Source organism: Microbacterium esteraromaticum (assembly GCF_900163815.1).
In the GTDB taxonomy this organism is placed as follows: Bacteria; Actinomycetota; Actinomycetes; order Actinomycetales; family Microbacteriaceae; genus Microbacterium; species Microbacterium esteraromaticum_B.
This window is the reverse complement of sequence record NZ_FUKO01000033.1, coordinates 1-57,132: the sequence shown is the minus strand read 5'-3', so window position 1 is coordinate 57,132 and position 57,132 is coordinate 1. Positions and strand designations below refer to the sequence as shown.

Annotated in this window: 53 protein-coding genes and 1 tRNA gene (1 of these 54 only partly in view); 19 read left to right on the top strand and 35 right to left on the bottom strand. The window is 66.0% G+C overall.

Annotated elements, in window-relative coordinates:
* The 6 genes from FM104_RS12465 to FM104_RS12440 all read right to left on the bottom strand — a co-directional run.
* Positions 1–343: the 5' portion of a hypothetical protein gene (locus tag FM104_RS12465; protein ID WP_087132573.1), read on the bottom strand. It extends 62 nt beyond the left edge of the window; the window shows 343 of its 405 coding nt (coding positions 1–343); its start codon is at positions 341–343; its stop codon lies beyond the left edge, outside the window.
* Between the two features lie 94 nt (positions 344–437).
* Positions 438–1,136, bottom strand: coding sequence for a hypothetical protein (locus FM104_RS12460; RefSeq protein WP_087132572.1), 699 nt, complete (start codon positions 1,134–1,136; stop codon positions 438–440).
* A 10-nt stretch (positions 1,137–1,146) separates the two neighbouring features.
* Complete coding sequence (locus FM104_RS12455; RefSeq protein ID WP_087132571.1) at positions 1,147–4,122, bottom strand: hypothetical protein; 2,976 nt, start codon at positions 4,120–4,122, stop codon at positions 1,147–1,149.
* Positions 4,123–4,136: 14 nt separating this feature from the next.
* A complete protein-coding gene (locus tag FM104_RS12450) occupies positions 4,137–4,565 on the bottom strand; it encodes a hypothetical protein (RefSeq protein WP_087132570.1) in 429 nt (142 codons plus the stop codon).
* Positions 4,566–4,577: 12 nt separating this feature from the next.
* Positions 4,578–4,868 carry a hypothetical protein gene (locus tag FM104_RS12445; RefSeq protein WP_021200978.1) on the bottom strand — a complete coding sequence of 97 codons (291 nt, stop codon included), beginning with the start codon at positions 4,866–4,868 and terminating at the stop codon, positions 4,578–4,580.
* Between the two features lie 108 nt (positions 4,869–4,976).
* Entirely contained in the window at positions 4,977–5,987 is a 1,011-nt protein-coding gene (locus FM104_RS12440) for a hypothetical protein (RefSeq protein ID WP_087132569.1), read from the bottom strand.
* Between the two features lie 856 nt (positions 5,988–6,843).
* On the opposite strand from FM104_RS12440, the gene FM104_RS12435 reads away from it, so the two are divergent.
* From FM104_RS12435 to FM104_RS12420, 4 genes are all read left to right on the top strand, one after another.
* Positions 6,844–8,679 carry a hypothetical protein gene (locus FM104_RS12435; RefSeq protein WP_087132568.1) on the top strand — a complete coding sequence of 612 codons (1,836 nt, stop codon included), beginning with the start codon at positions 6,844–6,846 and terminating at the stop codon, positions 8,677–8,679.
* A 139-nt stretch (positions 8,680–8,818) separates the two neighbouring features.
* On the top strand, positions 8,819–9,718 hold the full coding sequence (locus FM104_RS12430; protein WP_143738377.1) for a hypothetical protein: 900 nt from the start codon (positions 8,819–8,821) through the stop codon (positions 9,716–9,718).
* 38 nt (positions 9,719–9,756) lie between these two features.
* Entirely contained in the window at positions 9,757–11,193 is a 1,437-nt protein-coding gene (locus tag FM104_RS12425) for a hypothetical protein (protein WP_087132566.1), read from the top strand.
* 2 nt (positions 11,194–11,195) lie between these two features.
* Positions 11,196–12,689 (top strand): hypothetical protein, encoded by a 1,494-nt coding sequence (locus tag FM104_RS12420; RefSeq protein WP_087132565.1) that lies wholly within the window; start codon positions 11,196–11,198, stop codon positions 12,687–12,689.
* On the opposite strand, the gene FM104_RS12415 is transcribed toward FM104_RS12420, so the two are convergent.
* From FM104_RS12415 to pabB, 10 genes are all read right to left on the bottom strand, one after another.
* Positions 12,680–13,864: a GIY-YIG nuclease family protein gene (locus FM104_RS12415; protein ID WP_087132564.1), complete on the bottom strand. Its 1,185-nt coding sequence runs from the start codon at positions 13,862–13,864 to the stop codon at positions 12,680–12,682. The genes FM104_RS12420 and FM104_RS12415 overlap by 10 nt on opposite strands.
* Positions 13,861–15,843: a DEAD/DEAH box helicase gene (locus tag FM104_RS12410; protein WP_087132563.1), complete on the bottom strand. Its 1,983-nt coding sequence runs from the start codon at positions 15,841–15,843 to the stop codon at positions 13,861–13,863. The genes FM104_RS12415 and FM104_RS12410 overlap by 4 nt, the downstream gene beginning before the upstream one ends.
* Positions 15,840–18,560, bottom strand: a complete 2,721-nt coding sequence (locus FM104_RS12405; RefSeq protein ID WP_087132562.1) for a DNA methyltransferase — start codon at positions 18,558–18,560, stop codon at positions 15,840–15,842. The genes FM104_RS12410 and FM104_RS12405 overlap by 4 nt, the downstream gene beginning before the upstream one ends.
* 220 nt (positions 18,561–18,780) lie before the next feature.
* The gene (locus tag FM104_RS12400; protein WP_087132561.1) at positions 18,781–19,050 is read right to left on the bottom strand and encodes a helix-turn-helix domain-containing protein; all 270 of its coding nucleotides are present in this window, start codon (positions 19,048–19,050) and stop codon (positions 18,781–18,783) included.
* Positions 19,043–19,504: a helicase associated domain-containing protein gene (locus FM104_RS12395; protein ID WP_143738375.1), complete on the bottom strand. Its 462-nt coding sequence runs from the start codon at positions 19,502–19,504 to the stop codon at positions 19,043–19,045. Before FM104_RS12395 ends, FM104_RS12400 begins: the two co-directional genes overlap by 8 nt.
* Before the next feature lie 98 nt (positions 19,505–19,602).
* Entirely contained in the window at positions 19,603–19,767 is a 165-nt protein-coding gene (locus FM104_RS16540; protein ID WP_179206785.1) for a hypothetical protein, read from the bottom strand.
* A 125-nt stretch (positions 19,768–19,892) separates the two neighbouring features.
* The gene (locus FM104_RS12390; RefSeq protein ID WP_087132559.1) at positions 19,893–20,618 is read right to left on the bottom strand and encodes a DUF4131 domain-containing protein; all 726 of its coding nucleotides are present in this window, start codon (positions 20,616–20,618) and stop codon (positions 19,893–19,895) included.
* Positions 20,615–21,235, bottom strand: coding sequence for a ComEA family DNA-binding protein (locus FM104_RS12385; RefSeq protein ID WP_256971651.1), 621 nt, complete (start codon positions 21,233–21,235; stop codon positions 20,615–20,617). Before FM104_RS12385 ends, FM104_RS12390 begins: the two co-directional genes overlap by 4 nt.
* Before the next feature lie 91 nt (positions 21,236–21,326).
* Positions 21,327–23,819, bottom strand: a complete 2,493-nt coding sequence (gene leuS, locus FM104_RS12380) for a leucine--tRNA ligase (protein ID WP_087132558.1) — start codon at positions 23,817–23,819, stop codon at positions 21,327–21,329.
* Positions 23,820–23,954: 135 nt separating this feature from the next.
* Positions 23,955–25,313: an aminodeoxychorismate synthase component I gene (pabB, locus tag FM104_RS12375; RefSeq protein ID WP_256971650.1), complete on the bottom strand. Its 1,359-nt coding sequence runs from the start codon at positions 25,311–25,313 to the stop codon at positions 23,955–23,957.
* Positions 25,314–25,355: 42 nt separating this feature from the next.
* Between pabB and FM104_RS12370 the strand changes: the two genes are divergently transcribed.
* From FM104_RS12370 to FM104_RS12325, 10 genes are read left to right on the top strand one after another with little or no spacing between them, the layout of a single operon-like run.
* Positions 25,356–26,042, top strand: coding sequence for a DedA family protein (locus tag FM104_RS12370; protein WP_087132556.1), 687 nt, complete (start codon positions 25,356–25,358; stop codon positions 26,040–26,042).
* A 13-nt stretch (positions 26,043–26,055) separates the two neighbouring features.
* Entirely contained in the window at positions 26,056–27,084 is a 1,029-nt protein-coding gene (locus tag FM104_RS12365) for an App1 family protein (protein ID WP_087132555.1), read from the top strand.
* A complete protein-coding gene (locus tag FM104_RS12360; protein ID WP_087132554.1) occupies positions 27,081–27,977 on the top strand; it encodes a 3-methyladenine DNA glycosylase in 897 nt (298 codons plus the stop codon). Before FM104_RS12365 ends, FM104_RS12360 begins: the two co-directional genes overlap by 4 nt.
* A complete protein-coding gene (locus tag FM104_RS12355; protein WP_087132553.1) occupies positions 27,974–28,711 on the top strand; it encodes a hypothetical protein in 738 nt (245 codons plus the stop codon). Before FM104_RS12360 ends, FM104_RS12355 begins: the two co-directional genes overlap by 4 nt.
* The gene (locus tag FM104_RS12350) at positions 28,704–29,453 is read left to right on the top strand and encodes a hypothetical protein (protein WP_087132552.1); all 750 of its coding nucleotides are present in this window, start codon (positions 28,704–28,706) and stop codon (positions 29,451–29,453) included. The genes FM104_RS12355 and FM104_RS12350 overlap by 8 nt, the downstream gene beginning before the upstream one ends.
* Positions 29,454–29,463: 10 nt before the next feature.
* The gene (locus FM104_RS12345; protein WP_087132551.1) at positions 29,464–31,086 is read left to right on the top strand and encodes an AAA family ATPase; all 1,623 of its coding nucleotides are present in this window, start codon (positions 29,464–29,466) and stop codon (positions 31,084–31,086) included.
* A 10-nt stretch (positions 31,087–31,096) separates the two neighbouring features.
* The gene (locus FM104_RS12340; protein ID WP_087132550.1) at positions 31,097–31,306 is read left to right on the top strand and encodes a DUF2997 domain-containing protein; all 210 of its coding nucleotides are present in this window, start codon (positions 31,097–31,099) and stop codon (positions 31,304–31,306) included.
* Positions 31,303–32,028, top strand: a complete 726-nt coding sequence (locus tag FM104_RS12335; protein ID WP_087132549.1) for a 4Fe-4S single cluster domain-containing protein — start codon at positions 31,303–31,305, stop codon at positions 32,026–32,028. The genes FM104_RS12340 and FM104_RS12335 overlap by 4 nt, the downstream gene beginning before the upstream one ends.
* Entirely contained in the window at positions 32,025–32,528 is a 504-nt protein-coding gene (locus FM104_RS12330; RefSeq protein WP_087132548.1) for a hypothetical protein, read from the top strand. Before FM104_RS12335 ends, FM104_RS12330 begins: the two co-directional genes overlap by 4 nt.
* Positions 32,528–33,313 (top strand): ComEA family DNA-binding protein, encoded by a 786-nt coding sequence (locus FM104_RS12325; protein ID WP_087132547.1) that lies wholly within the window; start codon positions 32,528–32,530, stop codon positions 33,311–33,313. The genes FM104_RS12330 and FM104_RS12325 overlap by 1 nt, the downstream gene beginning before the upstream one ends.
* Here FM104_RS12325 and FM104_RS12320 read toward each other — a convergent pair.
* Positions 33,307–34,476 carry a glycoside hydrolase family 3 N-terminal domain-containing protein gene (locus FM104_RS12320; protein WP_179206784.1) on the bottom strand — a complete coding sequence of 390 codons (1,170 nt, stop codon included), beginning with the start codon at positions 34,474–34,476 and terminating at the stop codon, positions 33,307–33,309. The two genes, FM104_RS12325 and FM104_RS12320, sit on opposite strands and share 7 nt — an antisense overlap.
* 192 nt (positions 34,477–34,668) lie before the next feature.
* Between FM104_RS12320 and FM104_RS12315 the strand changes: the two genes are divergently transcribed.
* The 3 genes from FM104_RS12315 to FM104_RS12305 all read left to right on the top strand — a co-directional run bounded on the left by FM104_RS12315 (position 34,669) and on the right by FM104_RS12305 (position 37,313).
* Positions 34,669–35,772, top strand: coding sequence for a calcium:proton antiporter (locus tag FM104_RS12315; RefSeq protein WP_306298522.1), 1,104 nt, complete (start codon positions 34,669–34,671; stop codon positions 35,770–35,772).
* 153 nt (positions 35,773–35,925) lie between these two features.
* Positions 35,926–36,816, top strand: coding sequence for a hypothetical protein (locus FM104_RS12310; RefSeq protein ID WP_087132545.1), 891 nt, complete (start codon positions 35,926–35,928; stop codon positions 36,814–36,816).
* Between the two features lie 98 nt (positions 36,817–36,914).
* On the top strand, positions 36,915–37,313 hold the full coding sequence (locus tag FM104_RS12305; protein ID WP_087132544.1) for a hypothetical protein: 399 nt from the start codon (positions 36,915–36,917) through the stop codon (positions 37,311–37,313).
* Between the two features lie 67 nt (positions 37,314–37,380).
* Here FM104_RS12305 and FM104_RS12300 read toward each other — a convergent pair.
* The 10 genes from FM104_RS12300 to rplU form a co-directional block, all read right to left on the bottom strand.
* A tRNA-Ala gene (locus tag FM104_RS12300) sits at positions 37,381–37,456 on the bottom strand.
* A gap of 109 nt (positions 37,457–37,565) precedes the next feature.
* Complete coding sequence (rsfS, locus tag FM104_RS12295) at positions 37,566–37,916, bottom strand: ribosome silencing factor (protein ID WP_373407852.1); 351 nt, start codon at positions 37,914–37,916, stop codon at positions 37,566–37,568.
* Positions 37,917–37,942: 26 nt separating this feature from the next.
* Positions 37,943–39,064 (bottom strand): hypothetical protein, encoded by a 1,122-nt coding sequence (locus FM104_RS12290; RefSeq protein ID WP_087132542.1) that lies wholly within the window; start codon positions 39,062–39,064, stop codon positions 37,943–37,945.
* Positions 39,061–39,663 carry a nicotinate-nucleotide adenylyltransferase gene (gene nadD / locus FM104_RS12285; RefSeq protein ID WP_087132541.1) on the bottom strand — a complete coding sequence of 201 codons (603 nt, stop codon included), beginning with the start codon at positions 39,661–39,663 and terminating at the stop codon, positions 39,061–39,063. The genes FM104_RS12290 and nadD overlap by 4 nt, the downstream gene beginning before the upstream one ends.
* A 6-nt stretch (positions 39,664–39,669) precedes the next feature.
* Positions 39,670–39,882 carry a hypothetical protein gene (locus tag FM104_RS12280; protein WP_087132540.1) on the bottom strand — a complete coding sequence of 71 codons (213 nt, stop codon included), beginning with the start codon at positions 39,880–39,882 and terminating at the stop codon, positions 39,670–39,672.
* A gap of 49 nt (positions 39,883–39,931) precedes the next feature.
* Positions 39,932–41,209 (bottom strand): glutamate-5-semialdehyde dehydrogenase, encoded by a 1,278-nt coding sequence (locus tag FM104_RS12275; RefSeq protein ID WP_087132539.1) that lies wholly within the window; start codon positions 41,207–41,209, stop codon positions 39,932–39,934.
* A gap of 38 nt (positions 41,210–41,247) precedes the next feature.
* Positions 41,248–42,063 carry a glutamate 5-kinase gene (gene proB / locus FM104_RS12270; protein ID WP_087132538.1) on the bottom strand — a complete coding sequence of 272 codons (816 nt, stop codon included), beginning with the start codon at positions 42,061–42,063 and terminating at the stop codon, positions 41,248–41,250.
* Complete coding sequence (gene obgE / locus FM104_RS12265; RefSeq protein WP_087132537.1) at positions 42,060–43,556, bottom strand: GTPase ObgE; 1,497 nt, start codon at positions 43,554–43,556, stop codon at positions 42,060–42,062. The genes proB and obgE overlap by 4 nt, the downstream gene beginning before the upstream one ends.
* 104 nt (positions 43,557–43,660) lie before the next feature.
* A complete protein-coding gene (gene rpmA, locus FM104_RS12260) occupies positions 43,661–43,918 on the bottom strand; it encodes a 50S ribosomal protein L27 (protein WP_087132536.1) in 258 nt (85 codons plus the stop codon).
* 21 nt (positions 43,919–43,939) lie between these two features.
* On the bottom strand, positions 43,940–44,248 hold the full coding sequence (gene rplU, locus FM104_RS12255; protein ID WP_179206783.1) for a 50S ribosomal protein L21: 309 nt from the start codon (positions 44,246–44,248) through the stop codon (positions 43,940–43,942).
* A gap of 214 nt (positions 44,249–44,462) precedes the next feature.
* Between rplU and FM104_RS12250 the strand changes: the two genes are divergently transcribed.
* Positions 44,463–44,729 carry a DUF4031 domain-containing protein gene (locus FM104_RS12250; protein WP_087132716.1) on the top strand — a complete coding sequence of 89 codons (267 nt, stop codon included), beginning with the start codon at positions 44,463–44,465 and terminating at the stop codon, positions 44,727–44,729.
* Here FM104_RS12250 and FM104_RS12245 read toward each other — a convergent pair.
* On the bottom strand, positions 44,694–47,156 hold the full coding sequence (locus FM104_RS12245; protein ID WP_179206782.1) for an Rne/Rng family ribonuclease: 2,463 nt from the start codon (positions 47,154–47,156) through the stop codon (positions 44,694–44,696). The two genes, FM104_RS12250 and FM104_RS12245, sit on opposite strands and share 36 nt — an antisense overlap.
* A gap of 269 nt (positions 47,157–47,425) precedes the next feature.
* Here FM104_RS12245 and FM104_RS12240 point away from each other — a divergent pair, with 269 nt between their 5' ends.
* Complete coding sequence (locus FM104_RS12240; protein WP_087132534.1) at positions 47,426–48,037, top strand: vitamin K epoxide reductase family protein; 612 nt, start codon at positions 47,426–47,428, stop codon at positions 48,035–48,037.
* Positions 48,038–48,180: 143 nt separating this feature from the next.
* Here the strand turns inward: FM104_RS12240 and ndk are convergent, their stop codons facing one another.
* The 7 genes from ndk to FM104_RS12205 all read right to left on the bottom strand — a co-directional run bounded on the left by ndk (position 48,181) and on the right by FM104_RS12205 (position 56,947).
* The gene (ndk, locus tag FM104_RS12235; RefSeq protein ID WP_087132533.1) at positions 48,181–48,597 is read right to left on the bottom strand and encodes a nucleoside-diphosphate kinase; all 417 of its coding nucleotides are present in this window, start codon (positions 48,595–48,597) and stop codon (positions 48,181–48,183) included.
* A gap of 1 nt (position 48,598) precedes the next feature.
* Positions 48,599–49,003 (bottom strand): DUF4233 domain-containing protein, encoded by a 405-nt coding sequence (locus tag FM104_RS12230; RefSeq protein WP_256971649.1) that lies wholly within the window; start codon positions 49,001–49,003, stop codon positions 48,599–48,601.
* On the bottom strand, positions 49,000–50,352 hold the full coding sequence (locus FM104_RS12225; RefSeq protein WP_087132531.1) for a bifunctional folylpolyglutamate synthase/dihydrofolate synthase: 1,353 nt from the start codon (positions 50,350–50,352) through the stop codon (positions 49,000–49,002). The genes FM104_RS12230 and FM104_RS12225 overlap by 4 nt, the downstream gene beginning before the upstream one ends.
* Entirely contained in the window at positions 50,349–53,735 is a 3,387-nt protein-coding gene (gene ileS, locus FM104_RS12220) for an isoleucine--tRNA ligase (protein ID WP_087132530.1), read from the bottom strand. Before ileS ends, FM104_RS12225 begins: the two co-directional genes overlap by 4 nt.
* Positions 53,736–53,969: 234 nt before the next feature.
* The gene (locus FM104_RS12215; RefSeq protein WP_087132529.1) at positions 53,970–54,941 is read right to left on the bottom strand and encodes an ArsA family ATPase; all 972 of its coding nucleotides are present in this window, start codon (positions 54,939–54,941) and stop codon (positions 53,970–53,972) included.
* Positions 54,932–55,216: a cory-CC-star protein gene (locus FM104_RS12210; protein ID WP_087132528.1), complete on the bottom strand. Its 285-nt coding sequence runs from the start codon at positions 55,214–55,216 to the stop codon at positions 54,932–54,934. The genes FM104_RS12215 and FM104_RS12210 overlap by 10 nt, the downstream gene beginning before the upstream one ends.
* Positions 55,217–55,219: 3 nt before the next feature.
* Complete coding sequence (locus FM104_RS12205; protein WP_087132527.1) at positions 55,220–56,947, bottom strand: carbon starvation CstA family protein; 1,728 nt, start codon at positions 56,945–56,947, stop codon at positions 55,220–55,222.
* Between the last annotated feature and the right edge of the window lie 185 nt (positions 56,948–57,132).

Below are 57,132 nucleotides of genomic sequence, written 5' to 3'. Positions count from 1 at the left end.
TGTCCTTCGTGGTCGTGACGTCGAATTCGACGTCTTCTCCGAGGCTTCCGAGGACCTTGCCATCCTCAGATTCGTCGCGGATGGAGTACTCGAGTCCGGAAAAGTCCCAGCGGTCTGGCGCGGCGATGCCCAGCTCGTAGCTGTCAGGATCGTTCTTCGCCCAGGCTCCCTCGCACAACAACTGGTTCGCTCGATCCACATCAGCAGCGATGAAGGCCTCCGCCAGCTCTGCGGCGACGTCGGCAGGTGTGGATGGGGGCGCGGGCGCACACGCCGTGGCGAGCCCCCCGATGCTGATAACGGCAGCAACGACGGCAATACCGCGAGCCGTTGTCGTCGTCATGGTGGGGCCTCCTCAGGATCAAGACGCCGAGTATGTGGCGTCTTACTCGATGAGACCCTATACCCGGTCTGCAACAAATCGTTGCGGACCGGCCTCAGTACGGCGAAACGAGGGGCTCTCCTGTTTCGTAGCCGTCCCGCTGATCGTTGGCCTGCGCGAGGTACCGAAGGCTGTCAACCACGGGCAGATCCGCCTCAGTGAGCGCACGGTCGGCCCACTCGATCGGGTTGTAGCGTTCGACGATGTCGTCGAGGGACATCGTGCGGCCGTCCATCTGCACCGTGTACTGCAAGACGCGCTGCTGGCCAGCGGGATCCTCGATCGAACCACCGTAGCTGGCAATGGAGTGAGCACGAAGCACCTGACGCATGTGCCGCGGCGAGACCTCAGCAGGGTACTTCTGCCGAAACTCGTCGATCAATTTCTGGCGTGACACGACATTGAGCTCCTGAGCGTTGGCCCCCAGTTTGCGCTGGAGCATCTTCTCCGTCTTCTGGTTGTCCTCGTCGAAGCGGTGCCAGTTCGCGCGCACGTAGGCATCCTCGGCGCTCTGAAGCCACGACCGATACGCATGCGACGCGTTCGAGAGCACTCGGTCGGAGATGGGCGCCGATTCCCAGAACTCGATGTATTCCTCGTAGGAGGCAAAGCTGTCCGGCGGGTATAGAAAGCTCCCAGTCGTCTCCTCGACCAAATTCCCCTCCGGATCCGTCAGTCGGCGGGGAGAGAACTCGCCGCCGCGACCCTGTGGCGCACCCGCCGGGTGACGGCTGGCCTCGATTGCAGTGCTCATGCTAGCCCTCCTACTTCTTCATCCGGTTCGAGTACCCAGACGCGCCGCGCATGCCGGACGCGAACGCCGCGCCCATGCGCTCCTGCTGAGCAGCCATGGCGGCTTCCTGCCTTGCACGCTGAGCTTCCTCTGCTGCAGCCGTGCGTGCCGCGGCTGCCTGCTCTGCCGCCCCCGCCTGTGCGGCGCGGTACTCGGCGACCAGGCGGTTGTTCTGTGTCCGCTGCGTGAGCAGCTGGTGTGCTGAGCGAGAGCCGCGTGCGACGAACTGCGCGCCACGGGCTGCTGCCTGAACGCCGCGGGACTGCGCGAAGACCTTGGCCTCGGAACGGATCGCGCCTGCGGCGACGGCGCCGGAGATCCCTGCGACCGGCGTGTTCCACGCGGTCGCAGCAGCCGAGCGGACTCCGAGCGCTGCACGGTTCGCGGCGGCCGCGGGAAGGTCGCGAACCGCAGCGAAGGCTCGGGCGCCACTGGAAACGTTCTGGCGTCGCATCTGCTCGCGGTACGCGTAGAGCCCCTCGGTATTCAGCTGCTTCTCGCGCAGCTTCCCGGCGAGCTCCTCGTCGCCGTTCTTACGGGCCTGCTTGATCTGCTGGCGGAAGTCGGTGCGCAGCTCGCGGAGCCCCTTCCGAGAGTCCTTTCGGGCGAGCCGCTCACGGTAGGCAGCGGTGTCACCGGCGGCAGTCGCGCCCGTAGCCTCACGCTTCCAGTCCCTCGCAGCGCGGAGCTCCTCCTGGCTCGCCTTCACGCGCTCACGCTGCTGCTGTGTTGCCTTGGCCTTGTCAGCTGCCAACTTCTGCTTGTCGGTCATGCCGGCGGAACGTGCGTCCATGGCGCTGCGGCGTCCGGTCCCACCTGTGCCGCCTCGTCCGCGTCCCGTGGCGTTTCGGACCATGTTGGCTCCGCGCCGGAAGCTGTTCATCGCCGATCGCACGCCGGCGAACGAGCCGAGGCCGGAGCCGATTCCCGCCATCGCGCCAGCCCCGATCGCGCCGCTTGCGCCCGCCTTGCCCCATGCGGTCGCACCGCCGACGGAGACCGGCGAGGGGAGTTTCAGCACCTTCTTGAAGAAGAAGTGCACGCCGACCAGGGCGATCACCGGCGCGATTCCGGTCCAGATCATCTGGAAGAACGAGCCGCGGCCGAACATCGTGTCGCCGATGAGGATCAGCAGGCGAGTCACGGTGACGACGAGCCCGATGATGACCGTGATCATCGACGCGAAGATCGCAAGGCCGAGAACCTGGTTCAGAGCCTTACCGATCCGCTCTTTGAACGGGGACTCGGACATCAGCGCCGAGATCAGCACGAACCAGAGGAGGAAAATGAATCCGGCGAGAGCCAGGTTCGCGAGGAACGAGATCAGGTCGACGTACCCGAACGAGGCGAGACCGAAGATCGATCCGGCGACGTACGCTTGGGCTCCGCCGACGTTGCCTGCCGCCCCGACGCCGGTCAACGCGCGGAGGTAGTCGGAGACGGCCGCCGGGTTCTGTGTCTTGGATGCCGCATCGCTGATCCAGCCGCTGTCCCCGGAGACGTCGAAGATGTCTTCCAGGTTGCCGCTGCTGCCACCCTTCTGCCAGGTCCACCAGTTGTTGCACTTCTCCTGTGCGTTCTCAGCGGTGAGCTTCATGTTGTCGTGCTCGTAGCCCTCCCATCCGTCCCGGAGCGCCCATGTCACGTCGGAACCGTTAACGGCCGTGGCCTTACATGCTGCCCAGGCAACCATCGAGGCAGCGGTGTCGTTGTCCGATGAAGGGTTGAACGGTGCGGCGATTGAGACGTCGCTGGATCGTTCGGCGAAGTTTCCAGCGTAGGTCAGATAGCTGGAGCCACCAGTTTTCATCGTGACCTGCGTGCGAAGAGCGTAGAAGGCTCCCCAAGGCGTCGCTTTCGTCGAGCGGATGTCGAGAAGGTGGCAGTAGGTCGCGTCGGCGTAGGGGTTGTTGTGCCCGAGCTGCGATCGCTTCCAGGTCTCCAGGCCGGTGGTGGCCCACATGGCGTCCATGACCCGGGCGATGGTCTTCGCTTGAGCTCCGTCCAGCCTGGCGTTCCATGTTGCCATCGTCTCGAGGCGAGACCAGAGAGAGTCGTTGATGCCGCGGCAGTCGAACAGCCCCTGGGTGTCACGATCGTTTGGCTGCAGTTGCCCGCCGATACCTTCGATGCCGGTGACGAGGGCAGTCGCGACGGAGTCGGACAGGTACGAGATGGTGTCGTTCATCGTCTTCACAACCCAGCCCGGGGTGAGCGGCGATGGTCGGTAGGAGCCCGTCTTCTGGTCGACGACCGTGCCTGCAGCGTTGAGCGTCATTCCGAACAGGATGCCGAGGATGATGAAGATCGACCCCACGCGTCGGAAGATCAAGCCCGCTCCCCTGCCGATGGAGCGGACAATCGTCACGACGATGAGGACGAGCACCAACACGATGATGATCAGGACGGCCGGGTTCGAGGTGGGGTTGCCGTCCATGCGGAACAGGGTGTTGACGAACGTGCCGCCGGCGATGTCCATGTACCCGCCGAACGAGGAGATCGCGTCGAAGCTCACGGCGTTCCTGGTCAGCATTCCCGTGAAGCCCCAGATCGAGTGCCCGGTGCTGAGGTACGGGGATTCGACGAGATTCCGTGATGCGGAGTCGACGGCGTTCGGGATGGAGAAGCCGTCGAACTTCGTGTAGAAGCCGCTTGCGCCGTCGCTCCACCGAGGGAAGATCCGATACGCGTTGTCGTCGAACGTGGCGAATGGATACGCCCAGGAGTTCTCGAGGCCGTACTCCCTCTTCCACTCTTCGACATCGGGGTCATTGAGTTCAGGTGCGGCCGGGACGATGCGCGTCGACTCGGGGCTCGACGCAACGGAGGCAGTCGCTGTGGATGCCGGGAGGGCGCTTCCGGTCAACGGCAGCACAGCCGCGATGGCGAGGATCATGGCGCCGAAGGCGCGGCGGAGCCCTGTGCGGGACGTCTTCGGCGCGGTCATGCGGGTCCTCCAGGTCACGTGCGGTATCGGGGTCGAGCGGCGTCGGGGGCGTTGATGTCGATCGGCGCCTCGAGCGGGATGACCGTCGGTTGATGCATGACGAGCACCGGATCACCCATGACCTCGCCTGCGGCGAAGAGGGTGCCGTTGCTGGCGTTGCGCTTATCGAGGATCGCCTGCCAGTTCCGCAGCTTCATGCCCCGGCGCTGTCGCCCCTCCCAGAGCGCGAGGCCGACGGTTACGGCGATGACCGGTGTGATCAGCGCGAACGGGCCGAGGAACGGCAGGAGCAGGAGGGTGGGGAACGCCGAGAGGACCAGCGACATGCCGATGACGACAGCGGTCCGCCTGCGCACTTCGAACGTCATGACCACCCAGCGGCGCTCGTCGTTCTTGCGTCGTCCGGTGAGGTGAGTGAGGTCGTAGACGTACGGCACAGACATCGGCGGCCCCCGCTATCCGCCGAGGAAGCCGGCAGCCCAGGTGACGATCGCAGACAGCACGGTGAGAAGCGCCGTGGCGACCAGCAGGATCACCGGGACGATCAGCTCTGGGCCGGCCATCAGCCCGCCGAGGACGACGAGGACAGTGGGGAACCCGCCGGGAGCCCCGTTGCCCTTGCGCTTCTTGTACAGCCAGACAGCGATGGAGACGATGATGATCAGGACGCCACCGGCGGCGAGCAGGATCCGCCAGCCTGCTGGCACCTGCCCCCACAGCGTCGCCCATCCGGACAGCAAGTTCATGAGGTCCTCCTAGTTCGAGCTCTCTATCCGTCCACCCCTGCGAACAGGGATGTGGGGTCGATGCGATTTCAGCTCGCGGCGACGGCGACGGCTTCGGCGTGCAGACGGTCAGCTCGCGGCGACGGCGACGGCTTCGGCGTGCAGGCGGTCGGCGAGGGCAGGGTGGCGTCGGAGGGTGGAGGCGACCTTCTCGTAGCCGCGCATGTCGATGTCGTCCCCGAACGGGGCGAAGAGAGCGCGCTCCTCGTCGGTGGTGGCCTCTCCGGACTCCCAGCGGTCGAGGAGCCCGAGGACACCGCCGGGAGCGTTCGCGACGGTCTGCTTGAACTTGCGTGCCTGCCCGGTGGTGAGGACGCCTTCCTGGACCTGCGGTGCTCCGTCGCGGATCGAGACGAGCCGCCAGGACTGCCGGCGAGCGTTCGCCTTCGTGGTCATCCCGTTATCGATCTCGTGACCGATGCGGGCAGCGAAGTCGTCGACGGCATCGTGACGAGGCTCCCCGTCTGGTGCCTCGATGAGGTCACCCAGGGTCGTCGAGCCGTCCGCGTTCACGGGAGCGTCGAGGCTGAGGGTCGACCGCGAGCGATGGAAGTCGTCCTTCGGGCGCTGCCCCGGCTTGAAAGACATCAGGATGCGGTGAGCCTCTTCGTCGCGCTCGTTCTTGGTCATCCGCCGGCCGTTGGCGGCTTCGAACTCGGCTTCGGCAGCGGCGAGCTGGCGGGCCGCTGCGATGTCCTCGCTGCGGCGGCCGTTCTGGTAGGCGGCGCTGAACTTCGTCGCCCGGTTCCGTGCGGCCTGCTTGAAGTACGAGTCCTTCTGCGCGAGCTGGTCGTCGATGTCGCGCTGGGACTCCAGCATCTTCTTGATCGTGTCCTGTGCGATGTCCTCGGCGTTCGTCGGGTCGATCCGCCATTCGCGGGTGATTGCTCCGGAGGTCTTCCCGAGGACGTCGACCACGTGTTCCCAGCGCTCCCGATGTGCTGCACGCTCGGCGCGCTCCTCGGCGGCCTGGTCGATCTCTTCGATGGTGAGGGCGAGCGCCCCCTCGGGCTCGGTGCGGATGTGCCCGTCGAACCGTCCTGCAGTGTTGTGGATGTTGCCGTGTGCGTCGATGCTCATGAACGGCGCACGCCCGGCAGTGGCTGGAAAGTGGCCTTCAGGTCATCCGAGGCGCCTCAGCAGACGCCGCAGCCCTCGCAGGCTGCGACATGCGACGCGAGCGACACGTCGGGCGGAGCGGAGTCCTCGCCGCGCTGGCTTCGGATCTGGTTGCAGGACTGTGATCCCGGGCTGGGATAGTTCGCCGATCTCGAGTGGTGTGGTCCTGGGCCGCGGCATGGTGCGGTGATCCCGGGCGAGGAACCTCCCGATCCGCTCAGCGTCCACGGACTCCGCTCGGAGGCTCTCCTCCGCGTCGGTGCGCGAGCGTTCCTCGAATCGTCCTCGCAGATCGTGGTGGTTGCCGTGACGATCCCTGTTCCCCATGGAGGCGGAGCGCCCGGCTGTGGATGGCCGGTGGCCGGATGCCACTGTCCGGTCAGAGCCGACCAGAGAGGCCCAGACCGGGTTTCGTATTACTCCCGACTGGGATCGACGGCCCTGGTCAGACGGTCAGACATCGGCGGAGGAGACACATACAGAACACCCCGGCAACACATAGAGGGAATCCGCAGCGAGAACGGTGCGGGATGAAGTAGTAGCTCTCTAGACGAGTCGTTAACTCTCTTCTCTCTCTGTTCGTCCCCCTTCCTGACCAGCGGAGACTAGGGCAGGACCCGGACAGACGGCTTCTGACCAGGGTCTGATCGCACCCAACCTGATGCCTACAGCCGCAAGGGATCACGCCGTCCAGGCGAACTCTCTGGCCGAGCCTGGTCGCCGAATCGCTTTCCATCCACGATTGACAATGCTTTCCAATTCGTTAGTTCCCAAACCAACGCATTCGAAAGCCTGATCGATACGGAAGGTAAGTCTCATGGGTCTGTTCTCCCGCAAGAAGGTCGCGAAAGCGCTGGATCTCACGCCCGCTCGTGTCTCACAGATGGCAAACAGCGGAGCTCTCATCCCTCCGGTCGAGGACGCAGATGGCACCGAGCGGGGCTGGCCGGCGACCTACGTCGAGGAGGTCGCCGCCACCCGACAGGGCAGGAAGACATCCCGCAGCATCTACGGGTACCCTCCACAGGCCGCCCCGTTCACACGTGTGGATGATGCGCTGATCCAGGTCAAAGACGGTGGGCAGCGGGCGTTCGTGCAGCTGGTCAAGGTCGATGCCGGGCTCGTCGGCCTCATCACCCTGCTGCGGAGCACGATCGTCAACGAGAGCCCGTACGTGAACGGCCTCGGTGACCGCGGCCCCCTCTACAGCATCCACGGCACAGATCTCCTTCCCTACATTCACGCCGCCGCAGACCAGCTGGGCGTCGACGAGTACGACGTCGCCTGGGTGCGGCTGGAGGAGATGCAGGCAAGCGAGGTCGTGGTCGTTACGGAGCCCATCCACCACGGTGGGGACACCTGGCATTCCCCGTCGGCTTTCCGCCGCGGGTATGAGGAGGACGGCAAGCAGGAACCCATCACCTGGGGTACCCTTCATGCCAAGCTTGGCGCTCCCGTCCCGATCCTGGAGATCGCCTCCGCTGAGGCTGTCGATGCGTGGCAGCGCGCCGGACGTACGCGCACCACGGTGACCCTCGACGTCGACAACTACTACAACCGGGCGATGGCCGCTTCCCTGCTCGCACAGCTGGCCTCCCGTGACGAAGCAGCTAACGGGCGCGCTTGGAGCGCGCGATCCGATGCACTCCGTCTGGCCATCTCGCGTCTCAACAAGGAGATCAAGTGGGAGACCTCCGGAGCCGCGTACCAGTCGTACCTCGTCCGGCAGGAGGATGCCCGCGATCACGTCGCGCCGATCGTGGGTGTCGAGTACCCTGACATGTCGCTCCTGCGCCCGGTGCTGGAGGATGCCCTGATCGACGGCGACCTCAACGTTTCCCGTACCGTCCGGCAGAACGCTGCCGACACCCTCGGTAACCTCATCTACGAGGTCTACGGCCCGTTCGGTGCAACGCCGACACCTTCGCTCGTCTACGCCCTCGAATGCGGCGTCGGCGCCGTCGTCCACAGGTCGATCCAAGAGCTGAGTGCAGCGACCTTCGGCGACGATGCGGAGTGGCCGAAGTTCTATGAGTTGCGCACCTTCGAGCGGAGGGCATATGCAGCATCGTGGAACACCTACCTCGACTCGCTCGAGGAGGCGCGCAGCCGCACATCTCCGGACTACCGTCTGCTCGAATCGAAGCAGCACGACCTGTACTCCTCCGAACGGGGAGGGAAGCGGCCGTCGATCCTCGTCGACGGTGACGACAACCACGTCCTCGTCCAGGAGATCATCGGCTACGAGGACAAGCGATTCACCCGCGGTACGGTCGTCGTCCCGATCGCTCGTCTCGCCGGCCGCGACCTCGAACACCTCAAGGCGTTCGACGAGATCATCGTCGAACCGAACACGCAGGAGGGCCCGATCCTGCTCAGCGTCGACGGCAAGATGCACATCATGCCGTTCGGCGCCCCGCACCCGGGAGGATTCACCCACGGGTACGGCGGACATGGCCCGTCGAACACCTGGACGGCCATCAAGCACTTCCTCGAGTGGGCCACGGGGACCAAGATGACCACCACCGGTGATGAGACGCTGCGAGGGCTCGTGGTCGGCGCCGACCAGGACCGCTCCTTGATCATCGGCAGGGGGCAGATCGTCAAGCCGGGGATGTTCGAGTCGATCACCGCCGCGACCGGGACGGACTGAGTCGTCGTCGATGCGGTGATCAGGAGCCCGCCAGGGTGAGGTGTTCGCAGGGGTGGACGGTATGAGCACCGCCCAGACGCAGACGCTTCGCCGGGACCGATCCCGAGGAGCCAGTGCGCCGGCACGAAAGGACCCGCACGTGAACCCCGGCACCGTCTCCCGGATCCCCTTCCTGACCGGTCCGGAGGACCGTCTGCTCCTGAACGAGGACCCGATCACCTTCCTCGAACGCTTCGACGCGTTCGCCGAGGCCTCGGCCCTCGACCCTGACCTGCTGCTGGCTTCCCCGGTGGTGAAGTCCCCGCTGCCGGTGTCTGTGAAGTCGCAGGCGTGGCGGGAGCGCTTCGCGTCCGTCAAGCCCGAGTTCCTGTGGCATCCGATGATGTGGCTTCCGGAGCACCTCGCGTTCCGGATCCGGTACCAGTTCGACGACAGCTCCGAGCCTGAGCTGGAGTCCGACGACGTCTGGGCGATTCGCGTCGGACTGGAGCTCACCGCGAACGGCGTCTACGACCCCGACTCCGGCACATGGCTGGATGTGCTCGCCTACCACGGCCTCGACAAGGACTCCCCCGTCGACCGGGCACGCATCGCCGCGTGGATCGCCGGGGCGGCGGACCCCGTACTCGACAGCATCGACCTGACCGCCCTCACCCTGAACCGCGATGACCCGCAGTGGTCGCTGCGGATCGCGCTTCAACTCGCCGACGACCTCGTCCCCGCGCAGTGGGCGATGACCGCCACGAGCATCATCGAGACGATCGAGACGATGCTGTTGCAGCCGGACACCGACGACGCCCTGAAACGGCGTCTGCTCGAGGTGATGTCGCAGGTCGCCGCCGTCATGCTCAAGAGCGTTCCCGCGGACCCGGAGACAGGACTCGACGCCGTGGACACCCTGACGATCCTCGCAGACGAGGCCGCCCACGATGACGCCGACGTCGACGCGCTGCTCGACTCGTTCTGCGACATGCTCGCCGTCATCGCCGCCGACTACTCCGTGCACGTGCAGGCTCTCGCCGAGCCGGCCGACGGCTGACCCGCCATCCCGACAGCCCCGCCGGGCGTACTTCTCCCATGGCGACCACTGACGCTCTCGGGAACATCCACGACACACTCGGCCGGTTCGACGGTCACATCCGTACCGAACAGGAAGGGGCGCTGACCGCACCCGCCGCTCCGCCCATCGGCGAGACGTTGGAGAAGATCAGCGCGGCGGAAGCGCGACGACTGCTCTCCGAAGGCCAGCGCGTCCAGGTCCTCTACGTCCAGCGAGGGAAGCTCACCGACGGCGGAGACCCAATCCTGCGCACGATCGCCAAGCAGTCCCCTCATCAGATGGTCCACATCTCCGACACGGATGATCGCGGCAGCCACCTGCGCTGGGAGGGCATGACAGCGTCTCTCGATGAGTCGACCGGCGCCGTGGTCATCAACGACGACGAAGGGGTGCCGATGGTCGCCTACCTGCCACTCGCCAGCCACGCCGACGCCATCGACGATCCCCGGATCGCACTTCGCGTCCTCAACGATAAGGAGACAGCGAAGGCCACAGATCGCCCCGCCGTCCTCGACGAGCTCGCCGGCTCAGAGGTCCCCGGCATCCGCCGTGCGGTCGCCGCAAACCCGCACACAACGGCCGCTACGCTCACCTACCTCGCAGAGCACGCCCGCGACGAGAAGACCCAGGAGCTGATCGTCCGTCACCCGAACCTAGACCGGCCGGCGCTCGATCATCTCAGTGCCAGCGAGCACAAGCCCGTCCGCTATCAGGTCGCCTGCCATCCCGCCGCTGACGCACACGTTCTCGCTCCCCTCGCTCTGGACAAGGAGGGCTCGGTTCGCTCCGCGGCCGCTCGGAATGCGAACGCTTCGCCCGCCATGCTCGAGCGGCTCTCCGGTGACAACGACCCCGACGTCCGGGCAGCGGTGGCAGGCAACTTGAAGACCCGTCCGGAGCTGCTCGACAAGCTCTCCCGTGGACACGGGATGGTCATGGCTCAGGTAGCGAAGAACCCGTCGACTCCCGCTGAGACGCTGCATCGGCTCTTCCAGGACACCTCCACCGGGAATCAGATGCGCGCGATCGTGGCGGGCAACGCCTCCACGCCAGCGGACATCCGGTCGGCAGCCGTGAACGATGCCGACGACTGGGTTCGGGAGCATGCTGCTGGGAATGCTGCCCTGACGGAGAAGGAACTGCCGCAGCTTGCTTCGGACTCATCACAACGGGTGCGTCGTGCACTGGCCAGGAACCGTGCGGCGGGAGCGGTGCTCCCCGAGCTCGGGCGCGACCCTGACGACTTCGTACGTTCGACCGCGGCGAAGAACCCCGCGGCTTCGCCCGAGCTGCTGCGGTCACTGGCAGCGGACGAGTTCCACGCCGTTCGAGCCGGGGTGGCATCGAATCCGAACACCCCGCGCGACGTGCTGGAGCTGCTCGTCGATGATCTCAACCACATCGGCATGGCGGCACGCTCCGCGCTGAACTCCCGGCCTCAGGCGGAAGGATGATCATGGCGACGATCGATCAGGTGGGGAATCTTCACGACCATCAGGGCCGGTTCGACGGCCACCTGCGCTCGGAAGCAGAATCGGCGCTGGCAGACGAGCCATCCGCCGCGATGTACGAGCCAATCGTGTACCGGATCCCGACGTCGCGGCTGGTTGCCCTTCAGGCGAAGCTCGACAAGCTGAACCGTCGTCTCGCGAAGGCCGGCATCGAAGAGCGATTCGCGTACGACGCGCGACCGCGGATCGTGCACGACGAGCGCACAGGAGCAAGCCACGAGACGAACGACGTCACAATCAACACCCCAAGGATCAGCCTCGGCGACTGGCGCTTCGACTCCATGCACGAGAAAGCCGCGAACGGGAAGGTGATCTCCCACTTCGCCGGCGACGCCGACCCACATGTCGCCGACGAGACCATGCGGTGCGACTACTGCGGGCACAACCGCGCCCGCGCGAAGGTATACATGGTCACATCCCCGAGCACCGGCGAGACCAAGCAGATCGGCTCCAACTGCCTGGAGCTGTTCCTCGGCGTGAAACCCGCCGGGCTGTGGGCCCTCGACGAGGACTTCGATGCATCCGAGTTCGACGTCGACGACGATGACCTCGGCGCTCTCTTCGGGCAGGACACCAGGATCACCCTGGGCGACAACGTCATGCTGCTCACCATGTGGCAGATCGAGCAAGACGGCGGGGTCTTCCTCTCACGCAGCCGCGCAACCATCTACGACACCCCCACGGCGGACAAAGTGCTCGACTCGATCGAGCTCGGAGCTGGCAGCGGGCACCTGGAGGCATCCGCCGCGGAAGCTGACGAGCTCCGGAGACTTTTCGCCTGGGTCGACGGGCTCGCGGGCGAATCCGAATACGAGCGGAACCTGCAAGCGGCCCTCGCGCCGACGGAAGAGGTCGGCGGTGAGAGGTGGGTCGCCACCAAGCACGTCCCGCTGGTCGCGTCGGCCGTCTCGTCGTTCCGGCACCACGAGCAGCGTGAGCGCGAACGTGCCGCACGTGAGGAGCTCAAGGCCCGGGAGGCGGCCATGAAGAAGCAGGAGTTCCTCGCCCCCGCGGGCACGAAGCTGAAGGGGATGGATGTCACGGCGACGATCCTCTCCGCCCGGCTAGGACAGGACTACGGGTACGGCGCGCCACTGCATGTGAAGATGATCGATGACGACGGCCATGTCCTGTACTGGCGGTCGAGCAGCGGTATCGGCGACTGGATCCAGACCGGCGAAGACGTTTCCGAAGGCGTGTACTGGTCCCCGGACGCCGGCAGCCGGGTGCTCATCGCCTCCGGCACGGTGAAGGAGAACCGGGTCTCCGACTACGACGGCGACTGGGAGACCATTCTGACGCGCGCGAAGCTTCAGCCAACTCCGGAGGCTCGTGAGGCTCTCGCACGTGAGGCACGCGAGGCACGCGAGGCACGTAACCGTCGGCCTCCCGACCAGGCGGTCAACACCCGAGTTGAACGGCGGCTCTCTCAGGGCTGAGCCCGCACGAGCCGCTGTGTCGTCTGGTCGTACACATATTCGGTGATCTCTCCGGACATGATCATGGCGACTGCCTGATTGATGACGTCGCGAGGTACGACGAACCACTCCGACGGGTCATAGTCGCGACCATTTCGGTCGACCTGGGTCAGGTCGAGTCGGACGTCGGCGAATACCCGGTGCAACAAGTTCTCCAGTGCCGACGCCTTGACGTTATAGACACGGTAGTCAGCGACGATCTTCACCGGAGCCATCAGGTACGTCGGAGACGTCGACGCTCCCTTGACCCGCTGCTCGACACTTGTCGTCGAGAAGCCGATCTTATGCAGGTCCTTGATGTTCGCGATCAGTGGGTCCGCGCTCATGGACTGCAGTACGTAGATGTGACCGCTCTCGATGTCCGCGTCCAGGATGTCGCTCGCATCGTGCCCCGTACGCGCCAGCACCTGCCCCTGGGCCTCGTACATACGTGTCATCAGGCTCTGCTTGTACATGCCCGACTCGGTGCCGTTCTCGAACACCACGCGCAAACGCTGCTTCTGCGTGCGCTTGCCGCCCACGACGAGGTCGACGTCGTCTCCGACCTCGGCGACGAAGCACATGACGCCGTTGAGCACGAAGAACACCCCCTCACGGATCAGATCCATGCCCGTAAACGGCTTCAACGAGTAGGTGCCATTCTGCAGCTCGGCGTGCTTGGCCTTGAACAGCGGCTCGAACTGCTCGAAGTCGTTCGCCTTCACCCGCTGAGCGATCGAGTCGGCCGACTCCGGGCGCTTGATCACCGGCAGGTCGGACACATCGAGGATCCCGGAGTCATCGTCAAGCAGGTCTTCGAGGTCGTCGCCCTCCAGCAGGTCGTCAATCGACGCCGGCGCTTCGGGGGGGGCGAGCAGGCCGAACTCATCGAGGTGCTTCACTGCCTCGGCTTTCGCCTCGTCGGCCAGGAACCCGTCCAGCCGCGCGCCGAGCTTGCGTTCGGCGATCTCGCGCGTCTGCGAACTGGGTAGCCGCCCCTCGGTACGCCGGAACTCGACGATCTCCAGGAACGCGCGCTCGAGGCGGTCCGACGACGTGATCTTCTTCGCCTTCTCAGGCGCGATCAGCAGCTCGTCATCGAGGATGTCGTCGAGGCTCAGCGGCGCCTCAGGCTCGACGGTTTCGTTTTCGCTCATTCGACAACCGTTTCCGTCGCGGCCTTCTCCGCCTTGCGCTGCGCCGCGAGCTTCTGCAAGAACAGCAGTGCCGCGGCCAGCCGCTTCTCCGCGGGATCCTCGGACCGGATGTCCGGGTTCTTGCCGTGGACTTGCTTCCAGGTCTTGATCTTCGGGAACAGGGCCAGCGCTTCCTCCTCGGAGAACTCGATCTTCGTCGACGTGATCGTGTCCTGGATCAGGCGTAGCACCGAGGGCGTGACCGACTTCGACAGCACCTCGAACGCCCGCTGGAACGGATTCACCGAGTCGATGAGATTGATGTTCAACTCGTCAATGTTCACGAACTTCTCGGCCATCTTGATCAGGCGTCGGTCACCGGCTGGACGAACCTCGCTGTTCTTGATCACCGAGTCCACCACGACCTGCTGGCGGACCTCTTCGACCTGTTCCTCGGTGAGATCGGGGTACTTCTCCCGGATGATCTTCGGGATCAGGACCTTGTTGGTCGTCTCTGCGTCGACGGAGCCCGCGGCGGCCCGGGCGAAGGTGTCGTCCTGCAGGATCGTCGCCTTCAGATCGTTCAGGTCCGTCGCGACGATCTGCTTCACACGGTCGCTGGACGGCTCCTTGAAGCCCTTGATCTTGAGCTCGCCCTTCTTCGCCGGCTCGTCATCGTCGAACTTCTTCGTCTTGAAGTTGAAGTTCGGCGCAAGCACCTGCTCCATGAGCAGCGAGGCCGTGATCGCCTTCAGCATGTTGTTCACCGACACCTTGACCTCGCCCTGCGAAGCATCCGGCTCGGCGATGAGGTTCGTGAACTGCGCGTGCGTTTTGCCGGGGCTGTCACGGGTCACGCGCCCGATGATCTGGATCACCTCGGTGAGAGATGACCGGTAGCCGACGGTCAGCGCGTGCTCCGCGAAGGGCCAGTCGAAGCCCTCCTTCGCCATGCCGAGGGCGACGATGATGTCGACGCCATCGCGCTCCTTCGACGCCGTGTGGGACAGGTAGTGCAGCGTGTCTCCACGCTTCTTCTGGTCGGTATCGTCGACGAGGTCCGCGACCCTCACGATCTCGCCGGTGTCCTCGCGACGCACGCTGATGATCCCGGTGTCGGGATCGGTCGACTCGACATGCCCGATCGCGTCGATGATCCGGCCGACCTCCTCGATCTTGTCCTTCGTGGACTCGCCGGAGTTCACGCTCGGGATGTGCACGATCGTCTTCTTGTCGAGGTCGAGCACCTCGTGGATCGCGTCGGTGTACCGGCCCTGGTAGAAGTGGTGCCCGATGCCCAGGGAGCGCAGGTGCTCGTAGCCGTTGAGCTGGTCGTAGTAGTTGAATGTCACCGGTGTGAACTTCGCCTCATCCTCAGGCGACAGCACGGGCACCGAGTCCCCACGGAAGTACGACCCCGTCATGGCCACGATGTGCACGTCCGATCCGTTCATCACGTCGCGCAGCAAAGCGCCCAGGCGCGACGACTCCGTGTCGGCTGAGACGTGGTGGAACTCGTCGATCGCCAGCACCGTGCCGTTGAACGACTCAGGAGCCAGCTTCTCGAACGCGAAGCGCAGCGTCGCGTGCGTGCACACCAGCACCGCGTCGGGCCCCTCGAGGAACTTGATGAACGCGTCGACCTTGCCGGCAGAGGAGCCTGCGTCGCACAGGTTGTGCTCGTCCTTGATCTCCCAGTCCGCCCAGAAGCCGTGCTTCGTGAGGTTGGTCGAGGCGAACGAAGCCCCGATCGAGCGCTCCGGCACGGCGACGATGACCTTCTTGCGGCCCTGGTTGTAGAGCTTGTCCAGCGCCACGAACATCAGGGCGCGGGACTTGCCCGACGCCGGCGGGGCCTTCACCAGCAGGTGCTGCGCGTCGCGCTGCTCGAACACCCGCTGCTGCATCTCACGCATGCCCAGGGCGTCGGTGTTCACCGAGGCCTTCGTCTGCGCGTACGTGACATTGACGATGTTCACGGGCTTGTTGATCGCATTCACTTCGCAGTCCTCCGGGTCTTCTTCGCCGGGGCCTTCGCGGCTTCCTCGGCAGTCATGCGCTCGTACATGGCGAACAGGTCGGAGAGACGCTGCTCATCGGTCTCATAAGGCTTCTTCGAGTAGATCGAGTCGACCAGCGCGTCAATCTCCGCGTGCGCGTCACGCAGATCCTGCGGCATCTTGTCCGGGTCGTAGAGCTCTGCCAGCGTCTGCTCGCAGTGGTATTCGCGCACGTCGAGGACTCGCAGCGCTGCAACCGTGAGCTTCTCCTTCACAGCATCAGACAGAAGTGGAACGGGGAAATTGTTGTAGACGATCGTGTTGGAGTAGCGGTAGTCAGTCTTTATCTGCCCCCCAACGGCCGCCGCCCAGATAGTGTGCGATCTCGAGGAAATAAGGGCGAAGAGCCAAGGATCCGCGTCATACACAGCGAAGGCCGCATTAGAAATCACCGCATCTGGGCCAAGGTACCCGATGGGAATATGTGATCGGCGTGAAGAAGAATGACTTGGAACGATTATGGAGTTGGTCGGCTTGTATCGAATTTCAGTAAAGCGGTGCGGGGTTTCAGCGAACTTTCGCGTTGCTTCCTTCTTGCTTGCTCTACGCATAATGGCTGTCTGCGCCAGCCGTGAACGCACCTGAGGAATGGAGTTCGCGAGTTCAAGTTGCTCGTCAGCTATCCACAAGCAATATCTTTCCTTGCCATCGATAAACTCATCCGCACCTAGGAACTCCTTGATTAGCGGCGTTGCGCGCGGATCGGTGGCGAGCAGTTCCGCACGGGCAGCGGAATCTAGCACCAGGTTTCCACCATCTGTGGGCTGTGAACCCTTGGCCATGGGTGCGAGACCGATCGCTAGAGCACTGCGCCTGGCAGAAACATAGTTCACGGAACCGTCCGCGAGGTACCCATTGATGTTGTCTGCATTGAGGCGAAGACCGCCAGTAAAGAGGTACTTGGGATCGGCGCTCCTGTTTCTCAAACTCACAACGACTACGGTCACACCTGCATTGTGTTTCGCATTGTTTTGCCATTTGAAGGATGTGTACGCATATCCGATCTCAAGCGGCTCATTCAAAATATACGGCGACAGTAGTTCCACTTGCTGCCCCTGCGTGATGGAGTTGGTGGAAACAAACGCCAGCTTTGCGGAGGAATCCCGAATATAGTCTGCGCCTTTTTTGAACCAGAGGGCGATGTAGTCGAGACTCTTTGGGAAACCTTGATTCTCAAAGACGAATGGGAAATCCCGCTTCATGTCATCTGTCTGATCGTTTGCACCCTTGTATGGCGGGTTTCCGATGAGATAGATCTCTGCATGATTGTCATTCGGGCAGACTGTGTTCCAGTCCACCCGAGTCGCGTTGCCAGCTTTGATCTGACCTGTCTCCTTCAGCGGGATCAGCGGGATCTCGACACGGAACTTCTCGCGGAACTCTCTGTTCATCTGGTGCTTCGCGATCCAGAGAGAGAGGATCGCGACCTCGACCGCGAAGTCGTCGATCTCGATCCCGTAAAAGTTCTCGATGTTGATCCTCGAGTCCGCCCAGAGCATCTGGTGTGACGGGCTCAGCTCGGCCAGCCGCTCGAGAATCGCGTGCTCGAGCTTGCGCAGCTCCTTATACGCGATGACGAGGAAGTTGCCCGATCCACAGGCGGGGTCGAACACCTTGATTGCCGCGATCCGGTCCAGCAGACGGACCATGCGGCGCTCGCTGTCCTGCGACTCGTTGATCTCCTCTTTCAGATCGTCGAGGAACAGCGGCTCGATCGTCTTCAGGATATTCGGCACGGACGTGTAGTGCTGCCCCAGATCACTGCGCTTGCCCGGCGTGACGATCGCCTGAAACATCGAACCGAAGATGTCAGGGTTGATGTCGCGCCAGATGAGCTTCCCCGAGGAGATGAGTTCCTCGCGCGCCTGCTTCGTGAAGCGAGGCACGGTCTGCTCGTCGGTGACCGTGAACAGCCGACCATTGACGTATGGGAATTCCGCGAGGTGCTTCGGCTTGTCGGCTGGATACTCGGTGTCCAACGCCTTGAACAGATCCGTGAGGAACTCCGCCAAGTCCGAGCCGTCCGGCTGTGTCTGCGAACCGATCGCGTTCGTGAACTGGTTGTCCCCGAAGATGCCCGTGTCCTCGGCGAAGAAGCAGAACAGCAGGCGCGTGAAGAAGATATTCAGCGAGTGTCGACCGCGCTCATCCTCGAAGATCCCTGGGTTGGCGTGCAGCAGCTCGTCGAAGAGTTTGCCCATGCGCTCGGCAGCTTTGACGTCCGCATGCGACTCTGCGACGTACTGCGCCTTCTCCATACCGGCCCATGGGAGAAAGAAGGTGAAGTGCTGATCGATCTCCTGGATTGGGAAGCCGATCGTCTCATTCGTCTTCGTGTCGTGCGCAATGAGGTCGACATAGTCCGTGACGATGACGAAGCGCGTGCTGAAGCGGACGACGGCCGGCGTTGTCTTGAGCTCCTCGATGACCTCCAGCGGATCGTTGGCCGTCTCCTTGAAGTACACGACGTTCTTTTGCGCGACCTCAGTCGTCGTGTCTACGGCGACGTTCAGGGAACCGTTCCGCAGGCGGGTGACGTTCCCCTGCGGTTTCCCGAAGGCGATCAGCAGATCGAAGATGAACTCTCGGTCATAGCTCTCACGCGCAGCCAGGGGCGCGACGCGCTCCTCGACGGCTTTGAGGCTGAGTCTCGCCATATGGAATGTCCTACTCTCACGCGCGTGCTGAGTCGATGAGAAACAGCGCTTCCCTGCGGGCATTTTGCCTCTCCCCTGAGGCAGGGCGTCGCATCGTGATCATCCTATCGGCGGGGTCATACAAGCCAGATCCAGAGCCTTCGCCACGGGCTTGTTGGATGATGAGAGGGTGTTCACACCACGAGAGTCACCTGGGTCGGTAGACACATGCGATCCGGAGTCACCGGTCTTCACCCGCCCGCCGGGTGATGACGATTTCGGCGTCGAGTCCGAGGACGGCGCCGATCGCGGCGATCTCCCACAACGCCGCGTGGGCTGTTCCGCGCTCGATGCGGCTGATTCGTCCCTGCGGGACGGTCGTCGCAGCTTCCATCTGACGCTGGGTGATGCCCTGTGCTTGTCGTTCAGCAGCCAGCGCTCTCCCGAGACCCGTTCGGTCCGGGGCTGGGAGCCGTAGCGCGTCGGTGATAGGCGAGGTGATCTCAGACATCGGCCTTCCGGTTCCAGTCGGGGAGCAGCTTGTCGAGGAGCTCGCAGCGCTCGGGGGTGAGGGCGACGTTCCCTTTGCCGTCGGCTGCGCGGCGGAGATGGTTGAGGATTCGATAGAGCCGGGGTTCGGCCTCGTCTATCACAGCGCGGTTGTGCGGGTACTGCTTGTGCCTCTTGACGAACGCGGCGATCTCGCGAATCTGCTCGTCGACGTCGCGTCGCGCGCCGCGGCCACGCCACCCCGGAAGCACCTCGTCGAGCACGGCGATGCGGTCAGGACTCAAGATGATGTCCTTCGTCGTACCGCGGTCGGCCTGGCGGATGCGCTGGAGGAAGAGTCCGAGGGAGCGGTCGCCCGCGTCCGGCGTGTGCCGTGTCGGCATCTTGCCGTGCCGCGCGACGTACCGAGCGCACTCCGCCACGGTCAGCTCGAATCGGTCATCGGTCGTCGACATGCCCACCACATACCCGGTCCCGCCCGAACTGGCGAGTCGCCCTCGGGCGACATCCACAGCCCGGGGGCGACTCTCTGTTGGTCACCACATACCCGGTCTCACCCTGCGGCATCCATCCGACGTGGTTTCTCCTCGCTCGCATCGCCAGTGGACAGCATCTTGAGCAGGCGGTTGGAAGTCACCTCTCCGACCGGTGGGGCCTCGTCTGCGGACTGCTTTGCGCATGCTTGGATCGCTGCGATCTGCTCCTGGGTGAACCCCATCAGATGTGCTCCCCTCAGTTCTGTCGAAGATCCGCTTTCTGGGTTCGTGGTATCCATGCCGGCCACATACCCGGTCAGTGTGTTCGGCGGGACCCCTTGAAATCACTAGGCTTTCTCTCACCCCCTTACCGACAGTTGGGCCCGGAGACCGCAGTGAGGTGGCTGAGTCCGGAGGCGAGCATCGCCGCGTTCAGCTCTGCGGAGACCGCACGGGTGTCCCCCACCGCGAGACCGGGAAGCAGCCCCGCACCCGGCTCGGGCAGTCGCGTGGCGCGAGTGATGAAATCGGCGCGAGTAGTGGCGGCGATCGCGAAGATGCCGGAGGCGGGTGCCACGATCTCTGCCTGAGTGCCGAACACGACCAGGGCGGCACGCTCACCGGCATCCACGCTCTTCGCCTGTCCTGCCACCCGCACGCGCGCACCGAGGTCCGCGCCATCGATCGGCTCGATGCCGACTCGCACGGGTGCGGAGACCGCAGACAGCTGGCCCGGTGGCCCCACCCGGAGGGTCTGCGCATCGAACCAGAGGCGGCCGTCAGACCCGACGGATGCGGATGATGCGACCTCCACGATCATCTCGACCGCCCGACCATCGGAGTCGGCGAGCACATCGCGCTGTGGCTGCGCTGCGGCGACGGTCGCACCGATCGCGGCGCAGCACAGCAGCGTGAGCACGATCAGTCCGGCGCCGCGGGTCCGACGGCGCATTGTCATCAGCGCCACGGCCGCCACGGCCGCAAGACTCGCGCACGCGCACGCAGCCGCCAGTGCGATCTCGGGAAGAAAGATGACCGCGAGCGCCACCGCCCACAGCACCAGCGCGAGCAGGCTCGTGCGCAGGTCTTTCATACCCGCACTTTCTCGCGGATGCCGGCAAGCAGCTTCTCACCGATGCCCGGCACGGCCAGCAGGTCGTCCACGGACCGGAACCGGCCGTTCTCCTCACGCCAGTCGAGAATGCGCTGCGCCAGCGCAGGACCGATGCGCGGCAGCGTCTCCAGCGCCGTCTGATCTGCGGAATTGAGATCGATCTTTCCATCCGCCCCCACTGCACCACCGGTGCCATCGCCCCCTTCGGGCTCTGTTCCCTGCGCGGGCACGATGATCTGCTCACCATCGCTCAGCGGTCGCGCCAGGTTCACCGCCCGCAGCTCAGCGGTGTCGAGCGTGCCGCCCGCGGCCGCCAGCGCGTCGACCAGTCGCGCGTCGGGATCGAGGATGTACAGGCCGGGATGGGTCACTTCGCCGAGGACGTGCACGTACAGCCCTGCGGTCTCGGAGACGCTGACCTCGCCGGTGCCGTCATCGATCGGGATGCTGTCGATCGGCGGCGCCTGGCCGCGCAGGATGCCCCACCCCACCGCGGCAGACAGCACCACGAGCCCCAGGGTCACCGCGGCGCCGATGCCCAGCTTCAGGCTCGGACGCCGCTGAGGGTCCTCACCTGCAGATTCCGAACGGGGCACTCCGCCACGCTAGGCAAGCGCGAACCCCGGTCTGAGCGAAGATCACGGCGACTGTGCAGAACTCATCCCGCCGTGCCGCTGTGCAGAGCGATCAGCCCTTGACGGCGAAGTTCACGATCTTCGGGGCGCGCACGATCACCCGCACGATCTCTTTGCCCTCCAGCGCCCGCTGCACACGCTCATCCGAGCGTGCGGCAGCCTCCAGGTCTGCCTCGGAGAGGCCGGCCGACACTTCGATCGTCGCGCGCACCTTGCCGCCGACCTGCACGGCGCAGATGACTGTGTCTTCGACGAGCAGAGCGGGGTCGGCATCCGGCCATGGCACGGCGCTGACCGATGCCTCGTTGCCGAGACGCTCCCACAACTCCTCCGCGGTGTGCGGACTGATGGGCTCCAGCATCAGGGCGACGGTCTCAGCGGCTTCGCGCACGGCGGGGTCAGCCGCACCGGCGCCGGAATCGATCGTCTTGCGGATGCCGTTGACCAGCTCCATCAGTCGAGCGACCAGCACGTTGAATTTGGTCTGCTCGAGCAGACCCGGTGCGTCAGCCAGCAGGCGGTGGGTGATGCGGCGCAGCCCGATGTCCCCCGCCGACGCATCCGCACCAACCGGACTCGACGTCTCGTCGCCGACCCGCAGCACCCGGGAGAGGAACTTGTGCGCGCCCGAGATCGAGACGCCGTTCCACTCCTTGTCGTCCTCCACCGGGCCGGCGAAGGCCAGCCCCAGACGCAGAGCGTCAGCACCGTACTGTCCGAGCAGGTCGGAGAGCTCGACCAGGTTGCCCTTGCTCTTGGACATCTTCGCGCCATCCATGATGACCATGCCCTGGTTGACCAGGTTCGTGAACGGCTCGTCGAAGTCGATCAGGCCCATGTCGTGCAGCACCTTGGTGATGAAGCGCGCGTACAGCAGGTGCAGAATGGCGTGCTCGACACCGCCGAAGTAGCCGTCCACCGGCGCCCAGCGCTTGGCCTCTTCGGGGTCGAACGCGAACTGGTCGCTGTTCGGCGAGAGGAAGCGCAGGAAGTACCACGAGCTGTCGACGAACGTGTCCATGGTGTCGGTGTCTCGCAGTGCCGGCTCACCGGACGTGGAATCCACCGTGCGCACCCAGGACTCGGCGGCTCCCAGCGGCGAGGTGCCCTTGGGGCGCAGGTCCAATCCCTCCACGCTCGGCAGCGTGACCGGCAGCCGATCCTCGGGGACCGGCACGACCGTGCCGTCCTGCAGATGCAGCATCGGGATCGGGGTGCCCCAGAACCGCTGACGAGAGATCAGCCAGTCGCGCAGACGGAAATTCTTCGCCGAGCGTCCGGTGCCTGATGCCTCCATGCGCTCGATGGTCGAGGCGATGGCAGCGCTCTTATCGAGCCCGTCCAGCTCGCCCGATCCGGTCATGCTGCCGGTGCCGACCAGTGCCTTGCCGGTCGCGACAGGATCGAGCTCCGCCAGATCCTCACCCGCGTTCGCGCCGCCATCGACCGTGGTGTCTACGACGATCCTGACGGGCAGCTCGAACGTCCGCGCGAAGTCGAGGTCGCGCTGGTCGTGCGCGGGCACGGCCATGACGGCGCCGTGGCCGTAGTCGGCGAGCACGTAGTCGGCGGCCCAGATGGGCAGCCGCTCGCCGTTGACGGGGTTGATCGCGTAGCGCTCCAGGAACACACCGGTCTTGGGACGATCGGTGGACTGCCGCTCGATCTCGGTCTGCTTCTGCACCGTTGCGAGGTAGTCCTCGAATCGCGCGCGCACCTCGGCAGATGCCCCGGATACCAACTCGGCGGCCAGGTCGGCGTCGGGCGCGACGACGAAGAACGTCGCTCCGTGCAGCGTGTCCGGGCGAGTCGAGAAGACCGTCACCGGCTCTTCGCGCCCCTCGATGCGGAAGTCCACGTCGGCGCCAGTCGAGCGGCCGATCCAGTTGCGCTGCATCTGCAGCACCTTGTGCGGCCAGTGCCCCTCGAGCCCGTCCAGGTCGTCCAGCAGCCGGTCGGCGTAGTCGGTGATCTTGAAGTACCACTGGGTGAGCTTCTTCTTCACGACCTCGGCGCCGCAGCGCTCGCAGCGGCCGTCGACGACCTGCTCGTTGGCCAGCACGGTCTGGTCGTTCGGGCACCAGTTCACCGAGCTCTTCCTGCGGTACGCGAGCCCCCGCTCGTGCAGTTGCAGGAACAGCCACTGGTTCCAGCGGTAGTACTCCGGGTCAGAGGTGTGCAGCACCCGCGACCAGTCATACGACATGCCGTAGCCGCGGAAGCCGGCCTTGTGCTGGTCGATGTTCTTGTACGTCCACTCACGCGGGTCAGCACCGCGTTTGATCGCGGCGTTCTCGGCAGGCAGACCGAACGAGTCCCAGCCGATCGGGTTGAGCACGTTATGACCGCGGTGCCGCCAGTACCGGGCGACGATGTCGGGGTACAGGTAGTTGATCGCGTGCCCCATGTGCAAGTCTCCCGAGGGATACGGGAACATGCCGAGGATGTACTTGCGCGGGCGATCGTCTTCCGCACCGCCGGCAAGGAACGTCTCGTTCTCAGCCCAGTACTTCTGCCACTTGTGCTGGATGTCGTGCGCGGACATCGTCTCAGTGGACTCGGCGTGTGATTCGGACGAATGCTCGGACAAAGAACGGCCAATCTGCAGATGCGGAACGGCCCGGAAATCGGGCGCTTCCAGGTTATCGCGATCTGCGCATTTCCCCGACTCCTCCGAGATTCACTCGGCCAGCAGCGCCGCCCACTGCGGCGGCAGATCCGCACCCAGCGCTGCCAGCGGCGCCCGCGCCTTGGTGGCGACCTCCGCGGCCTCCGCCTTCGGCCGGGAGAGCCAGGTGATGCCGCCACCGGCGCCGACGTAGGCACCACCGGCCGTGATGACGATGGAGCGGATGATCATCGCCAGATCGACCTGCCCATCCAGCCCGACGTATCCGAAGCATCCGGAATACACACCGCGCGCACCCTGCTCGAGCCGGCAGAGGATGCTCATCGCCGACAGCTTCGGTGCACCGGTCATGCTCCCCGCGGGGAACGCCGCATCGCACAGGTCGCCCGCCGTCATACCCTCGCGCAGCCGGGCCGTGACCGTGCTCACGAGCTGATGCACAGCCGGGTACGACTCCACCTCCCACAGCCGCGTCACCTGCACGCTTCCGGGCACCCCGATGCGCGACAGGTCGTTGCGCATGAGATCGACGATCATGACGTTCTCAGCGCGCTCCTTGACGTCCGTGCGCAGCTCTTCGGCGAGCGCGGCGTCATCGTCAGCCGTCGTCCCGCGGGGCCGGGTGCCCTTGATGGGGCTGGTCAACACATGACCGTCTTCCACAGCCAGGAACTGCTCGGGGCTGGCGCTCAGCAGATGCCGCTCCCCGATCCGCAGATAGCCGCCGTGGTGCGCCGGCGTCGCCGTGCGCAGTCGCAGGTACACGGCGAGCGGGTCCCGTGGGCGAGCAACGGCGAATCGTGTCGTGAGGCACAGCTGATAGGCGTCTCCGCGTGCGATCGCCGCACGGCACTCCTCGACGAGGGAGACATATTCGTCGACGTCGTGCCGGGCAATCGCGGTCTGCTGGTCACTGAAGGCATCGTCGGCGGAGGGGATGCCGGCGGCGAGCGCCGTCTGCACGGTGTGCTGCCAGGTGTCGATGGCGTCGGCATCCGCGAGCGCGAACGCGCGGCCTGTTTCATGTTCGATCGCGATCGCGCGTTCCACCGCGATCCATGCACTGGTCTCCGGCAGGGCGGATGCCGCGATCGGCGCACCACTCGCGGCCGCCCCGTCCTCGTAGCTCAGCCACCCCGTCCAGCCACCGAGGAAGGGCACGCCCGACGACGCTCGAGCGTCGCGACCGGAAGCATCCGCCGAGCCATGAGCGGCCAACGGCACCGCCCGCACTGCATCCGGGTTCGTCTCGACTCGTCCTGTGCCGAGGATGCTCCATCCCGCATCTGCTTCGGCCCCGGCATCCAGCCAGAACGATGCGGCTTCGGCATCGAACAGCTGTCGGAAGAGGCTTTCGGCGTCGGCATCGCCGTGCAGAGGCAGAGCGATCAGCGGCAGGGGTACATGCACGTTCACAGCGTATGTGTGAGTGGCACGCTTTACGCTCATGGTGTGAACGAGATCGTGCTCTGGCTCATCGACATGGTGCAATCTGTCGATCCTGTCCTCCGCACGGTTCTCGCAGGCGTGGCGATCATGCTCGAGACCAGCATCCTCATCGGCCTTATCTTTCCCGGCGATACGATCGTGCTCGTCGCGGCAATCGGGGTGACCTCGTGGAGCGAGGGCATCATCCTCGCCGCCGCGGTCGTCACGGGCGCGCTGGTCGGCGAATCGATCGGCTTCTGGCTGGGCCGTTGGGCCGGGCCGCACATCCGCACGTCGTGGCTGGGCAGACGAATCGGAGAGGTGCACTGGCAGCGTTCCGAGCGCTATCTGCTGCGCCGCGGCGGCATCGCGATCTTCCTCTCCCGCTTCCTGCCGGTGCTGCATTCGCTCGTGCCGCTCACCGTCGGCATGAGCGGATACTCGTACCGTCGATTCATCGCCTGGACGCTGCCGGCGTGCGTGCTGTGGACGTCGGTGTACGTCGGCGTCGCGGCCGGGGCGGCCGGCAGCTACAAGGAGCTCGCACAGAAGGCGCACTACGCCGGGTATGTCTTCGTCGGAGTGATCATCGCCCTGCTGCTGCTCGTCTTCGTGGGCAAGAAGATCCTCGCCAAACGCGAGGAGCGGCACATGGCGCAGGAGACGAAGCGGCATCCGCGTTCCGAAGCGCAGCGCGATCCGGAAGCGTGAAAGACTGGAGACGATGTCTCCCGCTTCAGCGACCAAGATCCACTGGTTCGCTCGCCTCGAACACCGCCTGCACGTCGCGCGCGAACGCCGCGCACGCCGACGCGGTCGTTCGGCGACCGCTGTTCCGTTCCCCGGCTACGGCGGCTCGGGCTGGGTGCGTGTGGTCGGCCGTGTGCTCATCGTCCCCCCGCCGCCCAAGCGGGCCCGCGGCGAAGGCGAGGGCGTGCGCGGGTGGCGTGCATTCGTCAGCATCCCGGTCAGCTTCGCCTCCGTGCGCGTCGACGTCGGCGGCCAGAGCCACGAAGTCATCACTGACCGTGGCGGCGTGATCGACACGGTGATCGAAGCCGACCTCGAGCCGGGGTGGCAGACGCTCACCATGTCGGTCGAGGGCCAGGAGCCCGTCGAGGCCACGGTGTTCGTCGTCGCAGACGATGTGCGCTTCGGCGTGGTCTGCGACGTCGACGACACGGTCATGGTGACGGCGCTGCCCCGACCGTTCATCGCCGCGTGGAACTCCTTCGTCGTCGACGAGCACGCCCGCACCCCGGTGCCCGGCATGGCTGTGCTGCTCGCGCAGCTGCGCCGCGATCATCCCGGCGCGCCGATGGTCTACCTCTCCACTGGAGCGTGGAATGTCGCGCCAACGCTGCGGCGCTTCCTCAGCCGGCACCTGTTCCCGGCGGGTGCGATGCTGCTCACCGACTGGGGACCCACGCACGACCGCTGGTTCCGCAGCGGCCCCGAGCACAAGAGCAGCAATCTGCGTCGTCTCGCGGCCGAGTTCCCTGATGTGCAGTGGCTGCTCATCGGCGATGACGGTCAGCACGATGAGGCGATCTACTCGCAGTTCCAGCAGGAGCACCCCGCGTCCGTCGCCGGCGTCGCCATCCGGCGTCTGCTGCCCGCCGAAGCCGTGCTGGCAGGTGGACGCGCCTCGGTCGACCGCGTCGGCGACAACGTGCCCTGGGTGAGCGCAGAAGACGGCGCAGGGCTGCGTGAGCAGCTGCACGAAGCCGGCATCATCGACTCGCCGACATGAACACGGCTGTCTCCCCCCGCGCTGCCCGCCACACCCGGGCGGAGTGGACCGCTCTCGCCGAAGCGCACGAATCGCGCGCCGACGCGCTGACTGCCGACCATCGCGGTCGGGCTGCGCGCGGCGAGAAGCATCCGGTCGAGGACTTCCTGTTCACGTACTACTCGTACAAGCCCGCGCAGCTTCGCCGCTGGCATCCCGGGGCCGGTGTCGCGCTCGCCGATGCCCCGGAACGCCGAGGCTGGCGCTGGTACTCCCCCGGTCCGACCCCGGATTCGGTTGCACCAGATGCCGCGGCCTTTCAGAGTGAGAAAGCGCAGCTGGCGGGACTGATCGAGCGGATGCTGCGCCGCACGGCCGCCCGTCCCGGACAGTTCGGCTGCTTCGGGCTGCATGAATGGGCGATGGTCTACCGGACCGACGCCCATCGGCATCCGATTCCGCTCCGGCTGGGCGCCGATGGCACGGATGCCGTCGTCGAGGCGAACGAGCTGCGCTGCACCCATTTCGATGCCTTTCGCTTCTTCACCTACCCCGCGGCGCCGCGCAACCGTCTGCAGCCGACCCGCGAGTCCCAACCCGATCTCGAGCAGCCCGGGTGCCTGCATGCCGGCATGGACCTGTACAAGTGGGCGATGAAGCTCGGTCCCCTCATCCCCGGTGAGATGCTGCTGGATGCTTTCGAGCTGGCCCGCGAGATCCGCCAGCTCGATATGGCGGCGGCGCCGTACGACCTGAGCGACTGGGATGTGAGCCCCGTGCGGGTGGAGACCACCGCGGGCAAAGCAGACTACGTGCGCAGACAGCGCGAATTCGCCGACCGCGGCTCTGCACTGCGCGAGCGGATGCTCACTGCCTGGCTCGGCGATGCCCAGATGCCGGAGGGTGACCGGTGAGCAGCGATTCCATGGCGTCGAGCGCACGACAGCGCATCTTCCGGTTCAGCCTCGCCCTCAGCGTCATCGGACTCCTCGTGATCGCCGGGATCGGATACAGCGTTCTCACCGCCGATGACGTCGCGGACGCGACGTCGGAGGACTACTACTACCCCTGGGAGAACCCGCGGGCGACGGCCGCAACCGCAGACGGCGATGTCTGGAGCGGACGCGGGCAGCAGTTCATTCCGCTGACGGGTCTGACCCCTGGTGAGCCGTTGGAGTTCTCACCGGAGGGCGATGCGGAATTCAGCGGTGTGTACCTGGGGCCAGCGGATGCCGTCGATGAGCGCCCGATCGATGTCGGCTACAGCCGATCGAGCACACTGCTCCTCGTGCCGACAGCGCCCGAGATGACCATCTGGGTGCGCATGCGCACTGCCGCCGACTGGACGGTCACTGTGCGCCCCGCCCAGATCGAAGAGCGCACGGGAACCGTCAGCGGCATCGGTCCGATGACGTTCCGGTACACCGGCGACGCGACAGCAGCGCGCATGGATGCGCGCGGAGGGCATCCGCCGCGCGTGAACATCATCACCGCGAACGGGACCAAAGCCGAGCGGTCCGAGTCCGGCCAGATGGCGTGGACGCTGGCGTGGAGCGATACTCCCACCGCTGTCTTCCAGATCGATGCCTATGACGACGTCTCCTGGACGCTGGAGTTCCTCGCCCCCGCAGGAGGCGTGGATGAGTGATCCCGGACTCCCACAGATCAGCCGCTTCTCCCGCTTCGTCTGGGTGATCGGCGCGCTCGGGATCGCGGTGGCTGCGTTCTTCGTCGTGCCGCAGGTCGCGCTGCGCGGTGATGGGCGGATCGTCGTCGACAACGGCGAGGGCTACGTCGGGGATCGCGTGTACCCCCAGCATGTCGACGACCCGGTTGAGCTCACGCTCGACGGCGACACCCTCAGTGGTGGTCAGCAGGGCGGGTGGCTCCCCTTCGACGCCGATTCCGCTCCCCTCATGCTGCGAATGGCGCACGACCATGACAACTACATCAACGTCTTCCAGACCAGCGATGTCGCCGATCTGGTTACCGACCGCGCTGTGAGCCCCGAGTCGCTCGGTGCGCTCTGGGACATGGATGACGTCGTCTATGCCATTCCCGCTGCCACCGACGGAAGGCTCTGGGTCAGCGTCGACAGTGCGCGTTGGGACCTTTCGGTGACTCCCGTGGCACACACCCCGATCGCGGATGCCGCAGCATCCGGCACCGGAGATGCGATGCTGTCGTATCAGGGCGATGCGCTCAGTGCACGGTTCTCGCACACCGGCAGCGGCTTCCTGCGCGTCACCGTGATCGCCCCCGAGCAGTTCGATCTCGCCGTGAACGATGTGGATGAGTTCTCGCGGCGCGCGTCATGGCGGGTGCCCGGTACGGTGCTGTTCATGATCGAATCGAGCGGTGGCGAGTGGTCCGTCGCCGTGGACGAATGAGAGAGACGGTATGACTTTCGCGCAGACCCTCGACGAGGCTTTCAAGGCTCGCCTTCCGCTGCTGTACCTCGAGACCGGCGAAGAGGTCCGCGCGATCGAGGCGGTCACGCGGGCGGCGGCCGCCCAACGGCATCCGCGCCCCGTCTGGACCTGGACGAGCGCGCTCGGTCTGATCGATCCCGAAGGCAAGAGCATCGCGAACACCGCCAACCCGGCGCGCGCGCTCGCGCACATCGCGGGCGTGTCGGATGCCGGCGTGTTCATCTTCTGCGACCTGCATGCCTATTTCGGGTCCGAGCATCGACAGGGCGATCCGTTGGTCGTGCGCACGGCACGCGAGACCGCACTGGACTTCCGACACGGCGACACGTCGCGGATGCTGGTGCTCATCTCGCCTGTCCGAACGATCCCCGCAGAACTGAACGAGCTCACCCACCTGCTGAGCTTTCCGTTGCCGACTTCCGCCGAGATCCGCGAACTGCTCGACATGATGATCGAACGCAACGCCTCCGGCTCCGGACGCATCCGCATCGATGCGAACGACGAGGTGCGCGAGCAGCTCGTGCACGCCGCTCTCGGTCTGTCGATGGCCGAAGCCGAGAACGCCTTCGCACGGGCTATGGTCAACGACGGGACGCTCGGCGCAGCGGATGTGCCGGTGATCCTGGATGAAAAGGGGCAGATCGTCCGCAAGTCCGGGCTGCTCGAGTTCATGGATGCCGACATCGATCTCGATGACGTCGGCGGCCTGAACAACATGAAGCGCTGGCTGTCGCGGCGCAAGGGCTCCTGGCTCGCCGGGGCGAAGGAGTACGGGCTTCCCGATCCGAAGGGCGTGCTCATCACGGGCGTTCCCGGCTGCGGCAAATCGCTGACGGCGAAGGCCACAGCCGCCACCTGGGGGCTGCCGCTGCTGCGTCTGGACATCGGGCGTGTCTTCTCTGGGCTGGTCGGATCCAGCGAGCAGAATCTGCGCACCGCGATCGCGACCGCAGAGGCAGTTGCGCCGTGCATCCTCTGGGTCGACGAGATCGAGAAGGGCTTCTCGAACACCACCGGCGGTGGCGACTCCGGCACGTCGGCGCGCGTCTTCGGCACCTTCCTCACCTGGATGCAGGAGAAGAAGCGCCCGGTCTTCGTCGTCGCGACCGCGAACAACATCGACTCGCTGCCACCGGAGTTCCTGCGCAAGGGCCGCTTCGACGAGATCTTCTTCGTCGACCTGCCGACAGCCGCGGAGCGCGACGTCATCTGGCGGCTGCAGCTGAAGGGTCATGCCTCGGCCGCGAACGGTCTCGCAACTCTCGCTGCCGACGATGCGGCCATCGCCGAGCTCGTCCAGCACAGCGACAATCACTCCGGTGCCGAGATCGAGCAGGCCGTTGTCGCCGCGCTCTTCGAGGGGTACAGCGCTGGCCGCCCTATCGATGCCGAGACGGTAGAGCAGGCGGTCACATCGACGATTCCGCTCGCGGTCACCCAGTCAGAGGAAGTGCGCCGCATTCGCGATTGGGCCGCCGAGCGCGCGGTGCGCGCAACCGGGACCGAAGATCTCGACGCGGTGGAATCCGGCGGCAGCGAGTCAGCCGGGGTATTGTCACCGCGCCGCGGCGGGCGCACTGTGGACTACTGAGGAGCACACCATGCAGAAGCAGCTGATCGTGAACCTGCGCGCCGACGGATCAGTCGCCGCCGAGACGATCGGGATGACCGGCGATGAGTGCCTGGCGTACATCTCCGAGCTCGAGGATCTGCTCGATGCGACGACGACGTCCTCTTCGTACACGTCGGATTACGCAGCGGTATCCGGCGAGGTCGCAGCCGAGCAGCACGACGAGGATCGCCGCAGATGAGCGTGCACGCGCAGTCGCGCGGGGTCGAAGCATCGACGCTGCTGGGCACGACCTGCCCGCCGCGCGCGACGGGCGCGCTGCGGTGGTCGCGCTTCCTGCCGGCCACGGAGGCCGAGGGCCCTGGTCGCCGTGCGGCGGTATGGGTGCAGGGATGCCGGGTGCACTGCCCTGGCTGCTTCAATCCGCAGATGTGGGCCCCGCGCGGCGGAACGCTGACGGATGCTGATGAGATCTCCGAGCGGTGGGTCGCAGCCGCCCGTGCCGCTGGCTCGACGGGCATCACGCTGCTAGGCGGCGAGCCCTTCGACCAGGCGCTGTTGCTCGCACCGGTGGCTGCGGCGTTTCAGGCGGCAGGCCTGAGCGTGATGGCCTTCAGCGGCTACACCTTCGAGCACCTCACCCGTTGGGCGGAAGGCCGTGACGACATCGCCGCGCTCCTGGCATCCACCGATCTGCTGTGCGACGGCCCGTTCCTGCGAGCGCTGCCCGATACACGACGCCCGTGGATCGGCTCGACGAATCAGAGCATCCGGGCGCTGACATCCGCGCACGCCGATGAAGTGCGTCGCGTCGACGCAGAGGGCCGCGGCGACACCCTCGAGGTACGGGTCGGCGCGGACGGCATCGTGCACGTCAACGGCTGGGCATCGGATGCCGCTCTGGCCGCCCTTTTCTATGATCTCGGCGTGCGCGCCGACCGACCTCAGGAGCGTGTCGCATGAGCGTCTCTCTCATTCTCGTCCCCGCTGCTCTCGCGATCGCCGGCATCATCGGCACCGCGGGAGCGGCCGGTGCCGCTTCGATGAGCACGGATGAGGAGACATCGAGCGGCGGCAGCGGTCCCACGCCGATCGAGGTGCACACGCGGATGAAGGACGCGAGTCTGCTGGCATCCGCTCTGCAGGATCTGGGCGCGTCGAACGTCGACACCGTCGACGGTGCCCTGACCGCTGTGGTCGGTGATCTGTCACTGCGGATGACCCGCGATGAGGATGACATCTGGACCGCGCACATCACCGGAGCCGATGGTCGCGACGCGCAGGCCGCGGATGCCACCGCGCTGATCGAGCAGGTCGACGCCGCGTACGCGCGCCGTGTGCAGCGTGAGGTCGCCGCGCGCATCCGCACCCGCGCTGACAATGCCGGATTCGAGCTCGTCTCGGAGTCCCGCGAAGAAGACGACAGCGTGACGATGGTGCTCGCGGTGCGGGAGCAGCTCTGATGACAGCGACGCAGGCGGATGCTCGGCCCACGACCGGTTGGATGCTGGGCATGAGCAGCTGGATGCTGTCGACAGCGATCCCCGGACCGATGTTCGCCTGGGCCGGCTTCCTCCTCGTCGGCATCGTCGGCAGAATGCGCCGCTGGACCATCGTCGGGGTGGTGATGGCCGGGCTCGCGATCATTGCGGCGCTGCCCGTATGGGGTCAGTTCCAGCCGTTGATCGCCGCGGCCGTGTACCTCGGCGGGATGGTGCTGGCGCTGGTCGCCAATCCGAGTTGGCTGCGCGCGATGTGGGCGCGAAGGGCGTCACGGCCGGCGACCACGTCAGCCCGCGCGAGCTCCCGCACCAGGACCTCTGCAGCGTCCTCGTCGACCAGGTCATCGAACCGACGGCGCGGTGCGTCGACGACCCAGACATCGTCGAAGGCTGCGACGTCGCGGGCAGCCTCAGCAACCACGCGCGAGCGGACGGATGCCGAGAAGCTGGCCGAGCGCGCCGGTGCTTCCAGCGCGACGTACTTTGCACAGCCGGCCGCCCCGGCGGATCCGGTGGATGTGAACACCGCGAACGCTGATGAGCTCGCGACGCTGCCCGGCATCACCCGCACGCGAGCGCGCAGGCTCCTGAAGGCGCGCACCAAGCAGGGCGGGTTCATGAACCTCGATGCCTTCGCGACTGCGGCTGGGCTGCAGCCCCACGAGCTGGTGCGTCTGCGCGAAGCGGCCGTGTGCTCGCGACCGCCCCGTGGGCCGCGACAGTTCGGACGCCGCGTCGACTACTGAGACCGCGCCGCAGCCAGTTGCAGCCGCAGCGCCATCACGTGCACAGCGGCGTCACGCAGTCGATCCGCTGGCAGCCTCCCGTCGCCGACGGCGGCGGCGATCCCGTCGACCATGGCCGGCGCTGTCGCGGCGGTGGAGCCCGCGACCATCAGCACCATGTCGTTGCCGGCGATGAGCGCGTCGACCGCATTCACGACGGGGTCACGGTATGCCGCGACCCCGGATGAGGTGAGCATGCCCAGGTCGTCGGTGATCATCACGCCGTCGAAGCCCAGTTCTGTGCGGGCGATCTCATGCCAGCGCGATGACAGCGATGCGGGTGCCTGATCGACGGAGGTGAAGGCCAGGTGACCGAACATCAGCAGTTCCGCCCCCGCGTCGATGCCGGCGATGAAGGGCTTCGCGTCGCCGGCCTGCCACTGTGCAAGAGACATCGACGTCGTCGGGATGCTGTGATGAGAGTCGCCCGGCGCCGCACCGTGCCCGGGGAAGTGCTTCAGCGTCGAGAGCACGATCCCCTTCTCGCCCTGCACGGCGGCGCGCACCCGCTGTGCGGCGGCTTCTGGATCGGTGCCGAGGGCTCGTGACGAGATGAATGACGACGGGTCGGCCGGAACGTCGGCGATGATGCCGAAGTTCACGTTCGCGCCGGTTTCGGCGACGAGATCGGCACGCGATGCGAAGGCGGCCCTGGTGTCGGCCGGTGGCGCGTTCTGAAGGGCGCGCCCCGCCGGCAGAGTGTCCCAGGAGAGCCGCGAGACCACGCCGCCCTCCTGGTCGATGGCGATCAGCGGGGGCAGCTCGGGGTCGATCGCCATGGCGGCAGTCAGTTCGTGCAGCTGCGCGGCGTCGCCGGGGATGTTGCCGCCCATCAGAATGAAGCCGCCGAGTCCGGATGCCATGTACTCGCGTACGGCCGCGGGATCGGCACTGGAGATGTGCCCCATCACGACACTCGCGGCCTGTTCGGCTGTGGTCATCGCATCGACGGCCGCCTCAGCGGGATCCGGTGCGGGTGTCGGCGTCGGAGTGGGCGTGGGTGCCGCGCTGTGCTCGGACGCCGTCGGCGGCCGCGGGTTCGGCACAGCAGCTGATGGCGCACAGCCGACGACGACCGCGGCGACCAGCACAGCGGCCGCCGTTCCCCAGATCGATCGGCGCATAACCGCGAGGCTACTGCACCCACCTGCACGGGCAACGGAAGCTCTCATCGGCAGCGGGCCGCCCGCCGTGCGGCAGCTTCGATATGATCGAGGCAAGCGACGGTGGGACGACCCGCCGAGGAGATCAGGTGCAGGGACGGCCCCGCGGATTGGGTTTCGATCCCCGTGCCTCTTGCCGCTTCACTCCGCTCCGTGCTGACGCCGACAGCACTCTTCCGACTCATCGTCGGGTGGGGCGTGTTCCTCGCCCTTCAGCTGGGCGCACCGCTGCTCGCTGGCGGCCTGCCATCCCTCATGCTCTGGCTGGTGCTGCTCGCGATCGTGGTGGTGATCACTCTCTGCGCGTTCGGGGTCGTCACAGAGGCCGAGCACCTGGCCAGCCGGCTCGGCGACCCCTACGGCACGCTGGTGCTGACGCTGTCGATCGTGCTGATCGAGGTGATTCTCATCTCATCGGTGCTGCTGGGCCCGGGAGAGCACCCGACCATTGCACGTGATTCCGTGATGGCGGTCTCGATGATCATCTTGAACCTCGTCATCGGCATCGCACTGATCGTCGGCGGTCTGCGGCATCCGACGCGCCGCGTCAACCGCACCGGCGTCTCGGCGTATCTCGCCCTGCTGGTGGTGCTGCTCGCCGTCGCCTTCGTGTTCCCCGCGCTTCTCGGCGTTGATGGCTCGTACTCGCTGGCGCAGGCGATCCCGATCGCCGTCATGACCGTGTTGATCTACGCCTTCTTCCTCATCCGGCAGATGGGCGCGCAGCGCGCGGACTTCCAGGAACCCGATGCGTCGGATGCCGATACCGCGCGGCCGCGCATGGTGGCGGTCATTGCAGAGCACCGTGCAGAGCTCGCCGGCCGCGCGGCGATGATCGTCGCCACGATGGTGCCGATCGTGCTGCTCGCACATGACATGGCAGCGCTGCTCGACGACGGGCTCAGCCGCATCGGCGCTCCCGTTGCGCTCTCCGGCATCCTGATCGCGATGATCGTCTTTCTTCCCGAGACCATCACGACGATCCGCTCGGCTGCTGCCGGCGAGATGCAGCGCGTGAGCAACCTCTGTCACGGTGCTCTCGTCTCGACCGTCGGTTTGACCATCCCCGCCGTGCTCGTCATCGGGATCCTCACCGGCCAGCCGATCGTGCTTGCAGAGAGTCCGACCGGCCTGGTGCTGCTTCTGGCAACGATGATGCTCACGCTCGCGACATTCGCGGGGCGCCGGGTCAGCGCGCTGCCGGGCTTGGCGCACCTGCTGCTGTTCTTCATCTATGCGCTGAGCGTCTTCGGGTAACTGCGCGGGGTCGGGCGCCGGGTCTCGCACAGTCGGGCGCCGGAACCTTCGCGCATCTCGCCGCTTTAAGTCGGCTTTAACGATGCGCACACCGGCATGAATAGCGTGAGGAGCACACAGACGATCGAGCGCGCCCAGAACCGAGGAGAAACCATGACGATGATCGAATCGCCCGAGCATCCGCACTCCACCGCGCCGAAACCCACCCGCGGCTTGGCTATCACCGCTCTGGTGCTCGGCATCTGCGCCTTTCTCTCCGGGCTGGTGCCGGTTCTTGGTGCCGTGCTCGGCATCGCGGCGATCATCTTCGGAATCATCGCGCTGAAGCGCCGCCAGCCAAAGGGGCTCGGTCTGACCGGGCTGATTCTCGGAGCTCTCGGTGCAATCGCCTCCGTGTCAGCCGCCATCTTGCTTATGGGCTTCTGGAACAACCTCGTCGGAGAACTCGAAAGCACCGAATTCAGTGAGTCGACGGAGGTCGTCGAGTTCGGCGAAGTCGGAGAGATCGACGAGGTGCAAGCCGGGGACCAAGACGGTTGGGTCGTCGAGGAAGTGGAGCCCCCGGCCGACGGCGGAGTGATCCCGTGGCACGCGCTCGCGACCGGCGATTCACCGATCTCCGACCGGGCGGGAACGGCAGAAGACCCGCACCAGCTCGGCACGCGCGCGGTCAGCGCGGAATGGGAGATCGTGGTCAATTCGATCAACCCGGATGCCGAAGACGAATTGCTCGCTATCGCGCCAGAGAATCCTCCTGCGCCGGACGGCTACCGCTACGTGCTCGTGCACGTGACGGTGAATAACATCAGCGGCGAGTCCGCATCGCCAGCGAAATTGAGGTTTTACTACGATCTGCCGAAGCAGATGGTGAAGGCAGGACTTCCGCCGCTGGTTGTTCCGGAGCCGTCACTGATGGATCCGAACAGAGGCGTGACGGGCGACTTCAGCGGATACATCGCGCTGCGCACCAAGGACGTCGACGGCCTCGCTTTCGTGGTGCAGCACCGGTCGTTCCCGGAGCGCCAGTACTTCGCACAGGACTAGCGCCGCCCTGGTGGATCGGAACTTCCGCGCCGCTCCGGCTTCGCTCGGCGACGATGTGCGCTAGCCTGGCCGACAATCGACGGCTCGGGAGGAGCACTATGTCAGCCGATGGGAGCACGACATCAGCCGAAGAGATCGCGGCGTCAACCGACGCTCCGCGACCACCGGAATCACGGCTTCACTCGATAGCAGTTGTGCTCGCCTCGCTCATCATCGCGGTGCCGATGCTCTTCGGCCGTCTGACCGAAGCGATTCTCGACACCATCAATCCCGCGAACGTGGATGTCACCCAACCCCTCGCCTATCTGAGTGAGATCCTCGCGTGGGGATTCGGCTCGCTCGGCGTGCTGCTCATCGCTCTGGTGAGTGTGCTGGTGGTTCTGCGAATCAGAACCAGATCGTTCAAAGCGCTCCGGCTGCCGGTGCTCATCGCAGTGGTGCAGATCGTCGTCGGCATCCTGACCCTCTGGCTGTCAGGCCTGGCCGACGGCAGCTGAACCTCAGGCGTAGAAACGCATCGAACCCCGCGCAGATGATGCGAACGGGGTTCTGATGCGTATCTTTTGGTGGACCTGAGGGGACTCGAACCCCTGACCCCCTGCATGCCATGCAGGTGCGCTACCAGCTGCGCCACAGGCCCAGATGTTTCCGACGCGATGTGCCCCGGCAACCTGACCAGCATACTACGGACGCAGAACGCGCCGCGAATCGTGGCCGGAAGTCGGGAGTGTCGGGAACAGGCGCCGCGGCTACTCGCCGACGACGGGTTGTTCGAGATCGATCGGAACGACCGGGCAGTCCTTCCACAGGCGCTCAAGACCGTAGTAAACGCGCTCCTCGGCATGGAACACGTGGACGATCAGGTCACCGAAGTCGAGCAGCACCCAGCGCGCCTCGGCACGACCCTCGCGGCGCACGCGCTTGTGACCCGCTTCGAAGAGCTTGTCTTCGATCTCGTCGGCGATCGCGGCGACCTTGCGATCGCTGTCGCCGGTGACGAGCAGGAAGATATCGACCAGCGGCAGAGGCTCTGACACATTCAGAGCGAGAAGGTCCTCGCCGCCCTTCGCCTCTGCCGCCTCTGCGGCGATCTGGAGCATGTGAACTGCGGATTCAGGGGATTGCATCAACCGAAGACTCTCGTGGTGAAGGCGATGATCAGAGCGGCGGCCAGCGCGAGCGCGAGGCCACCGGCGACGATCGCCAGGGTGAGCATGAGTTTGTTGCCCGTGTCGGGCACTGGCGGGCGGATGACCTCACCAGCTGGCTTGGAGGTGCTGATCGCAGAACTGGCTGCGACTGGCGTGGGTGACGACGACGGAGCGAGTTCGCCATCGAGAAGGACCGCGTCGGCTTCTCTGCCGTCGGCGAGGCCCAGAGCGTGCCCCTGTGACCCCATACCATCCGGCAGCGCGTACGTGCCGGTGATGAGCATCTCCCCCGTGGCCGCGACCGGACCGGAGAGAGAGCCGACACCGGGAGACGGCGTGAAGATCAGTGCGTGAGAGGCCGTGTGCTGCGAGCCGGACGACCCATCGATGAGATCGTCGAAGAGCGCCGGCAGCCGGTGCGGCTTCTCCTCGGCCTTGACGCCGATGCCGAAGGCCTCGCCCACCATGGGCCGCTCTTGCGTTTCGTCTTCGGGGGCGTCGTCGACAGCGGGAGCTTCTTCAGCCGCGGGAGCCTCTTCCGGAGTGGCTGGTTGCATCGTCGCGGCGGCGGGAGCGGAGCTGAAGACCGGCACCGCCGAAACGAGCTCCGGGGTGTCTTCTTCGAGCGGAGTGTCGTCGCCTGCACCTGCTGCTTCGGCGGTCACGCCAGCTGACGCATCGGCGAACAGTCCGGCGACAGCATCCGCATCGGGGCGCGACAGCGACTTCTCGGGAGCATCGTCTTGCGGATCCTCAACGAGCGCATCCGCTTCTTCGGCCTCATCAGCCGCAGGGACCGGTACGGAACCTGTGCGGGCCAGCTCCTGCGCGCGCATCTCCCGGCGCGTCAGTGGAGCGTCCGAGGCGGCCGCGTCGTCTGGCGCGTCCGTGGGCATGGCATCGACGGTGGTCGGCGCCTGCTCCGCTGGTGTCTGCTCCGCTGGTGCCTGCTCCGGGGCGGCCTGCTCCGCGACGGGCTGCTCCGCAGCGGCGGCGGACTCCGACTCCGTGATGACCGGCGTCGAACCGGTCAGGCGGATCTCACGCAGCTGCTTGCGCGTAAGACGTTCCTGTCCGTTCTGATCCGATGTGCTCATGTCTTGCTCCGATACAGATGATGCTTCGCAATGTACTGGACGACCCCATCCGGCACCAGATACCAGACCGGCTGCCCATCGGCGACGCGCTCACGGCAGGCGGTCGATGAGATCGACAGTGCCGGAACTTCCAGCTGGCTCACGTTCTTGGTGGGCAGGCCGTCCGTGCTCAGGACGTGTCCCGGTCGTGAAACCGCGACGAAGTGGGCGAGGTCCCAGAGTTCATCATGGTCCCTCCAACTGAGAATCTGCGCTACGGCATCCGCACCGGTGATGAAGAAGAGCTCGGCCTCGGGTCGTTCCCGTTTCAGGTCTCGCAGCGTGTCGATCGTGTAGGTAGGCCCGTCGCGATCGATGTCTACTCGGCTGGTCGTGAAGTCCGGGTTGGATGCCGTCGCGATCACCGTCATCAGATAGCGGTGCTCACTCGGGGAGACATGCTGCTTCTGCCACGGCTCGCCGGTGGGAACGAACACCACCTCGTCGAGATCGAATGAATGCGCCACTTCACTCGCCGCCACCAGGTGACCGTGATGAATGGGGTCGAAAGTACCACCCATCACGCCGATGCGCGGTGCCCGAGCGGTGGAATCGTGCATATGAGGTTAGTGGCCGTGGCCTTCCTTGCCGTGCCTCTCGGCGTAGGCCTCAGCCTTGGCCGAGTGCCGGTTCGCGACGTTGCGGTACGAGAGCGTGACAACGCCCATGAGACCGAAGATAATCGCGGCGATGAGGCCGAAGATGAATGTCTCCCCCGCCACATTTTCGTGGTGCTGTGTCTCGGCTGCCGCCATCGCAATCTGAGCGACGAGGTTCATCCTGTCTCCGTTCCTGGGCGTACGAGCAAACGCCCCTCTAGTCTAGCCCTCAGCCGCGCGTCTGACCTGACCCACGAGCAAGCCATTTCGTGCTTGTCAGCTCGGCCAGCCCCATCGGCCCCCGGCTGTGCAGCTTCTGCGTCGAGATGCCGACCTCGGCGCCGAAACCGAATTCAGCACCATCGGTGAAGCGCGTGGATGCGTTGACCATCACCACCGCGGAATCCACCTCGGCGAGAAAGCGCTCGGCACTGCGGGAGTCGGTGGTGATGATCGACTCCGTGTGACCGGTGCTGTACCGGCGGATGTGCTCCAGAGCCTCGTCGAGTGTATCGACGACCTTGATCGCGATCTCCAGCCCGAGGTACTCCGCAGCCCAGTCGTCGTCGGTGGCCGGAATGACATTGGAGACGAGGCCCGCGACCATGTCGTCCCCGTGGATCGCCACGCCTTCGCTCTGCAGCGCACTCGCGACGACGGGGATCAGCTGCGGCGCCGCCTGGCGCAGCACCAGAAGGGTCTCCACCGCGTTGCAGACACTGGGACGCTGGACCTTCGCGTTGACGACGATATCGCGCGCCCACTCCAGCGGTGCGGTCTCGTCGAGCACGATGTGCACGACACCCGCGCCGGTCTCGATCACCGGCACCGTCGATTCTGTGACGACGGTCTCGATCAGTGCAGCGCTCCCCCGCGGCACGAGCACATCGACGAAGCCGCGCCCCTGCATGAGCGCCTTCGCGCCATCGCGTCCGAAGTCGTCAACGGTCTGCACTGCTTCGGGGTCAATGCCGGCATCCGTCAGTGCCCTCCGCATCACGTCGATCAGCACGGTGTTGGATTCTCTCGCCGCGCTCCCTCCACGCAGCACGACAGCGTTGCCCGCCCGCAGCGCGAGCGCCGCGATATCGACAGTCACGTTGGGCCGCGCCTCGTAGATGGCTCCGACGACGCCGAATGGCACGCGCACGTGTTCCAGCGCGATGCCGTTCGGCATCCGATGCCCGCCGATGACCTGCCCGATCGGGTCGGGCAGCGTCGCGACCTCGCGCACGGCGGATGCCAGGCCCGAGACCCGCTGCGCATCCAGGCGCAGCCGGTCGATGAGCGCATCGCTGAGTCCCTCGGCCCGCCCGCGCTCGATGTCGAGCGCGTTGCCGGCGAGGATGCGCTCGCTCGCGCCCTCGAGGGCGCTGGCGATGGATTCGAGGGCCCGTGCCTTATCGCTGCTCGTGAGCTGCGCGATCGACCGCGAAGCATCCTTCGCCCGCACCAGGCGGTCGTGCGGAGCGTCCACAGTGGTGTCAACGACGAGAGGGGTGGTCATGCCGCCAGTGTATCGGCGCCTGAAGACCGCGAGCCCCGTTATGACGCGGTTGCCGCGGGCGCGTTCACGCCCGACAGAGCCGGTTCGAACCAGGTCCCGACCGACGCGCCTTCGAGCGCCTTGCCGACCAGATCTGCGCTGGTCACGAGCACGCCGATGCCCGTCGCCGCTGCCATTCGGGCGGCAGAGACCTTGGTTGCCGCTCCCCCAGTCCCGACACTGTTGACGACGGTCGCGCCGAACTCCATGCCGGCGAGGTCTGCATCGGCTGCGATCACGTCGATCGGCTCGGCACTCGGATCAGTCGGTGGCTTCGTGTACAGCGACTCGACGTCGCTGAGCAGCACCAGCGCGTCGGCGCTCATCAGTTCGGCGACAAGAGCCGCGAGCCGGTCATTGTCGCCGAAGCGGATCTCCTGCGTCGCAACCGTGTCGTTCTCGTTGACGATCGGCAGAATACGCAGCGACATGAGCCGGTCCATCGCGCGGCGAGCGTTGCTGCGGGAAGTCTGGTTCTCAAGATCACCCGTGGTGAGCAGCACCTGACCGGCAACGATCCCGAACGGGCGCAGTGCCTCCTGATAGCGGAAGATGAGCACGTTCTGCCCGACGGCCGCGGCGGCCTGCTGGGTCGCCAGATCGTTCGGACGCGATTCCAGAGCGAGGTACGGGATGCCGGTGGCGATCGCTCCAGAAGAGACCAGGATGATCTCGGCACCACGGCGATGAGCGGCAGAAAGCGCCTGCACGATCATCGGGATGCGCCACGAGGATTCACCGCTGATGGACGAGGATCCGACTTTGACGACGATGCGCGAGGCGGAGGCGAGTTCCGCGCGAGATCGCGCGGTCATTCCTCACCCTCGCGCGATGCGCGGCGCTGCGTCTCGAGCTCTTCACGCGCGGCGGACTTGGCATCCATCCGCTCGTAGTACTTCTCACGGCGTTCGCTGGTGGTGCGACGGTTGCTCTGCAGGAACCGGGCGTCGGTTCCGCGTGGTGACGTCGCAAGTTCGGCAGCGGATGCGATCGAGGGCTCCCAGTCGAAGACCACGCTCTCGCCGGTGCCGATCACCACAGTGGAACCGGGTGTCGCTCCTGCACGGAACAGGGCGTCTTCGACGCCGATCCGCTCGAGACGATCGGCGAGGTAGCCGACAGCCTCCTCGTTCTGGAAGTCGGTCTGCTGCACCCACCGCACCGGCTTCTCGCCGAGGATGCGATAGACGTTGCCGTATGTGCCGCCCTCGACCTTGATCGTGAACTCGGCTTCGGAGCCCTTGGGGCGGATGACCACGCGCTCCCGCGGCATCTCGACGGCTGTTTCAGCTCGATGCGCGTCAACGAGCTCGCCGAGCGCGAAGCTGAGCTGCCGCAGGCCTTCGTGCGAAACAGTCGAGATCTCGAACACGCGGAATCCACGCGCCTCGATGTCCGGGCGCACCATCTCAGCGAGGTCCCGCGCCTCAGGGACGTCGATCTTGTTCAAGGCGACCAGCTGCGGACGCTCGAGCAGAGGCTTCTGCCCCTCCGGCACCTCGTAGGCGGCCAGCTCGCCGAGAATGATGTCGAGATCAGACAGCGGATCACGACCGGGCTCGAGCGTGGCGCAGTCGAGCACGTGCAGCAGCGCGCTGCAGCGTTCGACATGGCGGAGGAATTCGAGCCCCAGCCCCTTGCCCTCGCTGGCGCCTTCGATGAGACCCGGCACATCGGCGATCGTGTAGCGGCTGTCGCCGGCCTGCACGACCCCGAGGTTCGGGTGCAGGGTGGTGAAGGGGTAGTCGGCGATCTTCGGCCTCGCCGCCGAGAGCGCCGCGATCAGGCTCGACTTGCCCGCGGAGGGGTAGCCGACCAGCGCCACATCGGCGACCGTTTTCAGCTCGAGAACGACCTGGCCCTCTTGGCCCGGCGTGCCGAGCAGGGCGAAACCAGGCGCCTTGCGCTTCGTGGAGGCGAGTGCCGCGTTGCCGAGGCCACCGCGACCGCCGGCGGCAACCACGTACTGCTCGCCTGGCGTCATCATGTCGTGCAGGACTTCTCCTGCGACGGACTTGACCACCGTGCCCAGCGGCACAGGCAGGAGCAGCGTTTCACCGGCAACGCCTGCGCGAAGATCACCCATGCCGAAGCCGCCATTGCCGCCATTGCGGTGCGGTGAGCGGTGATACGACAGCAACGTCGTCACCTGCGGGTCACCGACGAGGATGATGTCGCCACCATCACCGCCGTTGCCGCCGTCGGGCCCGCCCAGCGGCTTGAACTTCTCACGGCGAACGGAGACGCACCCGTTGCCGCCCTTGCCTGCACGAATCTGCAGCGTGACGGTGTCGACGAACGTGACCATTGCCTGCTCCTCAGGGGGGTCGGCGGCCCAGAGATCACTGGGTGCGGATACGCGTACGGGGCGAGCCGAAGCCCGCCCCGTACGGCAATTCTGCTGTGCTGTGCTTAGTGTGCGGCAGCGACGATGTTGACGACCTTGCGGCCGCCCTTCGTGCCGAACTGCACTGCGCCTGCTTCGAGAGCGAACAGTGTGTCGTCGCCTCCACGGCCGACGCCTGCGCCGGGGTGGAAGTGCGTGCCGCGCTGACGGACGAGGATCTCGCCGGCGTTGACGGCCTGGCCGCCGAAGCGCTTCACACCAAGTCGCTGTGCGTTGGAGTCACGACCGTTGCGGGTAGAACTCGCGCCCTTTTTATGTGCCATGTCCTAATGCCTCTTCTGTGCTTACTTGATGCCGGTGATCTTGACGCGGGTGAGCTCCTGGCGGTGCCCCTGGCGCTTCTTGTAGCCGGTCTTGTTCTTGTACTTCTGGATGACGATCTTCGGACCGCGGAGGTCGCCGAGGACCTCAGCCGTGACCGACACCTTCGCCAGCTTGTCTGCGTCGGTGGTCACCGTAGTGCCGTCGACGAGAAGCACAGCGGGAAGCTCGATCTTCTCACCCTGGGTAGCCCGAACACGGTCGAGCTGAACGATCGTGCCGACCTCGACTTTCTCCTGCCGGCCACCGGCGCGCACTACTGCGTAAACCACTTCATACCTGTTTCGTTGGGGAGCGGATCGCTCCGGGAATCTCACGGGAAGACTGCGCTTGCGTACGACGCCTTCGCGACGGGTGCGGACGCAAGACTTCTCCTGCAACCGAAAAAGCCGACAGGGGTCTCGCACCAAAGGACAACTTTACCGGAAGCCGGCCGATGCCGCAAAGTCAGCACCCCAAGGTGTGTCTCGCGCCTATGCTCTCGGCATGACCGTTCTTGTCGATGACCCCATCTGGCCCGCGCACGGGCGCCTCTGGGCGCACCTGGTCAGCGACGAGAGCCTCACCGAACTGCATGCGTTCGCCGCTGCGCAGAATCTGCCGCGGCGTGCATTCGACGTGGACCACTACGACGTTCCCGCCGAGGCGCTGCCCAGACTCCTTGCCGCCGGTGCAGAGCACGTCGGCGGCAAGGAGCTCGTCAGAAGGCTGATCAGGTCAGGACTGCGAGTCCGGGCTCGCGACCGACGCTGAGGGCTCATTGCCGACCGGCGCCGGAGTGCCGGTCAGCATCGCCGTGGTCACACGGCGACGATTGCGGCCTTCGCCCGGCGCCTTCGGCTCGGGAAGCGCGTCGAGAACGGAGTCGAGCATCTGCTCGGCTTCGCTCTTAGGCGCCGACTTGCGATCCGAGCCGCGCTTCTTGCGCGACTTCTTCGGACGCTCGGTCGCGGCCGGCGCCTCAGGAACCTCGATCGGCGCATCTTCGGGCATGACGATGGTGGATGCTGCGATCGCCGCCAGCGCCGACTTGGCGCTCTCGGTGATGCTGTGCGTGCCTCCGTTGGCAGCGGCGGGCTGCGCCGGCTGCGACTGCTGGCCCGACTGCGACGGCGACTGCGACTGCGACTGGCCGCCGCGGGAGCGCCGGCCCTGGTTGCCGCTGTTGCTGGAAGAGCCGCCGCGGTGCTTGGTGACCGGGTCGTGATGCACGACCACTCCGCGCCCTGCGCAGACATCACATGCTTCGCTGAAGGTCTCGAGCAGGCCGAGACCGAGCTTCTTGCGCGTCATCTGCACCAGGCCGAGCGACGTGACCTCGGCAACCTGGTGCTTGGTGCGGTCGCGGCTGAGGCACTCGATGAGGCGGCGCAGCACGAGGTCACGGTTGGACTCGAGAACCATGTCGATGAAGTCGACGACGATGATGCCGCCGATGTCGCGCAGGCGCAGCTGACGAACGATCTCCTCGGCCGCCTCGAGGTTGTTCTTGGTGACCGTCTCTTCGAGATTGCCGCCGGTGCCGACGAACTTGCCGGTGTTGACGTCGACGACCGTCATCGCCTCGGTGCGGTCGATGACCAGCGAACCGCCCGACGGCAGCCAGACCTTCCGGTCGAGCGCCTTCTCGATCTGCTCGGTGATGCGGTGCGCATCGAAAGGATCGACCTCGTCGGTGTACGTCTCCACACGCTCGAGCAGGTCGGGTGCGACGCTCTCGAGGTAGGCGCGGATCGTGTTGTGCGCGTCGTCGCCCTGGATCAGCATCCGCGTGAAGTCCTCGTTGAAGACGTCGCGGACGATCTTGACGAGCAGATCCGGCTCGGCGTGCAGCAGAGCGGGAGCCTGCTGCGACTTGACCTGCTTCTGAATGTGCTCCCACTGCGCGGTCAGACGCTGCACGTCGCGTGTCAGCTGCTCTTCGGTGGTGCCCTCCGCGGCCGTGCGCACGATCACACCGGACGACTCCGGGAGCACCTCCTTGAGGATGCGCTTGAGGCGCGCACGCTCGTTGTCTGGCAGCTTGCGCGAGATGCCGTTCATCGAACCGCCGGGCACGTACACGAGGTAGCGCCCGGGCAGCGAGATCTGGCTCGTCAGCCGGGCACCCTTGTGGCCCACCGGGTCCTTGGTGACCTGCACGAGAACACGGTCACCTGGCTTCAGCGCGAGCTCGATGCGACGGGGCTGGTTGCCGGTCTCGACACCCTCCCAGTCGACCTCGCCCGAATACAGCACGGCGTTGCGGCCGCGGCCGATGTCGACGAATGCGGCCTCCATGCTGGGGAGCACGTTCTGCACGCGACCGAGGTACACGTTGCCGATCAGCGACGCGTCTTGATTGCGCGCGACATAGTGCTCCACGAGCACGTTGTCTTCGAGCACGCCGATCTGGGTGCGACCGTTCTTGGCCCGAACGACCATCATGCGGTCGACGGACTCGCGCCGGGCGAGGAACTCGGCCTCGGTGACGACGGGACGGCGGCGGCCGGCATCCCGCCCATCGCGCCGGCGCTGCTTCTTGGCTTCGAGACGCGTCGAGCCCTTGATGGCCTTCGGCTCGGTGATGTACTCGACCGCGCGCTGGCGCTGACGCGGCTCGTCGCGGCTGTCGCGAGAATCACGGGCATCGTCGCCGTCGGACCCGCGACGGCGGCGATTGCGACGGGATCCGCCGGCGAATCGGTCGTCGTCATCGACGTCGTCGTCGTGCTGCGAAACAGCGGGCAGCGCGACGAACTCAGGCGCGTAGAAGTGCAGCTGGGTGGAGACCTTCGAGACGAAGATCTCCGGAAGCAGACCGAGGCTCACCGCGGTCACCGGCTTGGGTTCTTCCGGCTCTGCGGGCTTTTTCGGCTCTGCGGGCTTTTCCTGATCTGCCGGCTTTGCGGGCTCTTCCGGCTCAGCGGGGTCCCCCGACTCGGCAGGTGTGCTCGGCTCGACGGACGCTGAGGATGCTGCTGCATCATCGACGGCCTCCGACTGTTCCGCCGACACGGGTGCATCCGCTGGCGCCGCGGTCCCCGCGGCGGGCGCAGCATCCGAGTCGGTCGCGACAGCGCGCATCTCTTCGACAGCAGCCGAGTCTTCGGCTGCTCCCGTCGTGGCGTCCTCGACTACCGGCTGCGCCGGCGTCTCGTCGAAGGTAGGGGTGGTCTGGTCATTGTTTTCATCGGCCATCTCTGGCTAACTCCCTGCGCGGGCACTGGGTGCGCCGCGGAAACTCGTGCGGCGAAACAGCAACCGCGAACTCAATCGGCAAGCGGTCTGCTCAAGGGCGAGACCGCGTGGGGCGTCTGGCCCCGAAGTCTTGTCGATGCGATCGCGACTGCTCGCGATGGCACCTCCAGTCATTATCGCACCATGCGGGCGGGGTTGTGGCATCCTGTGTCCGGCGCGCGGGTCGCGGCGTGCGCCGTGCCCATAGGCAACGCTGGGATAATCGCGACATGACCGCGCAGCGCACCCGGTATACGGGTTACGGAATCTGGCTCATCGTCGCAAGCCTTGTGGGCTGGTGGGCGGCATTCCAGCTGACCGTCGAGAAGTTCTTCCTCCTCGAGAACCCGAGCGGGCAGACCAGCTGCTACGTGAGCGTCATGATCCAGTGCGACAAGAATCTGAGCTCATGGCAGGGCTCGGTGTTCGGCTTCTCCAATCCGATCATCGGTCTCACCGCATGGATGGCTGTGCTCGTCATGGGAGTCGCGGTGCTAGCCGCGGTGCGGTTCCCGCGGTGGTTCTGGGGCCTGTTCGGGCTCGGCGTCGCCGGCGCTTTCGCGTTCGTATGCTGGCTGATCTTCCAGAGCATCTACATGCTCGCAGTGCTGTGCCCGTGGTGCATGGCGACGTGGGCGGTCACCATCCCGACATTCCTGGCGACAGCGGTGCATCTGGTTCGAAACGGCACGCTGACGCGTTCGCAGAAGGCGCGGCAGCGCGCCGACCGGCTGATGGTGTGGGTGCCTCTGGCCACCATCGTCGTCTACGCGATCGTGATCGCGATGGCGCAGCTCGCGGGTCTCGATCTGCTCGGCGAAGTCGCCGGGATGCTGTTCTGAGCTGACTCAACCTGGCCTGACTCGACCTGACCTGGCCGGCCGCTGCGCCGCGGGCAACACACTTTGGGGGCCGCTGACACAGGTGTCGGACAGCTTTCGCTGCTTGGTCCGATATCTGGCGCGTCGGCCCCCAGAGTGTGCGGTCAGGCGAACCAGATGGACAGTTCGCGCGAGGCGGACTCGGTGCTGTCGGAGCCGTGCACGAGGTTCTGCTGCACCTTGAGGCCCCAGTCGCGGCCGAAGTCGCCGCGGATGGTGCCGGGGGCCGCGGTCGTCGGGTCGGTGGTTCCCGCCAGCGAGCGGAAGCCCTCGATGACGCGGTTGCCTGCCAGCCGGATCGCCACCGACGGACCCGACATCATGAACTCGAGCAGCGGCTCGTAGAACGGCTTGCCCTCGTGCTCGGCATAGTGCGCGGCAAGGCGGTCGCGGTCGGGCTCGACCAGGCGGATGTCGACGAGGGCGTAGCCCTTCGCCTCGATGCGCGCGAGGATATCGCCGGTCAGTCCGCGGGCGACCCCATCGGGCTTGACCAGGACGAGGGTTTCTTCAGTAGCCATGTCATTCGCTCTCTGTGTGAGTCTGTGCCGGCGGGCCCGCCGGACGCTGTCGGTCGATACGGGCCCCACCGATCGTCGCATATCCCCACATGCCGCCGAAAATCAGCGCCACGAAGACGATCGCCGGAACCAGCAGTCCACCCAGCATGATCACGCCCTGGAGGGCCCAGCCGGCTGCCAGTGCCCACGGTTTCGTGATGGCACCGGCAACGACGACGAGGGCGATGGCGACCACGACGCCGGCCACGATCCCCCACCACGGCGCGATACCAGCCGGCAGAGCTTTGAGACCGAACACCGTGAGCCCGGCGAGCAGAGCCACGATCGACTCGAAGCCGAGCACGACCGAGCCGAGCTTCTGGGCGAGCGTTCTGGGCGCGCGAGGGGCGCGTGCGGTAGTGCTCATGCGCGCCACCCCGACTTCCAATCCTCTTCCTCGGCGAGCAGCATCGCCTCGCCGGCCAGCACGATCGATCCCGCGATGATCACTGCACGGCGATCGGATGCTGCCGCCCACTCCCGAGCGGCATCCGCCGCCTCAGCCAGGGTCGGATGAACGCTCGCACGGCGTTCGCGCTCTTCAACGATGTCGGCGAGGGTGTCGGCGTCGCCTGCTCGAGCCGAGTCGGGTGCCGTCGCGAAGACCTCGGTGACGGCGGGGAGCAGGCGATCGACGATCCCGGCCGCGTCCTTGTCGGCGAAAACGCCGAGCACAAGACCCCATTCGTCGAAGTCGAAGCTGTCGCCCAACGACTGCGCGAGAGCTGCTGCTCCGTGCGGGTTGTGCGCAGCATCCACCACGACCGTCGGCGCGATGCCGACCAGCTGCAGGCGACCAGGCGAGGTCGCCCCCTGCAGACCGTCCGCGAGGATGTCACCCGCGATCCGCTGAGATGCACCGCCGATCAGGGACTCGACGGCCGCCACGGCAAGCGTGGCGTTGTGGCCCTGGTGCGCGCCGTAGAGCGGCAGATACTCATCGGCGTACTCGCCGGCGAGACCGCGAATGGTGATGAGCTGGCCACCGACGGCGAGTTTCTGCTCGGCGAGTCCGAACTCCTCGCCCTCGAACGAGATCGTCGCGCCGCGTTCGGCGGCGACACTGCGCAGCACGTCGGCTGCCTCCGGGGGCTGCTCCGCCGAGACCACAGCGGCGCCCGCTTTGATGATCCCCGCCTTGACCTCGGCGATCTCGCCGATCGTGCTGCCGAGTCGGTCGGCATGATCGATGTCGATCGGCGCGAACACGGCGACGTCGCCGTCGGCGGTGTTGGTCGAGTCCCACGACCCGCCCATGCCCACCTCCAGCACCAGCACGTCGATGGGCGCATCGGCCGCGGCCACGAAGCAGAGCACGGTCAGCAGTTCGAAGAAGGTGAGCGGCGCGTCGCCCGCCGTCTCGAGCTCTGCATCGACCATGCCGATGAACGGCTCGATCTCATCCCAGGCGTCGGCGATGGCGGCATCCGCGATGGGCTCGCCGTCGATCATGATCCGCTCGGTGAACCGCTTCAGGTGCGGGCTGGTGAACAGGCCCGTGCGCAGGCCATGCGCACGCAGCAGGCTCTCGATCATCCGCGCGGTGGAGGTCTTGCCGTTGGTACCGGTGATGTGCACGACGCGGTACGCGTGCTGCGGGTCCGCGAGCAAGGTCAGCAGACGCGCGACGCGCTCCTTGCGCGGCTGCACCCAGCTCTCCCCCGCCCGCTCCAGCAGCTTCTCGTAGACGGCGTCGGCGCGCTGCGTGTCGCTCATGACTGCTCCTCTCGCTGCACCCCAGTGGCATCGATCGTGACGATGATCGCCGCCTTGTCAGAGCCGAGGGCACGTGCGCCGGAGACGAAGACGCCATTCCCCGGGCTGGCCAGGTTATCGACGAGGGCATCGGTTCCCTCGAGTGGCTGCACGGCGAAGCCGACGGCCAGCGTCTCCTCCGCGATCAGGGCGGCATGCGCCTGCAAAGCCGCGGCTTCATTCGCATCCGCGTTGAGAGCGAGCACGATGCGGTCGCTCACGTCGAGCCCGGCGTTCTTGCGCGCCTCCTGAACCACGCGGATGGCGTCGCGCGCGATGCCCTCCGCCTCCAGTTCCGGCGTGGTCTGCGTGTCGAGCAGCACGAAACCGCCGCTGGGCACGATCGCCAGCGCTTCGCCGTCCGGGCGGCCCGCGGTCTCCAGCACGAGCTCGTACTCGTGCGGCTCGAGCGCGATTCCATCTGCCGTCACAACGCCGCTCTCCTCACCCCACAGGCCCGCTTTCGCTGCCTTGATGACGTGCTGCACGTTCTTTCCGAGGCGTGGGCCGGCCACACGGGCGTTCACGCTGAGCCGGTGGCTGATGCCGTATTCCGCTGCCGTGGTCTCGCCCAGCGGCACGAGTTCGATCGATTTGACATTGAGCTCCTCGCGCAGGATCCCCTCGAACTGTGCGAGTGCATCCGCGACGGGAGAGACGACGGTGAAGCGCGCCAGCGGCAGGCGCACGCGCAGCTTCTCCTTCTTGCGCAGCGCGTTTCCGACGCTGGATAGCTCGCGGACGGCATCCATCGCGTCGCGGATGTCATCCGCGGCCGGGAAGGATGCCGCGTCGGGCCAATCGGTCAGGTGCACGCTGCGCTCGCCGGTCAGCCCCTGCCAGATGCGCTCGCTGATCAGCGGCAGCAGCGGAGCGGCCACGCGGCACAGCGTCTCGAGCACCGTGTAGAGCGTGTCGAAGGCCTCGGTGCTCTTCGGGTCGTCCGTGACATCGCCCCAGAAGCGGTCGCGCGAGCGGCGGATGTACCAGTTCGTGAGCACCTCGGCGAAGTCGCGCAGCCGCGCGGCCGCGGTCGTCGAGTCGAGGCCTTCGAGGTCTGACTTGACCTCGCGCACGAGGTCTCCGGTGCGGGCGAGGATGTAGCGATCGAGGACGTCCGTCGAATCGGTGCGCCACTGGGCTTGATATCCGGCACCCGCGGATCCACCGGAGGCATTCGCATAGGTCGCGAAGAAGTACCACGAGCTCCACAGCGGCAGCAGGAACTCCCGCACACCCGCGCGGATGCCCTCCTCTGTCACGGCGAGGTTGCCGCCGCGCAGCACCGAGCTCGACATGAGGAACCAGCGCATGGCATCGGATCCGTCGCGGTCGAGCACCTCGCTGACATCCGGATAATTGCGCAGCGACTTCGACATCTTGTAGCCGTCGCTGCCGAGCACGATGCCGTGGCAGCTCACCCCGGTGAACGCCGGGCGGTCGAACAACGCGGTCGACAGCACATGCATGACGTAGAACCAGCCGCGCGTCTGCCCGATGTACTCGACGATGAAGTCTGCTGGCGAGTGCGAATCGAACCATTCCTGGTTCTCGAACGGGTAGTGCACCTGGGCATACGGCATCGATCCGGAATCGAACCACACGTCGAAGACGTCCTCGATGCGGCGCATCGTGCTCTTGCCCGTCGGGTCATCCGGGTTCGGGCGCGTCAGGTCATCGATGTACGGGCGGTGCAGGTCGATCTCACCCTCGGGGTTGCGCGGCAGCGTGCCGAAGTCGCGCTCCAGCTCTGCCAGCGATCCGTAGGCGTCGACGCGCGGGTACTCGGGGTCGTCGCTCTTCCAGATCGGGATCGGCGAACCCCAGTAGCGGTTGCGGCTGATCGACCAGTCACGGGCGCCCTCGAGCCACTTGCCGAACTGGCCGTGCTTGACGTTCTCGGGCACCCAGGTGATCTGCTCGTTGTTCGCGAGCATGTCGTCCTTGATGTCGGTCACGCGGATGAACCAGCTCGAGACGGCCTTGTAGATCAGAGGATTGCGGCAGCGCCAGCAGTGCGGGTACGAGTGCTCGTAGCTCTGCAGCCGCAGCAGCCGCCCCGCTGTGCGGAGCAGACGCACGAGCGGCGTGTTGGCATCCATCCACAGCTCGCCGGCGACGTCGGGGACGGTGGAGAGGAATCGTCCGCCGTCATCGAGCGAGATGATGGTCGGGATGCCGGCGGCGTTCGAGATCCGCTGGTCGTCCTCACCGTAGGCGGGCGCCTGGTGCACGATGCCGGTGCCGTCGGAGGTGGTGACGTAGTCGTCGACGAGGATGCGCCACGCGTTCTCTGTGCCCCAGGTCTCGGCATCGGCGTAGTAGTCGAACAGCCGGTCGTAGGTGACGTCTGCCAGCGTCGCGCCCAGGTGGGAGGCTTCGACGGCGGCGAGCGCAGCATCGGCGCTCTCGTAGCCGAGGTCCTTCGCGTAACCGCCGAGCAGCTCGCGGGCGATGAGGTAGCGGTGTGCGGCGCTCTCGACCGGATCGTCCCCAGTGGGGATGTCAGCTGCGCCTTCTGGCCCCGCGGGCACCACGACGTAGTCGATTTCGGGGCCGACGACGAGGGCGAGGTTGGTCGGCAGGGTCCACGGCGTGGTCGTCCAGGCCAGGGCGCGGACGGCTGTGAGGCCCAGAGCCTCCGCCTTCGCGCCGGTGAGCGGGAAGGTGACCGTCGCAGAAGGGTCCTGGCGCATCTGGTAGACGTCATCGTCCATGCGCAGCTCGTGCGCCGACAGCGGCGTCTCGTCGCGCCAGCAGTACGGCAGCACGCGGTAGCCCTCGTACGCGAGGTTCTTGTCGTACAGCGTCTTGAAGGCCCAGAGCACGCTCTCCATGTAACCGAGGTCGAGGGTCTTGTAGCCGCGGTCGAAATCGACCCAGCGCGCCTGCCGGGTGACATAGTCCTGCCACTCGTGCGTATAGGCGAGCACCGATTCACGCGCCTTCGCGTTGAAGACGTCGATGCCCATCGACTCGATCTCGCTCTTCTCCGTGATGCCGAGCTGCTTCATCGCCTCGAGCTCGGCGGGGAGGCCATGCGTATCCCAGCCGAAGACACGATCGACCTTCTTGCCGAGCATGGTCTGGAAGCGCGGGAACACGTCCTTGGCGTAGCCGGTGAGCAGGTGGCCGTAGTGCGGCAGGCCGTTGGCGAACGGCGGGCCGTCGTAGAAGACCCATTCTTCCGCTCCGTCGCGCTGTGCAATGGACGCGCGGAAGGTGTCGTCGGTCTTCCAGAAGTCGAGGATCTCCTCCTCGATCGCGGGGAACCGAGGGCTGGAGGCGACGGCGGCCGGGCCGAAGGATGTGCCGGCGGCGTTCGCGGTGCGGGGGTAGGTCATCGTGTCTCGCAGTGATCGTGGCGGATGCTGCTGCAAGGACGATCTGCCTGGATTGCTGACCAGCTGGACCGCGGTACCACCTCGCGTGCTCCACTCCCCCTTGCCAGGCTCAGGGTCGAGAAGCCTCTCTCACTGCGGCGATGACGGGCCTGCCCCGCTCGGTTCTACTGGGCCTTGCGGCTTTTCTTCCGAGAGCTCCCCGGTGATGTCCGGATCAGTGCTGATGCAGCCATCCTACGCGCTCGCGGACTCCAGCAGGTCAGCCAGCTGGCCGAGCGCCTCCATGCCCGTCAGCTCTCCCGGCATGAGTGGCACCTCCAGCAGCGCGACGCCCGGTACCTGCGCACGCACTGCGGCGAGGTGGCGGTCCTCCCCCCGACGACGTTCCTGCAGCAACTCCCCCGCGTCGTCGGGTGAGCGACGATTCGCGATGAGCGCCGCCACCGGCACCTGCATCTCCTGCAGATTCGCGACCACCTCGAAGGTCTCCGCCACGGGGAGCGCTTCGGCGGTGAACACGACGACGAAGCCGGTGCGCTGCGGATCGGCAATCGATTTCTGCAGCGCATCGAAGCGGTCTCGGCGGCGCTGCAGCGCGCGCCTAAGCTCTGCCTGTGCTTCGGCCTCCGGGTCTGCTCGCCCGGTCAGCCCGCTCATCGCGGCGGAGAATCTCTCGGAGCGGTCCCGGTTGCGCAGCAGCGTCTCGGTCCATCCGGCCAGTTGCCCCGGCAGCGCCAGCAACCGCAGCGTGTGTCCCGACGGCGCGGTATCGAAGACCACCAGGTCGTACGCGTCCTGGCCGAGCTCAGCCAACTCCGCGATCCGCTCCAGCACGGCGGACTCATGACTGCCGGGCGCTTCTCGGGCACGGTCGAGATGCGCGCGGGCCGGGGCATGCTGACGCTCGGGCAGAAGGCGCAGCATCGTCTTCTCGACCGCCGCCAGATGTCGAGCGATCGTCGCGCGAGGGTCGATCTCCACGCCATCCAGCGCACCGCCGCCGACGTCCGCAAGACGCACCGGAGTGTCGCCGACTTCTCGATTCCAGAGGTGGCCGAGGTTGTGGGCGGGGTCCGTCGAGACGACGAGCACTCGCTCGCCCGCGCGGGCACGAGAGAGCGCGAGAGCGGATGCCAGGGAGGTCTTGCCCACGCCGCCCTTGCCGCCTACGAAGAGAATTCGGCGGTGCAGTGCGTCTAGCAGCATGAGACGTGGTCCAGGGGTGATCGGGGCATGCCCATGCGGCGATGCCACTCATGAAAGTCCATGGTGAGCATCGGCATCAGCTCGGCACTGTAGTAGGCGGCAGGGTCGGGGACGCCCAGGGCCTCGCCGAGGACGATCAAGGCGAACAGGTCGTCCTCGTCGCGGCCCTCACGGGCAAGGGTCTGCCGGTAGGGACCCGCGTAGTACTCGACGAGTCCCTGCCGGATGGCGGTCCAGCGTCTTCGCAGACGCTGGACCGCCTCGGTATCGAACATCGATCAGACTTCCTCACGCACCGCCTGGAGCTGAGCATCCTCGTGCTCGGCCTCGGGTGGATCGGTCGCGGCCTTGCGCATCGCGATGGCCGCCTCGATCGCCACCCAGACGCTGGACGCGATGATGATGATGTCCAGCGCGAACAGCAGCCAGTCGGCTTTGGCCGGGTCGGCGAACGATGCGAGCTGTTCGATGGCCGCCCAGAACGACAGCACGAACACGATGACGAGCGGAATCAGCGCCGGCAGCGGGTTGCGCCGCTTGCGAATCAGCATCACCGCGATGATCGACAGCGTCAGCGACGCCATCAGCTGGTTCGTGGTGCCGAAGAGCGGCCAGATCCGCAAGCCGCCGTCGCCGCCGAGGCCCTGCGAGAAGGTGAGCCCGAGACCGACGACGACCACGATGATCGTCGCTGGAACCTTGCTGATGCGCATCTTCATGGTGTCGCCGACTTCTTGCACGACGAAGCGCAGCAGTCGCATGCCGGTGTCCATCGTGGTGGCCGCGAACAGCACCGCCATGGTGGCGAGCACGGTGGCACTCAGCGATGCCGGCAATCCGATGCCCGCCTCCATGAGCGCACCGCCGCCGGTGACGAATGCCCCGACGCCGCCGGCGCCGAATGCGCTGTAGACCTCGTTCCATTCCGCGACCGTGCGGAAGCCGGCGATGACCGCGAGGATCGTGCCGAGCGAGAGCAGGCCTTCACCGACCGCGCCGAAGTACCCGACGAACCGGGCATCGGTCTCCTTGTCGAGCTGCTTCGAGCTCGTGCCGGAGGCGACCATGCCGTGGAAGCCGGAGATCGCGCCGCACGCGATGGTGACGAACAGCAGCGGGATCATGCTCGGCGTACCGTCCGGCACCGCCGTGTTGATGGCAGGCGCAACGATCTGCGGCACGTTGGCCGAGAACAGCGTGGCGGTCAGCACAGAGCCGAAAAGCAGGATGAGTCCCACGAACAGCTGCACGCCGTTGATGTAGTCACGCGGCTGCAGCAGCACCCACACCGGCAGCAGCGAGGCGATGGCGCCGTAGATGAACAGAGCCAGGATCCAGAACGTTGCCGGTCCCATGCCGAGGAAGTCGTCGGGCAGCACCACCGGCATCTGGTCGCCAAGCACGATCAGCGCGTAGAGCGTCACGACGCCCACGATCGTGACGGGCAGCAGCGGCCAGCGCAGGCGGTACACGGCCACGCCCACCAGCAGTGCGACGATGATCGCGCCCCAGGTGGGGATGACAGCGCTGGGGGTGCTGATGAGCAGGTTCTTGATGACCACGGCGAATGCCGCGATCACCATGAGCAGCAGCAGGAAGATGACGACCAGGAACAGCCCGGCACCGCGCTTGCCGATGTAGCGCGCGGAGAGCGCACCGATCGAACGGCCCTTGTTCCGTGTGGATGCCCACAGCGCACCCAGGTCGTGCATTCCGGCGAAGAACACCGTGCCGATGGTGACCCAGAGGAACGCCGGCACCCAGCCCCAGATCACGGCGATCGCCGGTCCGACGATCGGTGCGGCTCCGGCTACGGATGTGAAGTGGTGGCCCCAGAGGATGAACTTGTTCGTCGGCATGTAATCGACGCCGTCTTTGAGCTCATGCGCGGGGGTCTTGAACGACGCATCGAGTTGGAACACCCGACGCGAGAGATATCGCGAGTAGAAGATGTACCCGACGGCGAAGATCGCCAGTCCGATAGTCATCAGGAGAACAGGAGACATGGGGGGCGCTTCCTTTCCGACTGCGACGGCGGCGTCGCAGGTACTCAAGATACCAAAGTCTGAGAGAATGCTGATAATCGAAAACGGGTGTTTCAGCTCCCGTTGCAGACGTCTGAACGGAAGCCCTAGATGTTCTTCCCACGGACGTTGTGGACGCGGTCGATGGGTGATTGGCCTCCGAGAGC

Excerpts from the sequence above, each read along its gene's own strand:
- FM104_RS12365 (WP_087132555.1), top strand. The coding sequence starts at position 26,056 with ATGTCTCCCGCTTCAGCGACCAAGATCCACTGGTTCGCTCGCCTCGAA.
- FM104_RS12390 (WP_087132559.1), bottom strand. The coding sequence starts at position 20,618 with ATGAAAGACCTGCGCACGAGCCTGCTCGCGCTGGTGCTGTGGGCGGTG.
- FM104_RS12350 (WP_087132552.1), top strand. The coding sequence starts at position 28,704 with ATGAGTGATCCCGGACTCCCACAGATCAGCCGCTTCTCCCGCTTCGTC.
- FM104_RS12360 (WP_087132554.1), top strand. The coding sequence starts at position 27,081 with ATGAACACGGCTGTCTCCCCCCGCGCTGCCCGCCACACCCGGGCGGAG.
- FM104_RS12395 (WP_143738375.1), bottom strand. The coding sequence starts at position 19,504 with ATGTCGACGACCGATGACCGATTCGAGCTGACCGTGGCGGAGTGCGCT.
- FM104_RS12340 (WP_087132550.1), top strand. The coding sequence starts at position 31,097 with ATGCAGAAGCAGCTGATCGTGAACCTGCGCGCCGACGGATCAGTCGCC.
- FM104_RS12245 (WP_179206782.1), bottom strand. The coding sequence starts at position 47,156 with ATGGCCGATGAAAACAATGACCAGACCACCCCTACCTTCGACGAGACG.
- FM104_RS12250 (WP_087132716.1), top strand. The coding sequence starts at position 44,463 with ATGACCGTTCTTGTCGATGACCCCATCTGGCCCGCGCACGGGCGCCTC.
- FM104_RS12210 (WP_087132528.1), bottom strand. The coding sequence starts at position 55,216 with ATGTTCGATACCGAGGCGGTCCAGCGTCTGCGAAGACGCTGGACCGCC.
- FM104_RS12275 (WP_087132539.1), bottom strand. The coding sequence starts at position 41,209 with ATGACCACCCCTCTCGTCGTTGACACCACTGTGGACGCTCCGCACGAC.
- nadD (WP_087132541.1), bottom strand. The coding sequence starts at position 39,663 with ATGCACGATTCCACCGCTCGGGCACCGCGCATCGGCGTGATGGGTGGT.
- FM104_RS12325 (WP_087132547.1), top strand. The coding sequence starts at position 32,528 with ATGACAGCGACGCAGGCGGATGCTCGGCCCACGACCGGTTGGATGCTG.
- FM104_RS12440 (WP_087132569.1), bottom strand. The coding sequence starts at position 5,987 with ATGAGCATCGACGCACACGGCAACATCCACAACACTGCAGGACGGTTC.
- FM104_RS12450 (WP_087132570.1), bottom strand. The coding sequence starts at position 4,565 with ATGTCTGTGCCGTACGTCTACGACCTCACTCACCTCACCGGACGACGC.
- FM104_RS12225 (WP_087132531.1), bottom strand. The coding sequence starts at position 50,352 with ATGAGCGACACGCAGCGCGCCGACGCCGTCTACGAGAAGCTGCTGGAG.
- proB (WP_087132538.1), bottom strand. The coding sequence starts at position 42,063 with ATGACCGCGCGATCTCGCGCGGAACTCGCCTCCGCCTCGCGCATCGTC.
- FM104_RS12405 (WP_087132562.1), bottom strand. The coding sequence starts at position 18,560 with ATGGCGAGACTCAGCCTCAAAGCCGTCGAGGAGCGCGTCGCGCCCCTG.
- FM104_RS12415 (WP_087132564.1), bottom strand. The coding sequence starts at position 13,864 with ATGAGCGAAAACGAAACCGTCGAGCCTGAGGCGCCGCTGAGCCTCGAC.
- ndk (WP_087132533.1), bottom strand. The coding sequence starts at position 48,597 with ATGGCTACTGAAGAAACCCTCGTCCTGGTCAAGCCCGATGGGGTCGCC.
- FM104_RS12205 (WP_087132527.1), bottom strand. The coding sequence starts at position 56,947 with ATGTCTCCTGTTCTCCTGATGACTATCGGACTGGCGATCTTCGCCGTC.
- FM104_RS12400 (WP_087132561.1), bottom strand. The coding sequence starts at position 19,050 with ATGTCTGAGATCACCTCGCCTATCACCGACGCGCTACGGCTCCCAGCC.
- FM104_RS12310 (WP_087132545.1), top strand. The coding sequence starts at position 35,926 with ATGACGATGATCGAATCGCCCGAGCATCCGCACTCCACCGCGCCGAAA.
- FM104_RS12215 (WP_087132529.1), bottom strand. The coding sequence starts at position 54,941 with ATGCTGCTAGACGCACTGCACCGCCGAATTCTCTTCGTAGGCGGCAAG.
- FM104_RS12455 (WP_087132571.1), bottom strand. The coding sequence starts at position 4,122 with ATGACCGCGCCGAAGACGTCCCGCACAGGGCTCCGCCGCGCCTTCGGC.
- FM104_RS12280 (WP_087132540.1), bottom strand. The coding sequence starts at position 39,882 with ATGAACCTCGTCGCTCAGATTGCGATGGCGGCAGCCGAGACACAGCAC.
- FM104_RS16540 (WP_179206785.1), bottom strand. The coding sequence starts at position 19,767 with ATGGGGTTCACCCAGGAGCAGATCGCAGCGATCCAAGCATGCGCAAAG.
- FM104_RS12435 (WP_087132568.1), top strand. The coding sequence starts at position 6,844 with ATGGGTCTGTTCTCCCGCAAGAAGGTCGCGAAAGCGCTGGATCTCACG.
- FM104_RS12290 (WP_087132542.1), bottom strand. The coding sequence starts at position 39,064 with ATGAGCACATCGGATCAGAACGGACAGGAACGTCTTACGCGCAAGCAG.
- rsfS (WP_373407852.1), bottom strand. The coding sequence starts at position 37,916 with ATGCTCCAGATCGCCGCAGAGGCGGCAGAGGCGAAGGGCGGCGAGGAC.
- FM104_RS12330 (WP_087132548.1), top strand. The coding sequence starts at position 32,025 with ATGAGCGTCTCTCTCATTCTCGTCCCCGCTGCTCTCGCGATCGCCGGC.
- FM104_RS12230 (WP_256971649.1), bottom strand. The coding sequence starts at position 49,003 with ATGAGCACTACCGCACGCGCCCCTCGCGCGCCCAGAACGCTCGCCCAG.
- FM104_RS12305 (WP_087132544.1), top strand. The coding sequence starts at position 36,915 with ATGTCAGCCGATGGGAGCACGACATCAGCCGAAGAGATCGCGGCGTCA.
- ileS (WP_087132530.1), bottom strand. The coding sequence starts at position 53,735 with ATGACCTACCCCCGCACCGCGAACGCCGCCGGCACATCCTTCGGCCCG.
- FM104_RS12460 (WP_087132572.1), bottom strand. The coding sequence starts at position 1,136 with ATGAGCACTGCAATCGAGGCCAGCCGTCACCCGGCGGGTGCGCCACAG.
- FM104_RS12345 (WP_087132551.1), top strand. The coding sequence starts at position 29,464 with ATGACTTTCGCGCAGACCCTCGACGAGGCTTTCAAGGCTCGCCTTCCG.
- FM104_RS12240 (WP_087132534.1), top strand. The coding sequence starts at position 47,426 with ATGACCGCGCAGCGCACCCGGTATACGGGTTACGGAATCTGGCTCATC.
- rpmA (WP_087132536.1), bottom strand. The coding sequence starts at position 43,918 with ATGGCACATAAAAAGGGCGCGAGTTCTACCCGCAACGGTCGTGACTCC.
- obgE (WP_087132537.1), bottom strand. The coding sequence starts at position 43,556 with ATGGTCACGTTCGTCGACACCGTCACGCTGCAGATTCGTGCAGGCAAG.
- FM104_RS12445 (WP_021200978.1), bottom strand. The coding sequence starts at position 4,868 with ATGAACTTGCTGTCCGGATGGGCGACGCTGTGGGGGCAGGTGCCAGCA.
- FM104_RS12335 (WP_087132549.1), top strand. The coding sequence starts at position 31,303 with ATGAGCGTGCACGCGCAGTCGCGCGGGGTCGAAGCATCGACGCTGCTG.
- FM104_RS12320 (WP_179206784.1), bottom strand. The coding sequence starts at position 34,476 with ATGCGCCGATCGATCTGGGGAACGGCGGCCGCTGTGCTGGTCGCCGCG.
- FM104_RS12425 (WP_087132566.1), top strand. The coding sequence starts at position 9,757 with ATGGCGACCACTGACGCTCTCGGGAACATCCACGACACACTCGGCCGG.
- FM104_RS12420 (WP_087132565.1), top strand. The coding sequence starts at position 11,196 with ATGGCGACGATCGATCAGGTGGGGAATCTTCACGACCATCAGGGCCGG.
- leuS (WP_087132558.1), bottom strand. The coding sequence starts at position 23,819 with ATGTCCGCGCACGACATCCAGCACAAGTGGCAGAAGTACTGGGCTGAG.